Source organism: Rhodococcus gordoniae (genome assembly GCF_001646655.1).
GTDB classification, from domain to species: domain Bacteria; phylum Actinomycetota; class Actinomycetes; order Mycobacteriales; family Mycobacteriaceae; genus Rhodococcus; species Rhodococcus gordoniae.
In genome coordinates this window covers 173,015-230,685 of the sequence record NZ_LPZN01000050.1, presented here as the reverse complement: position 1 = coordinate 230,685, position 57,671 = coordinate 173,015, and the positions used below count along the sequence as shown (strand labels likewise).

At 68.7% G+C, this 57,671-nt stretch carries 54 protein-coding genes and 6 tRNA genes (1 of these 60 cut by a window edge); 41 read left to right on the top strand and 19 right to left on the bottom strand.

The window, feature by feature from the left end:
• The first annotated feature begins 73 nt into the window (after positions 1–73).
• A complete protein-coding gene (locus A8G18_RS18460; protein WP_064064977.1) occupies positions 74–571 on the top strand; it encodes a hypothetical protein in 498 nt (165 codons plus the stop codon).
• Between the two features lie 128 nt (positions 572–699).
• On the opposite strand, the gene A8G18_RS18455 is transcribed toward A8G18_RS18460, so the two are convergent.
• The 5 genes from A8G18_RS18455 to A8G18_RS18435 all read right to left on the bottom strand — a co-directional run bounded on the left by A8G18_RS18455 (position 700) and on the right by A8G18_RS18435 (position 1,162).
• Positions 700–771 (bottom strand) — tRNA-Val (locus tag A8G18_RS18455).
• Between the two features lie 20 nt (positions 772–791).
• Positions 792–867, bottom strand: a tRNA-Gly gene (locus A8G18_RS18450).
• A gap of 50 nt (positions 868–917) precedes the next feature.
• Positions 918–992 (bottom strand) — tRNA-Val (locus tag A8G18_RS18445).
• Position 993: 1 nt separating this feature from the next.
• Positions 994–1,064, bottom strand: a tRNA-Cys gene (locus tag A8G18_RS18440).
• A 25-nt stretch (positions 1,065–1,089) separates the two neighbouring features.
• Positions 1,090–1,162, bottom strand: a tRNA-Gly gene (locus A8G18_RS18435).
• A 354-nt stretch (positions 1,163–1,516) separates the two neighbouring features.
• Here A8G18_RS18435 and A8G18_RS18430 point away from each other — a divergent pair.
• The 9 genes from A8G18_RS18430 to pdxS all read left to right on the top strand — a co-directional run bounded on the left by A8G18_RS18430 (position 1,517) and on the right by pdxS (position 10,359).
• Positions 1,517–1,588: transfer RNA gene (locus A8G18_RS18430), tRNA-Val, on the top strand.
• A 241-nt stretch (positions 1,589–1,829) separates the two neighbouring features.
• The gene (locus tag A8G18_RS18425) at positions 1,830–2,444 is read left to right on the top strand and encodes a DUF742 domain-containing protein (protein ID WP_064064976.1); all 615 of its coding nucleotides are present in this window, start codon (positions 1,830–1,832) and stop codon (positions 2,442–2,444) included.
• Between the two features lie 142 nt (positions 2,445–2,586).
• A complete protein-coding gene (gene thrS, locus A8G18_RS18420) occupies positions 2,587–4,653 on the top strand; it encodes a threonine--tRNA ligase (protein WP_064064975.1) in 2,067 nt (688 codons plus the stop codon).
• Positions 4,654–4,712: 59 nt separating this feature from the next.
• Positions 4,713–5,234, top strand: coding sequence for an ATP adenylyltransferase (locus tag A8G18_RS18415; protein ID WP_051017579.1), 522 nt, complete (start codon positions 4,713–4,715; stop codon positions 5,232–5,234).
• A gap of 145 nt (positions 5,235–5,379) precedes the next feature.
• Complete coding sequence (gene pgsA / locus A8G18_RS18410) at positions 5,380–6,051, top strand: phosphatidylinositol phosphate synthase (RefSeq protein ID WP_064064974.1); 672 nt, start codon at positions 5,380–5,382, stop codon at positions 6,049–6,051.
• Complete coding sequence (locus tag A8G18_RS18405; RefSeq protein WP_064064973.1) at positions 6,048–6,950, top strand: phosphatidylinositol mannoside acyltransferase; 903 nt, start codon at positions 6,048–6,050, stop codon at positions 6,948–6,950. Before pgsA ends, A8G18_RS18405 begins: the two co-directional genes overlap by 4 nt.
• The gene (locus A8G18_RS18400; RefSeq protein ID WP_064064972.1) at positions 6,951–8,078 is read left to right on the top strand and encodes a glycosyltransferase family 4 protein; all 1,128 of its coding nucleotides are present in this window, start codon (positions 6,951–6,953) and stop codon (positions 8,076–8,078) included.
• A complete protein-coding gene (locus A8G18_RS18395) occupies positions 8,075–9,127 on the top strand; it encodes an NUDIX hydrolase (RefSeq protein ID WP_064064971.1) in 1,053 nt (350 codons plus the stop codon). Before A8G18_RS18400 ends, A8G18_RS18395 begins: the two co-directional genes overlap by 4 nt.
• Before the next feature lie 329 nt (positions 9,128–9,456).
• Complete coding sequence (pdxS, locus tag A8G18_RS18390) at positions 9,457–10,359, top strand: pyridoxal 5'-phosphate synthase lyase subunit PdxS (protein ID WP_016933018.1); 903 nt, start codon at positions 9,457–9,459, stop codon at positions 10,357–10,359.
• Positions 10,360–10,364: 5 nt separating this feature from the next.
• Here the strand turns inward: pdxS and A8G18_RS18385 are convergent, their stop codons facing one another.
• Together A8G18_RS18385 and A8G18_RS18380 are read right to left on the bottom strand one after the other, a co-directional pair.
• Complete coding sequence (locus A8G18_RS18385) at positions 10,365–11,561, bottom strand: SpoIIE family protein phosphatase (RefSeq protein ID WP_064064970.1); 1,197 nt, start codon at positions 11,559–11,561, stop codon at positions 10,365–10,367.
• Complete coding sequence (locus A8G18_RS18380) at positions 11,558–12,379, bottom strand: alpha/beta fold hydrolase (RefSeq protein WP_064064969.1); 822 nt, start codon at positions 12,377–12,379, stop codon at positions 11,558–11,560. The genes A8G18_RS18385 and A8G18_RS18380 overlap by 4 nt, the downstream gene beginning before the upstream one ends.
• Before the next feature lie 142 nt (positions 12,380–12,521).
• On the opposite strand from A8G18_RS18380, the gene tesB reads away from it, so the two are divergent.
• The 12 genes from tesB (at position 12,522) to A8G18_RS18320 (ending at position 25,743) form a co-directional block, all read left to right on the top strand.
• The gene (gene tesB, locus A8G18_RS18375; RefSeq protein ID WP_064064968.1) at positions 12,522–13,346 is read left to right on the top strand and encodes an acyl-CoA thioesterase II; all 825 of its coding nucleotides are present in this window, start codon (positions 12,522–12,524) and stop codon (positions 13,344–13,346) included.
• A gap of 94 nt (positions 13,347–13,440) precedes the next feature.
• A complete protein-coding gene (gene pdxT / locus A8G18_RS18370) occupies positions 13,441–14,112 on the top strand; it encodes a pyridoxal 5'-phosphate synthase glutaminase subunit PdxT (protein WP_064064967.1) in 672 nt (223 codons plus the stop codon).
• Between the two features lie 36 nt (positions 14,113–14,148).
• Complete coding sequence (locus A8G18_RS18365; RefSeq protein WP_016933013.1) at positions 14,149–14,901, top strand: YebC/PmpR family DNA-binding transcriptional regulator; 753 nt, start codon at positions 14,149–14,151, stop codon at positions 14,899–14,901.
• Positions 14,902–15,099: 198 nt separating this feature from the next.
• Entirely contained in the window at positions 15,100–15,678 is a 579-nt protein-coding gene (ruvC, locus tag A8G18_RS18360) for a crossover junction endodeoxyribonuclease RuvC (RefSeq protein ID WP_064064966.1), read from the top strand.
• On the top strand, positions 15,675–16,271 hold the full coding sequence (gene ruvA, locus A8G18_RS18355; protein WP_064064965.1) for a Holliday junction branch migration protein RuvA: 597 nt from the start codon (positions 15,675–15,677) through the stop codon (positions 16,269–16,271). Before ruvC ends, ruvA begins: the two co-directional genes overlap by 4 nt.
• Entirely contained in the window at positions 16,268–17,437 is a 1,170-nt protein-coding gene (gene ruvB / locus A8G18_RS18350; RefSeq protein WP_064064964.1) for a Holliday junction branch migration DNA helicase RuvB, read from the top strand. Before ruvA ends, ruvB begins: the two co-directional genes overlap by 4 nt.
• Before the next feature lie 147 nt (positions 17,438–17,584).
• Complete coding sequence (yajC, locus tag A8G18_RS18345) at positions 17,585–17,914, top strand: preprotein translocase subunit YajC (protein ID WP_064064963.1); 330 nt, start codon at positions 17,585–17,587, stop codon at positions 17,912–17,914.
• A 109-nt stretch (positions 17,915–18,023) separates the two neighbouring features.
• Positions 18,024–19,814, top strand: coding sequence for a protein translocase subunit SecD (secD, locus tag A8G18_RS18340; RefSeq protein WP_064064962.1), 1,791 nt, complete (start codon positions 18,024–18,026; stop codon positions 19,812–19,814).
• A 2-nt stretch (positions 19,815–19,816) separates the two neighbouring features.
• Positions 19,817–21,019, top strand: a complete 1,203-nt coding sequence (secF, locus tag A8G18_RS18335) for a protein translocase subunit SecF (RefSeq protein WP_245207912.1) — start codon at positions 19,817–19,819, stop codon at positions 21,017–21,019.
• Position 21,020: 1 nt separating this feature from the next.
• Complete coding sequence (locus tag A8G18_RS18330) at positions 21,021–22,772, top strand: ABC transporter substrate-binding protein (RefSeq protein WP_064064960.1); 1,752 nt, start codon at positions 21,021–21,023, stop codon at positions 22,770–22,772.
• Entirely contained in the window at positions 22,769–23,326 is a 558-nt protein-coding gene (locus tag A8G18_RS18325) for an adenine phosphoribosyltransferase (protein WP_064064959.1), read from the top strand. Before A8G18_RS18330 ends, A8G18_RS18325 begins: the two co-directional genes overlap by 4 nt.
• A gap of 104 nt (positions 23,327–23,430) precedes the next feature.
• Complete coding sequence (locus A8G18_RS18320; RefSeq protein WP_064064958.1) at positions 23,431–25,743, top strand: RelA/SpoT family protein; 2,313 nt, start codon at positions 23,431–23,433, stop codon at positions 25,741–25,743.
• A gap of 91 nt (positions 25,744–25,834) precedes the next feature.
• Here A8G18_RS18320 and A8G18_RS18315 read toward each other — a convergent pair whose 3' ends face one another.
• Positions 25,835–26,617: a peptidylprolyl isomerase gene (locus A8G18_RS18315; RefSeq protein WP_064064957.1), complete on the bottom strand. Its 783-nt coding sequence runs from the start codon at positions 26,615–26,617 to the stop codon at positions 25,835–25,837.
• A complete protein-coding gene (locus tag A8G18_RS18310; RefSeq protein WP_064064956.1) occupies positions 26,617–27,489 on the bottom strand; it encodes a peptidylprolyl isomerase in 873 nt (290 codons plus the stop codon). Before A8G18_RS18310 ends, A8G18_RS18315 begins: the two co-directional genes overlap by 1 nt.
• 149 nt (positions 27,490–27,638) lie before the next feature.
• Between A8G18_RS18310 and A8G18_RS18305 the strand changes: the two genes are divergently transcribed.
• The 3 genes from A8G18_RS18305 to A8G18_RS18295 all read left to right on the top strand — a co-directional run bounded on the left by A8G18_RS18305 (position 27,639) and on the right by A8G18_RS18295 (position 30,289).
• Positions 27,639–28,322, top strand: coding sequence for an MBL fold metallo-hydrolase (locus A8G18_RS18305; protein WP_026003171.1), 684 nt, complete (start codon positions 27,639–27,641; stop codon positions 28,320–28,322).
• 61 nt (positions 28,323–28,383) lie between these two features.
• Positions 28,384–29,658, top strand: a complete 1,275-nt coding sequence (gene hisS / locus A8G18_RS18300; protein ID WP_016933619.1) for a histidine--tRNA ligase — start codon at positions 28,384–28,386, stop codon at positions 29,656–29,658.
• Positions 29,645–30,289 (top strand): hypothetical protein, encoded by a 645-nt coding sequence (locus tag A8G18_RS18295; protein ID WP_172506039.1) that lies wholly within the window; start codon positions 29,645–29,647, stop codon positions 30,287–30,289. Before hisS ends, A8G18_RS18295 begins: the two co-directional genes overlap by 14 nt.
• Before the next feature lie 10 nt (positions 30,290–30,299).
• On the opposite strand, the gene A8G18_RS18290 is transcribed toward A8G18_RS18295, so the two are convergent.
• From A8G18_RS18290 to A8G18_RS18280, 3 genes are all read right to left on the bottom strand, one after another.
• Entirely contained in the window at positions 30,300–31,535 is a 1,236-nt protein-coding gene (locus A8G18_RS18290) for a hypothetical protein (protein WP_064065005.1), read from the bottom strand.
• Positions 31,535–31,870, bottom strand: a complete 336-nt coding sequence (locus A8G18_RS18285) for a type VII secretion target (protein ID WP_026003172.1) — start codon at positions 31,868–31,870, stop codon at positions 31,535–31,537. Before A8G18_RS18285 ends, A8G18_RS18290 begins: the two co-directional genes overlap by 1 nt.
• Positions 31,871–32,159: 289 nt before the next feature.
• Positions 32,160–32,639 carry a MarR family winged helix-turn-helix transcriptional regulator gene (locus A8G18_RS18280; RefSeq protein WP_064064954.1) on the bottom strand — a complete coding sequence of 160 codons (480 nt, stop codon included), beginning with the start codon at positions 32,637–32,639 and terminating at the stop codon, positions 32,160–32,162.
• Between the two features lie 93 nt (positions 32,640–32,732).
• Here A8G18_RS18280 and A8G18_RS18275 point away from each other — a divergent pair, with 93 nt between their 5' ends.
• Both A8G18_RS18275 and A8G18_RS18270 read left to right on the top strand, forming a co-directional pair.
• Complete coding sequence (locus A8G18_RS18275; protein ID WP_064064953.1) at positions 32,733–33,758, top strand: pirin family protein; 1,026 nt, start codon at positions 32,733–32,735, stop codon at positions 33,756–33,758.
• Positions 33,755–34,534: a pirin family protein gene (locus tag A8G18_RS18270; RefSeq protein WP_064064952.1), complete on the top strand. Its 780-nt coding sequence runs from the start codon at positions 33,755–33,757 to the stop codon at positions 34,532–34,534. The genes A8G18_RS18275 and A8G18_RS18270 overlap by 4 nt, the downstream gene beginning before the upstream one ends.
• 74 nt (positions 34,535–34,608) lie before the next feature.
• Here A8G18_RS18270 and A8G18_RS18265 read toward each other — a convergent pair whose 3' ends face one another.
• Together A8G18_RS18265 and A8G18_RS18260 are read right to left on the bottom strand one after the other, a co-directional pair.
• Complete coding sequence (locus A8G18_RS18265) at positions 34,609–35,622, bottom strand: hemolysin family protein (RefSeq protein WP_026003251.1); 1,014 nt, start codon at positions 35,620–35,622, stop codon at positions 34,609–34,611.
• Complete coding sequence (locus A8G18_RS18260) at positions 35,615–36,982, bottom strand: hemolysin family protein (RefSeq protein ID WP_064064951.1); 1,368 nt, start codon at positions 36,980–36,982, stop codon at positions 35,615–35,617. The genes A8G18_RS18265 and A8G18_RS18260 overlap by 8 nt, the downstream gene beginning before the upstream one ends.
• A gap of 425 nt (positions 36,983–37,407) precedes the next feature.
• On the opposite strand from A8G18_RS18260, the gene A8G18_RS23605 reads away from it, so the two are divergent.
• Together A8G18_RS23605 and A8G18_RS18255 are read left to right on the top strand one after the other, a co-directional pair.
• A complete protein-coding gene (locus A8G18_RS23605; RefSeq protein ID WP_255162744.1) occupies positions 37,408–37,530 on the top strand; it encodes a hypothetical protein in 123 nt (40 codons plus the stop codon).
• A 259-nt stretch (positions 37,531–37,789) separates the two neighbouring features.
• Positions 37,790–38,224 (top strand): DUF4383 domain-containing protein, encoded by a 435-nt coding sequence (locus A8G18_RS18255; RefSeq protein WP_026003250.1) that lies wholly within the window; start codon positions 37,790–37,792, stop codon positions 38,222–38,224.
• Positions 38,225–38,270: 46 nt separating this feature from the next.
• On the opposite strand, the gene A8G18_RS18250 is transcribed toward A8G18_RS18255, so the two are convergent.
• Complete coding sequence (locus A8G18_RS18250; RefSeq protein WP_064065004.1) at positions 38,271–39,992, bottom strand: RecQ family ATP-dependent DNA helicase; 1,722 nt, start codon at positions 39,990–39,992, stop codon at positions 38,271–38,273.
• A gap of 175 nt (positions 39,993–40,167) precedes the next feature.
• On the opposite strand from A8G18_RS18250, the gene A8G18_RS18245 reads away from it, so the two are divergent.
• On the top strand, positions 40,168–40,959 hold the full coding sequence (locus tag A8G18_RS18245) for an SDR family NAD(P)-dependent oxidoreductase (RefSeq protein WP_064064950.1): 792 nt from the start codon (positions 40,168–40,170) through the stop codon (positions 40,957–40,959).
• A gap of 20 nt (positions 40,960–40,979) precedes the next feature.
• On the opposite strand, the gene A8G18_RS18240 is transcribed toward A8G18_RS18245, so the two are convergent.
• Both A8G18_RS18240 and A8G18_RS18235 read right to left on the bottom strand, forming a co-directional pair.
• On the bottom strand, positions 40,980–41,588 hold the full coding sequence (locus A8G18_RS18240) for a nucleoside/nucleotide kinase family protein (protein WP_064064949.1): 609 nt from the start codon (positions 41,586–41,588) through the stop codon (positions 40,980–40,982).
• Positions 41,589–41,621: 33 nt separating this feature from the next.
• Positions 41,622–42,122 carry a hypothetical protein gene (locus tag A8G18_RS18235; RefSeq protein WP_064065003.1) on the bottom strand — a complete coding sequence of 167 codons (501 nt, stop codon included), beginning with the start codon at positions 42,120–42,122 and terminating at the stop codon, positions 41,622–41,624.
• A gap of 112 nt (positions 42,123–42,234) precedes the next feature.
• On the opposite strand from A8G18_RS18235, the gene A8G18_RS18230 reads away from it, so the two are divergent.
• Positions 42,235–42,534: a protease inhibitor I42 family protein gene (locus tag A8G18_RS18230; protein WP_064065002.1), complete on the top strand. Its 300-nt coding sequence runs from the start codon at positions 42,235–42,237 to the stop codon at positions 42,532–42,534.
• A 73-nt stretch (positions 42,535–42,607) separates the two neighbouring features.
• Here A8G18_RS18230 and ypfJ read toward each other — a convergent pair whose 3' ends face one another.
• On the bottom strand, positions 42,608–43,525 hold the full coding sequence (ypfJ, locus tag A8G18_RS18225; RefSeq protein ID WP_064064948.1) for a KPN_02809 family neutral zinc metallopeptidase: 918 nt from the start codon (positions 43,523–43,525) through the stop codon (positions 42,608–42,610).
• A 139-nt stretch (positions 43,526–43,664) separates the two neighbouring features.
• Between ypfJ and aspS the strand changes: the two genes are divergently transcribed.
• The 3 genes from aspS to A8G18_RS18210 all read left to right on the top strand — a co-directional run bounded on the left by aspS (position 43,665) and on the right by A8G18_RS18210 (position 47,271).
• Positions 43,665–45,452 (top strand): aspartate--tRNA ligase, encoded by a 1,788-nt coding sequence (gene aspS, locus A8G18_RS18220; RefSeq protein WP_064064947.1) that lies wholly within the window; start codon positions 43,665–43,667, stop codon positions 45,450–45,452.
• Positions 45,453–45,635: 183 nt separating this feature from the next.
• A complete protein-coding gene (locus tag A8G18_RS18215) occupies positions 45,636–45,905 on the top strand; it encodes a DUF4235 domain-containing protein (protein ID WP_064064946.1) in 270 nt (89 codons plus the stop codon).
• 202 nt (positions 45,906–46,107) lie between these two features.
• Positions 46,108–47,271, top strand: coding sequence for a hypothetical protein (locus A8G18_RS18210; RefSeq protein WP_064064945.1), 1,164 nt, complete (start codon positions 46,108–46,110; stop codon positions 47,269–47,271).
• A 31-nt stretch (positions 47,272–47,302) separates the two neighbouring features.
• Here the strand turns inward: A8G18_RS18210 and A8G18_RS18205 are convergent, their stop codons facing one another.
• Positions 47,303–48,940, bottom strand: coding sequence for an alkaline phosphatase D family protein (locus A8G18_RS18205; protein ID WP_064065001.1), 1,638 nt, complete (start codon positions 48,938–48,940; stop codon positions 47,303–47,305).
• Between the two features lie 94 nt (positions 48,941–49,034).
• On the opposite strand from A8G18_RS18205, the gene A8G18_RS18200 reads away from it, so the two are divergent.
• The 7 genes from A8G18_RS18200 to A8G18_RS18170 form a co-directional block, all read left to right on the top strand.
• A complete protein-coding gene (locus A8G18_RS18200; protein ID WP_064064944.1) occupies positions 49,035–50,447 on the top strand; it encodes a replication-associated recombination protein A in 1,413 nt (470 codons plus the stop codon).
• A gap of 169 nt (positions 50,448–50,616) precedes the next feature.
• Positions 50,617–53,283: an alanine--tRNA ligase gene (gene alaS, locus A8G18_RS18195; RefSeq protein WP_064064943.1), complete on the top strand. Its 2,667-nt coding sequence runs from the start codon at positions 50,617–50,619 to the stop codon at positions 53,281–53,283.
• Positions 53,284–53,285: 2 nt separating this feature from the next.
• Positions 53,286–53,804, top strand: coding sequence for a Holliday junction resolvase RuvX (gene ruvX / locus A8G18_RS18190; RefSeq protein ID WP_064064942.1), 519 nt, complete (start codon positions 53,286–53,288; stop codon positions 53,802–53,804).
• A complete protein-coding gene (locus A8G18_RS18185; protein ID WP_064064941.1) occupies positions 53,801–55,615 on the top strand; it encodes an endolytic transglycosylase MltG in 1,815 nt (604 codons plus the stop codon). The genes ruvX and A8G18_RS18185 overlap by 4 nt, the downstream gene beginning before the upstream one ends.
• Positions 55,605–56,459, top strand: coding sequence for a shikimate dehydrogenase (locus A8G18_RS18180; RefSeq protein WP_064064940.1), 855 nt, complete (start codon positions 55,605–55,607; stop codon positions 56,457–56,459). The genes A8G18_RS18185 and A8G18_RS18180 overlap by 11 nt, the downstream gene beginning before the upstream one ends.
• A gap of 200 nt (positions 56,460–56,659) precedes the next feature.
• A complete protein-coding gene (locus A8G18_RS18175; protein ID WP_064064939.1) occupies positions 56,660–57,016 on the top strand; it encodes a YciI family protein in 357 nt (118 codons plus the stop codon).
• 13 nt (positions 57,017–57,029) lie between these two features.
• Positions 57,030–57,671: the 5' portion of an RNA polymerase sigma factor gene (locus A8G18_RS18170; RefSeq protein WP_064064938.1), read on the top strand. Its footprint extends 594 nt past the window's final position; the window shows 642 of its 1,236 coding nt (coding positions 1–642); it begins with the start codon at positions 57,030–57,032; the stop codon falls past the right edge of the window.

The window sequence follows — 57,671 nt, the reverse complement described above, 5'->3', positions numbered from 1 at the left end:
CGGACCGACCCCTCGCTGCGGGTCGTTGAGCTACGCGTCGGTCCTTCCTTCTCGTGGAAGACCACTACGAACGATGAACGCCTTCACCCCTTCCTCCGGATCTGCTCCGATGTTCCCTTTCGGCGCCACGGGCGCCACCGATCCGTTCCTCGCCCGATACGGGCGTGCACTTCCTCGGGGATTGCGCGAGGAAACCACCGGCATGACCTGGGCGGAGTTCGAATCCGCTTACGGCGGCCGGCCCGGCCCCGTCAGGCTCGGTGGCTGGTCGGCAACCGCCCTGGGGGCGGGTCGCAGCGCATTCGAGGCGACCATCGCGATCGGCGATACGATCCACACCGCATCCGCCACGACCTGCGGACCGATCGCCGCGATGACTGCGATGCTGTACGACCTCGGGCTGAACATCGAGATCCTGTCGTTCCATCGGTACGACCTCGGCGAGATGTCCGCGACCTTCCTGCTGTGCCGTTCCGGCGAGCACACGACATGGGTGATGGGCACGGGTGAGACCGGCAACGAGTCGTCGCTGCGAGCGATGGTCGCGGGGATCAACAAGCTCGGCGCATGACGCGCCCCGTCCGGTGCGGGGAGTGCCTCCGCACCGGATCACCCGCGCTCCGGCCCGCCGCCGGTCCGGATCCCGGCCCGAACGGATGAAGGCCCCCTTCGAAATTCGAAGGGGGCCTTCATCTTCTGTGCGCGATACTGGGATTGAACCAGTGACCTCTTCCGTGTCAGGGAAGCGCTCTCCCGCTGAGCTAATCGCGCCGGCATCGTGATCGCCGGAGTGGAGCGGATGACGGGATTCGAACCCGCGACCCTCACCTTGGCAAGGTGATGCGCTACCAGCTGCGCTACATCCGCATGTGCACGTTCTTTCGGTGAACCGGATCGACCCACGTGCTGGTCGAACCTGGTGCGCGATACTGGGATTGAACCAGTGACCTCTTCCGTGTCAGGGAAGCGCTCTCCCGCTGAGCTAATCGCGCGAGGTGGAGACGGGAATCGAACCCGTGTGCACGGCTTTGCAGGCCGTTGCCTCACCACTCGGCCACTCCACCGTAAAAGGTCGAGTCCAACCTCTCGAGCGGATGACGGGATTCGAACCCGCGACCCTCACCTTGGCAAGGTGATGCGCTACCAGCTGCGCTACATCCGCATTCGCACCGCTCGGCGTCGTGCTCTCCGTGGTGCGGTTCAAAACAGTAGCCGAGCATCTACGAAACGCACAAATCCGCAGGTCAACGGCAGAAAACCGGCAGATTTCGCGAAGATGACCGGCCGATGACCCCTTCGGCGGGCGTCGCTGGGGCTCCGGGGGCCGGCTGTCGCGCCCTCTCGGTGTCTCGGACCGGGGACGGTCCGTCCGACCCCCTCCGGTGTCCGAGGGCCGACATCCCGCTCGCGTGCACGCGCGTGAGGCTGCGGTCGGAAATGCCGCGACCAGGCGATTCGTCTTCATGACGGGAGCGTGTTAGTGTTCCATCTCGTTCGAGCCGCTGCGAAGCGGCCCGGTCCCGTGGCTCAGTGGAAGAGCGTCCCGTTCACACCGGGGAGGTCGCTGGTTCGATCCCAGCCGGGACCACAGAGATCGACAGTGACGAAAGGCACCCTTACCAGGGTGCCTTTTTTCGTACCCGGATGACATCGTGGAGCGCGTGCGTGGCGCCCGGTCGGCCGGCTGCCCGCGCGCGCATATTCCTTCGAACCCAACGGTCCGCGTGGGCCTCGTCCACAGGTGGCGTGGGGGGGCACAGCTGTGGTGCTTGTGGCCGAAGTGTGCGTAGTGATGGCAGGATCGTGGTCGTCGAGGAGGACACGTCCGGATGAGCGTTGCGGACAGCGAATGGCCGGTCGTGGGGGCGACCGGTGCGAGATTCGGATCCGGTCGGTCCCGTCGACGTCGGCGGCCGGCGGATCACGCCGTGCCGGTACGGAATCACCACGAGCCGGACCTCGTCGTCGACGAGGTCGCGGCCACCGAGGTGAGCCGGCCCGCAACGCGATCGGTCGAGGGGGCGCAGCAGATCCACGCAGCGCGGTCGGCCGACCGGATTGCGGGCACCGGGACCAGTGTGGGAATCGAGGACATGAACCAGCCAGAGACGTCGTCGTTCGTGCGCCCGTTCGTGCGGAGCGGGGGACGCACCCGAGCCGAGGTCGAATTGCCTCTCGAAGCGCTCGTGTCGGCCGTCCCCTCCGCGATGGGCAGTGAGTCCGGTCCGGCGATGGACGAGCATCGCCTCGTCCTGACGTTGTGCGCCCAACCCCGATCGATCATGGAGATCGCGGCACTGGCCCGGATTCCGCTCGGTGTCGCCCGGGTGCTGGTCGGCGATCTCGCCGCGACCGGCGAGATCACCGTGCACCGCACGGCCGACAAGGTGGGACCGAACGTCGAACTGCTCGAACGGGTGCTGACGGGTCTCAACCACCTCTGAGTTTCTCCGCTCGGCTCCCTGTGTTCGCTGCCCGGGCGGATGTCGATAGCATGATGAAGTTGCCGTGTGCTCGCGATCGTCGACCGCAGCACGCGCCCGGCGACGACCACGTATCAGGCATCGAGCCGAGGAGTCCGTCACAGTGACCACGCCCGCATCCGCGAAACCAGCCACGATCGTCCGGGTGCCCGCGGGGACCACTGCGGGCGCGGCGGTCCGTGACGCGGGTCTGCCCACCAAGGGACCCGAGACGATCGTGGTCGTCCGCGACTCCGAAGGCACGCTGCACGATCTTTCGTGGACGCCGGAATCGGACGTCGAGGTCGAGGCCGTCGGCGCCGACACGGAGGACGGCCGCAGCGTCATCCGCCACTCCGCCGCCCACGTGCTCGCACAGGCCGTGCAGCAGGAGTTCCCGGAGGCGAAGCTCGGCATCGGCCCGCCCATCCGCGACGGCTTCTACTACGACTTCCAGGTCGAGCGTCCCTTCACGCCGGAAGACCTCGCGAAGCTCGAGAAGCGGATGAAGAAGATCGTCAAGGATGCCCAGCGCTTCTCGCGTCGCGTCGTCGACAGCCTCGAGGACGCCCGCGAGGAATTGAAGGACGAACCCTTCAAACTCGAACTCATCGACGACAAGTCGGGCATCGACGACCCCGAGGTGATGGAGGTCGGCGGCAAGGAACTGACCATCTACGACAACCTCAACCCCCGCACGGGTGAGCTCGTCTGGAAGGACCTGTGCCGCGGCCCGCACGTGCCCACCACCAAGTTCATCCCGGCGTTCAAGCTCACGCGCAGTTCCGCGGCGTACTGGCGCGGCGACCAGGACAACGCCGGCCTGCAGCGCATCTACGGCACGGCCTGGGAGTCCACCGAGGCGCTCGACGAGCACCTCGAACTCCTCGCCGAGGCCGAGCGCCGCGACCACCGCAAGCTCGGCACCGAACTCGACCTGTTCTCGTTTCCCGACGAGCTCGGCTCGGGACTGCCGGTCTTCCATCCGAAGGGCGGCATCATCCGCCAGGAGATGGAGAACTACTCGCGTCAGCGCCACGTCGAGGCCGGCTACGAGTTCGTGTACTCGCCGCACATCACCAAGGGCCACCTCTACGAGGTCTCCGGTCACCTCGACTGGTACCGCGACGGCATGTTCCCGGCGATGCACATCGACGAGGAGCTCAACGAGGACGGCACGGTTCGCAAGCCGGGTCAGGACTACTACCTCAAGCCGATGAACTGCCCGATGCACGACCTGATCTTCCGGTCGCGAGGCCGCTCGTACCGCGAGCTGCCGCTTCGCATGTTCGAGTTCGGATCCGTCTACCGCTACGAGAAGTCCGGTGTGATCCACGGACTCACCCGTGTGCGCGGCATGACGCAGGACGACGCGCACATCTTCTGCACCCCGGAGCAGATGCGCGACGAGCTCACCAGCGTCCTGAAGTTCATCCTCGACCTGCTGAAGGACTACGGGCTCGACGACTACTACCTCGAACTGTCGACGAAGAATCCCAAGAAGTTCGTCGGCAGCGACGAGTTGTGGGACGTCGCGACCGACACCCTGCGTGAGGTCGCCGAGGCCTCGGGTCTGCACCTCGTCCCGGATCCGGGCGGTGCGGCCTTCTACGGTCCGAAGATCTCGGTGCAGGTCAAGGACGCCTTGGGTCGCAGCTGGCAGATGTCGACGATCCAGCTCGACTTCAATCTGCCGGAGCGATTCGAGCTCGAGTACACCGGCACCGACGGGGCGAAACACCGGCCCGTCATGATCCACCGGGCGCTCTTCGGGTCGATCGAGAGGTTCTTCGGCGTGCTCACCGAGCACTACGCCGGTGCCTTCCCGGCGTGGCTCTCGCCCGTCCAGGTCGTGGGCATTCCTGTGGCCGCGGACTTCGAGGACCACTTGTTCGACGTCGTGGGCAAGCTGAAGGCTCAGGGGATCCGGGCCGAGGTCGACGTCTCCGACGACCGTATGCAGAAGAAGATCCGCACCCACACCACGCAGAAGGTGCCGTTCATGCTGCTCGCCGGTGAGCGCGACGTCGCGGCGGGCGCGGTCAGCTTCCGTTTCCGCGACGGCACGCAGGTCAACGGCGTGCCGGTCGACGAGGCCGTGCGGATCGTGACCGAATGGGTCCGCCGCCGCGAGAACGCCTCGCCCACCGCCGAGCTCGTCGGTTCCGGTGGGGAAGGCAGCACGTCGTGACGGGCGATCGCACTCCGGGGCCGGCCGACATCCCCGCGACCGACGACAGTCCCGCGTCGATGGTCGATCGCGGTGTGGGGGAGTCCGACCACCTGCAGCGCCTGTGGTCGCCGCACCGGATGTCGTACATCACCGAGTCCCCGCGAGGTCGCGACGAGCCGTACGAACCCTTCACCGACATCCCGAAGATGTCCGACGAGGAAGGTCTCGTCGTCGCTCGCGGCGAAACGGTGTACGCGGTGCTCAATCTGTACCCGTACAACCCGGGGCACCTGATGGTCGTGCCGTACCGCCGGGTCGCCAATCTCGAGGATCTGACGCCCGACGAGAGCGCTGAGCTCATGCAGTTCGCCCAGCGTGCGCTTCGGGTCATCAAGCGGGTGTCGCGTCCGCACGGCTTCAACGTGGGCCTGAACCTCGGTGCCGCGGCAGGAGGTTCGCTGGCCGAACATCTGCACCTGCACGTCGTGCCGCGCTGGGGTGGCGACGCCAACTTCATCACGGTCCTCGGCGGGTCGAAGGTGATGGTGCAGCTGCTGCGCGACACCCGTGCGCTGCTCGCCTCGGCATGGGACGAGTGAGGGCGCGTCCCGAGCCGGCGAGATCGCAGCGCACCCCCGGTGTCGCCTGCAGATCTGCTGCGAGCCACCCGCGCATCTTCGGCTCGACTCGTGGCAGGATCGGATTCCGGACACAACGGTCGGACGGGAAGACAGGGGTCGCGGGATGCTGAGCTTCTTCGGGCGTGCGTCGGTGTCGAAGGTCACCGCGCCGCTCGGTAAGGCCTTGATCCGCACCGGCCTGACTCCGGATGCGGTCACCCTGGTCGGCACCGTCGCCACGGTCGCCGCCGCCGTGACCCTGTTCCCCATGGGGTACCTGTTCTGGGGCGCGATGGTCATCTGGCTGTTCGTGATGTTCGACATGCTCGACGGCGCGATGGCGCGGGCCCGCGGTGGTGGAACCCGGTTCGGCGCGGTCCTCGACGCGACCTGCGACCGGATCGCCGACGGCGCGATCTTCGCCGGTCTCGCGTGGTGGGCGGTCTACCACGAGCAGAGCCGTCCGCTGTTCGTCGCCACCCTGCTCTGTCTGGTGACCTCGCAGGTCATCTCGTATGCGAAGGCACGCGCGGAGGCGAGCGGACTGTCCGCCGACGGCGGCCTGATCGAGCGTCCCGACCGGCTCGTGATCGTGCTCGTGGGAGCGGGCCTCACCGGACTCGGCCTCGACTGGGCGATCCACATCGCGATGTGGCTGCTCGTCGTCGGATCGGTGATCACGGTCTTCCAGCGGGTGCTCGCCGTCCGCAACTCCGAAGGGGCGCGCGAACTGCTCCCCCTCACGCCGGCCGGGAGCAGTGACACCGCTCCCCGGGACGACGGGGGAACGCAGTGAGCTTCGCCGAGAACGCATCCGATCTGGCGTACGCGGGCGGCTGGCGCCTGGTCCGGGCGCTGCCCGACGGCGTCGCGCGACGGTTGTTCGACGCCGGCGCCGACGTCGCGGCACGCCGCGGCGGCGGACCGCAGCAATTACGACGCAATCTCGGGCGGGTGCTCGGGGTGCAACCGCACGAGGTGCCCGACGAGCTGATCCGCAGTTCGGTGCGGTCCTACGCTCGCTACTGGCGTGAGGCGTTCCGCTTGCCGTCGATGGATCTCGACGCGACGGCGGCGTCGATCGATGCGTCCATCGAGGGCCGCGAGCACATCGAGGCGGCGCTGGGCGCCGGTCGCGGTGTGATCCTCGCCCTGCCGCACAGCGGGAACTGGGACCTCGCCGGGGTGTGGTGCGTCCGCTACTTCGGGGGATTGACGACGGTCGCGGAACGCTTGCAGCCGGAATCCCTCTACCGGCGCTTCCTCGAGTACCGCGAGGGGCTCGGGTTCGAGATCTTCCCGTCGAGCGGCGGCGAGACACCGCCCTTCGGGGAGCTGGCTGCGCGGCTGCGTGACAACCGGATCGTGTGCCTGCTCGGAGAACGCGACCTCGCCCGCAAGGGAGTCCCGGTCACCTTCTTCGGCGAACCGACCCGGATGCCCGCCGGACCGGCGAAACTTGCCATCGACACCGGTGCAGCTCTGTTACCGGTGCACTGCTGGTTCACCGAGGACGGCTGGGGGTTCCGCGTGGATCCGGAGATCGACGTGAGCGTCGGGCTCGACGCGGCCACGCAGATCCTCGCCGACCGGTTCGCCACGAACATCGCCGCACATCCCGAGGACTGGCACATGCTGCAACCGTTGTGGCTCGACGATCTGTCGGAGGCCCGCCGCGCCCGAATGGAGGCGTAGGTGAGGATCGGGATGGTCTGCCCGTACTCCTTCGACGTTCCGGGCGGAGTACAGGCACATGTCGTGGATCTCGCCGAGGTCCTCATCGGCCGCGGGCACGAGGTGAGCGTGCTGGCACCCGCGTCGGAGACGACGGCCCTGCCCGACTTCGTCGTCTCCGCGGGCCGCGCCGTCGCCATTCCCTACAACGGGTCGGTCGCGCGACTGAGCTTCGGGCCGGTCTCCTACGCGCGGGTCCGCCGCTGGATCAACGACAACGACTTCGACGTCCTCCACATCCACGAACCGAACGCGCCGAGCCTGTCGATGCTCGCGCTCAAGGTGGCCGAGGGACCGATCGTGGCCACCTTCCACACATCCACGACGAAATCGCTGGTGCTCAGCACCTTCCAGGGTGTTCTGCAGCCCTATCTCGAGAAGATCAGCGGCCGGATCGCGGTCTCCGAGCTGGCCAGGCGGTGGCAGGTCACTTCCCTCGGTGCCGACGCGGTCGAGATCCCCAACGGCGTCGACGTGCCGTTCTTCCGGCACGCCCCGCTGCTGCCCGGCTACCCGCGAGCGGGCCGCACCGTGCTGTTCCTCGGCCGGTACGACGAATCCCGCAAGGGCATGGAGGTTCTGCTCGGCGCGCTGCCCGCTCTCGTCGCGCGTCACCCCGATATCGAGATTCTCGTGGTCGGCCGGGGCGACGAGGACCGCTTGCGGAAGGAAGCCGGACGCTACTTCCGGCACCTGCGCCTCCTCGGGCAGGTCGACGACGACGACAAGGCGTCCGCGATGCGCAGCGCCGACGTGTACTGCGCGCCGAACCTCGGTGGTGAGAGTTTCGGTATCGTGCTCGTCGAGGCCATGGCCGCGGGGACGGCCGTCGTCGCCTCTCAGCTCGACGCCTTCCGCCGGGTGCTGCGCGACGGGCAGGCGGGTGTCCTCGTCCCGGTCGGCGACGCCGGCGCGCTCGCACGCGGCATCCTCGAGGTCCTCGACGACGACGACCGCCGGCAGGCACTGGTCGACTTCGGATCCACAGTGGTCGAGGCCTACGACTGGCCGGTGGTCGCGGACCAGATCCTGCGGGTCTACGAGACCGTCACCGTCGGGGCCGGTCCGGTCCGGGAGGTCCGGTCGTGACCTTCAGCGCGGTGACGATCCTGATCCTGTCGCTGGTGGCCGCTGTCGTCGTAGCGATCGGTGTATGGGCTTATTCCACCGCCAACCGCCTCGACCGCCTCCACGTGCGCTCGGACCTGTCCTGGCAGGCTCTGGACGCGGCCCTGGCCCGGCGCGCGGTGGTCGTGCGGAGCATCGCGGCGTCGATCCCGGTGCCGGAGGGACGCGCCCTCGCACTGCTCGCCGACACCGCCGAGCGGGCCGACCGTACTCGGCGCGAGGAAGCCGAGAACGCGTTGTCGGCGGCCCTGGCACGGCTCGAGACCGGCCGGTTGCGGCCCCAGCTCGTAGCCGAACTCGCGGACGCGGAGGCGCGGGTCCTCATCGCCCGTCGCTTCCACAACGACGCGGTGCGCGACACCTTGGCGCTGCGTCGCCGTCGGCCGGTCCGCTGGCTGCATCTCGGCGGTACCGCGCCGCTACCCACCTACTTCGAGATCGCCGAGCGCGCGGGTGCGGTCGCGACCGCTCCCGCCACCGCGCCCGTACCTGCCGACCGCACCACTCCGATTCCGGATCGGGCACGCACATCGGCCAGGGTCGTGCTGCTCGACGAGGACGGCCGGGTCCTGCTCCTGCGCGGACACGACCCGGCGGCGCCCGAGCGGCACTTCTGGTTCACGGTCGGCGGCGCGGTCGAGGGTGGCGAGGACCTGGCGACGGCCGCGCTCCGGGAGATCGCCGAGGAGACCGGCCTCCACGTCGATCGCGACCACCTGTGCGGGCCGATGTGGCGGCGTGTGGCGGTGTTCCCGTTCAACGGGGAGGTCCTGCATTCGGAGGAGTTGTTCTTCGCGGTGCGGGTGCCGTCGTTCGAACCCGCCGACGACGGTTTCACCGATCTCGAGCGGCGCATGCGCCTCGAGCATCGCTGGTTCGACGAGGAGGACCTGCAGGCGCTCGTGCGGTCCGGAAGCGCGGTCTACCCGCAGGATCTGCCCGAGCTGCTCGACGAGGCGCGGCAGATCGCGGCGCGGCGACGCCAACCGGAGATCCGCGCGATCCACTGACGTCGCCAGGAGCATCTCGGTCATGCCGAGGGTGTACACGTGCGGGCCAGTGTGCGGAACTGGACGGTTCCGGCGAGAACGTGCGGGTCTCAACGCCCGGGCCGCGTGCCACTCGCTACGAGAATCGGCGCTGATCCGGACGACAGTTCGGGGCGGCGTAGTCGAACCTCCCGACGCTCGGTGAAGGAATGGACCGACACAATGCAGTCCAGTTGTTTGCAACTGGCTATGGGGTCGGCTCCGATACAGCCCTAAGCTGGGGACCGCTGCCCGGTCGCTTGTGCGCCGGCAGTATTCGTCGATCCGTCCACCGAGGAGGAATTCCCATCGTGACCAGCCCCGATACCGCCCCCGTCACCGGCACCGCCCGCGTCAAGCGAGGCATGGCCGAGATGCTCAAGGGTGGGGTGATCATGGACGTGGTCACCCCCGAGCAGGCGAAGATCGCCGAGGACGCCGGCGCGGTGGCGGTCATGGCGCTCGAACGCGTGCCCGCCGACATCCGCGCGCAGGGCGGCGTGTCGCGCATGAGCGACCCCGACATGATCGACGGCATCATCGAGGCCGTCTCGATCCCCGTCATGGCCAAGGCCCGCATCGGCCACTTCGTCGAGGCCCAGATCCTGCAGGCCCTCGGTGTCGACTACATCGACGAGTCGGAGGTGCTCACCCCCGCCGACTACGAGAACCACATCGACAAGTTCGCGTTCACGGTGCCGTTCGTGTGTGGTGCCACGAATCTCGGTGAAGCACTGCGCCGTATCAACGAGGGCGCGGCGATGATCCGTTCCAAGGGCGAGGCCGGTACCGGCGACGTGTCGAACGCCACGACCCACATGCGCCGGATCCGCCAGGAGATCCGTCGTCTGACCTCGCTTCCCGAGGACGAGCTCTACGTCGCCGCCAAGGAACTCCAGGCGCCCTACGATCTCGTCGTGGAGGTCGCGCGGGCGGGCAAACTGCCCGTCACCCTCTTCACAGCCGGTGGAATCGCCACCCCCGCCGACGCGGCGATGATGATGCAGCTCGGCGCCGAGGGCGTGTTCGTCGGATCCGGAATCTTCAAGTCGGGCAACCCCGCCCAGCGTGCGGCCGCGATCGTCAAGGCCACCACCTTCCACGACGATCCGGACGTGCTCGCGAAGATCTCACGTGGTCTCGGTGAGGCGATGGTGGGCATCAACGTCGACGAGATCCCGCAACCCCACCGGCTCGCCGAACGCGGCTGGTGATCGCCTCATCGGGGTGCGTGCAGGGCGAGCAGGGCGACGTCGTCCTGCACGCCCTCCCCGAGCGTCCCGAGCACCTCGCACACAGCCCCGACGGCCTCTGCGGCGGTCGCCGGCTTCGACGCGCGAACGTGATCGAGCAGCCGTTCCTCCCCGAAACGCTCACGGGTCTCACCGGAGACGAGTGCCTCGCTCACGCCATCGGTGTACAACAGCAGCGTGTCGCCGGGGCGCAACGCGAAGGCGTGCTCGACGAGTCGCGGGGCGGGCAGCATCCCGATCAGCTGTCCGCCGACCGTCGGCAGGTAACCGATGCTGCCGTCCGCGCGCACGAGGATCGGCGGCGGATGCCCACCCGAGGCGAGGCGGATGTCGATCCTTCCCGACGCCGGGTCGGGCGCGACCGTGCCGAAGGCGAGTGTGCAGAAGGGTGCTCGCGCGCTGCTGTCGCGTTCGTCGAGCAGAGTCGTGTTGAGCGTCCTGAGCGCCGCCGAGGGGTCCGTCTCGTAGACCGCCGCGGCACGCAAGGTGTACCGGACGATCGACGTCACCGCTGCCGCGCGGGCGCCCTTTCCGCACACGTCGCCGAGGAACAGTCCCCACGTTCCGGCGCGCGCGGGGAACAGGTCGTAGAAGTCGCCGCCGACCTCGTCGGGAGACGCGATGTGGTAGTACGCGTCGACCTCGAGACCCGGTACCTCGGGCAGGCTCGGGGGGAGGAGAGTGGCCTGGAGAGTGGTGTTGACCGCGCGGAGCCGTTCGCGTTCGAGTTCGGCCTCCCGGCGCGCCCGCAGCAGTTCCGACTCGTAGGCCCGGCGTTCGCGGGCGTCGAAGAGCATGGTGCGGATCAGTGCCGGCCTGCCCTCGGCGTCGGACTCCACGACGGACGCGGCCAGGACGGGCAGCCGGGTCCGGTCGGCCCGGACGAGCTCGAGAGCGATCCCGTTGATATGCCCCTGCACGAGCAGGAGCGGAGCGTAGTGGGTCTCGTGGTAGATGCGACCGCCCACGCTGAGCAGGTCGGAGAAGTACCGCTTGCCGACCAGGTCGTCGCTCGGGTATCCGAGCCAGTCCGTCAGCGTGCGGTTGACGTCGGTGATGCGGCCGTCGGGGAGGGTCGTGAGGAATCCGCACGGCGCGTTCTCGTAGAGCATGTCGCCGTGGCGCAGGCCGGGATCGAAGATCCGATCGGGCGTCGCCGTCACCCCGATCTGCGTGCGAACGCCGCGATCGCGGCGGCGGTCTCTTCCGGTGCGCTGAGCTGTGGGCAGTGGCCGGTCGCGTCCAGGGTCACGAGTTCGCTCCCCGGGATCTGCTCGTGAACGAACACGCCGACCTCACGCGGCGCGATCGTATCGTGGGCGCACTGTGCGACGAGAGTGGGCACCGACACCGCCGCCAGGTCGGCGCGGTTGTCGGACAGGAAGGTCACCCGGGCGAAGACCCGCGCCACCGCAGGGTCGGTGCGGCAGAAGATCTCGGCGAGCTCGTCACCGAGCTCCGGCCGGCCGGGATTGCCCATGATGACCGGGGCCATCGTGTCGGTCCAGCCGAGATAGTTCGCCTCGAGGGATTCGAGCAGTTCGTCGATGTCGGCCGCGCTGAACCCGCCGCGGTAACCGGTGACCGGATCGTCGATGAAACACGGGGACGGTGCGAGGAGCACGAGTCCGGCGAAGACGTCCGGGGCTGCAGCGGCGGCGAGGACGCCGATCGAGGCGCTCACCGAGTGACCGACGAAGACCACCGGACCGAGGTCCAGGCCCCGGCACAGGTCGACGACGTCCTCCGCGTAGGTCTCCATCCGCGAATAGCGCCGGGGGTCCCAGGCCGTCGCATCGGAACGCCCGGAACCGACGTGGTCGAACCGCACCACGGTGAAGTCGGATTCGAGACGTGGGGTCACCAGGCGCCACAGATGCTGGTCGCAGCCGAAACCGTGCGCGAGGACGACGACCGGACCCGACCGGTTCCCGGTGATCGTCGCGCTGTTGCGGCGCACCACATCGGTGACGTGTTGCATTGCACCCCCTCTGTTCTCCCGAGGGTGTCACATTCGGTACTCGAAGGCGATCCCGGTTGCCGCACGACTTCCCGGGGACCCGGCGTTCGGCGCACGTCCGTGCAGCTAGCCTTCTTGCGAACGGTGCACAGAAGGAGATCGCATGGCGAAGATCGAGCAGATCCTGGCGCTCGAACAGATCGAGAACGACATCTTCCGGGGGATAGCGACGGAGACGCTGCTGCCGCGGACGTTCGGTGGTCAGGTCGCCGCGCAGGCGCTGGTGTCGGCGGTGCGCACCGTCGAACCCGACCATCTGGTGCACTCGCTGCACGGTTACTTCCTGCGCCCCGGCAATCCCACGATGCAGATCGTCTACCTCGTCGACCGGATCCGCGACGGCCGCTCCTTCTGCACCCGGCGCGTGACGGCCGTCCAGGACGGCAAGGCGATCTTCACCATGTCGGCGTCGTTCCACGTGCGCGACGAGGGGATCGAGCACCAGGACACGATGCCTCGGGTGCCGGATCCCGAGGAACTGCCCGATCCGGAGACCGTGATCGACGACGCCACCCTGCTGTGGGCCAAGAAGGAATGGGCCGAGTGGGACTTCCGGTTCGTTCCCCGCGACCGGATGGATTCGTCGAGCAGGATGGCCGCGCAGCAGCAGTTGTGGTTCAAGTCCCGCGAGATCCTTCCCGACGACCCGGTCTTCCACGTGTGCACCCTCGCGTACATGAGCGACATGACGTTGCTCGGCTCGGCGAGTGTCGGCCACGACGACGAACGGACGCAGGGCGCGTCCCTGGACCACGCGATGTGGTTCCTGCGGCCGTTCCGCGCCGACGACTGGCTGCTCTACGACCAGACGTCACCCTCCGCCGGACTGGGCCGGGCGCTGACCCAGGGGCGGATCTTCGATCGCAACGGCAACATGGTCGCGGCGGTGGTGCAGGAAGGACTCACGCGGTACCTGCGCGATTCCTGAACGGGAAGTCCCGAGCGGGCGCCTTTCGGGCCCGTCGCGGGCCCGGCGCTCCGACGCTGCACACCGGCGACCCCGAACGGACAGGCAGGCAACAGTGACCACTACTTCCCCCACGATCGGCGTCCTGGCATTGCAGGGCGACGTCCGCGAACATCGCAGCGCTCTCGAGGCGGCAGGCGCGCGGACGATCCCGGTGCGTCGCGAACGCGAACTCGACGAGGTCGACGGCATCGTCCTTCCGGGAGGCGAATCCACCACCGTCAGCCGTCTGCTGCGTGTGTTCGACCTGCTCGAACCGCTGCGGACCCGGCTGGAGGCCGGGCTGCCCGCCTACGGTTCGTGCGCCGGCATGATCCTGCTCGCGTCCCGGGTGCTCGACACCACCGACGATGCCGAGCATCTGGACGCACTCGACATCGTGGTGCGCCGCAACGCGTTCGGCCGCCAGGTGGATTCGTTCGAGACCGACCTGCCCGTGACGGGCCTCGACGACGGTCCGGTGCGCGCGGTGTTCATCCGCGCACCCTGGGTGGAAGAGGTCGGTTCCGGCGTCGAGGTCCTCGCCACGGTGCCGGACGGGCCGGCGGCGGGACGGGTGGTCGCAGTGCGGCAGGGCGCTGTGATCGCGACGTCCTTCCACCCCGAGATCACCGGTGACCATCGTGTGCACCGGCTGTTCGTGGAGACCGTGCGCTCGGCGACCCGGCGGCCGGGCGGTATCCCACAACGGGAGCGCGTAGAATCGACTCTCCGACCTGTCGGTTGACGCCGACCACACTTCGCCGGAAGGGGCTCGAAGCGAATGAGCGGCCACTCCAAATGGGCCACCACCAAGCACAAGAAGGCGGTCATCGACGCCAAGCGCGGCAAGATGTTCGCGAAGCTCATCAAGAACATCGAGGTGGCGGCCCGGACCGGCGGTGGCGACCCGGCGGGTAACCCGACCCTGTTCGACGCCATCCAGAAGGCGAAGAAGAGCTCGGTCCCGAACGACAACATCGAGCGTGCACGCAAGCGCGGCGGCGGTGAGGAAGCCGGCGGCGCCGACTGGCAGACCATCACCTACGAGGGTTACGGTCCCAACGGTGTCGCGCTGCTCATCGAGTGCCTGACCGACAACCGCAACCGCGCCGCCGGCGAGGTCCGGACGGCGATGACCCGCAACGGCGGCAACATGGCCGATCCGGGCTCGGTCGCCTACCTGTTCACCCGCAAGGGCGTGGTGGTGCTCGAGAAGAACGACCGGAGCGAGGACGAGATCCTCGAGGTCGTCCTCGAAGCCGGCGCCGAGGAGATCAACGATCTCGGCGACTCGTTCGAGATCGTCTCCGAGGCGAGCGACCTGATCGCCGTGCGTACGGCTCTCGTCGACGCCGGCATCGACTACGACTCCGCCGATCCGGATTTCCGGGCCTCGGTCGAGGTGCCCGTCGACGCCGAGGGCGCGCGCAAGGTCATGAAACTGGTCGACGCGCTCGAGGACTGCGACGACGTGCAGAACGTCTACACCAACGTCGACATCTCCGACGACGTGCTCGCAGAACTCGACGCCTGAGCGACGCTCGCGTCGTAGTCGTCCCCGAGCGACGCTCGCGTCGTCCTTGTCACAGCGGCCGGGGTCGCGTGTCGGTCTCCCGGCACCCGGCCCCGGCCGCTATGCTCTCGAACAGGCGTTCGCAATCGTGCGGAGCGGGTCGGGATCCGTCGAGAGGTGTCGGAACCGGCCGTAGTCGGGTGTCGAGAGGTGAGTCGGGTGCGCGTGATGGGTGTCGACCCCGGTCTGACCCGCTGCGGGCTCGGAATGGTCGACACCGGACGCGGACGCGACGTCATCCCCGTCGCCGTGGGTGTCATCCGCACCTCGCCCGACCTCGACCTGCAGCACCGGCTGCTCGAGGTGTTCGACTCGGTCGAGGAATGGATGGACCGCTACAAACCCGACGTCGTCGCGATCGAGCGCGTGTTCTCCCAGCACAACGTGCGTAGCGCGATGGGCACCGCGCAGGCCGGTGGCGTCGTCGCCCTGGCCGCGGCGCGGCGTGCGATCCCGGTCATGTTCCACACGCCGAGCGAGGTGAAGGCCGCGGTCACCGGCAGCGGCACGGCCGACAAGAAGCAGGTGACCGCGATGATCACCCGCATCCTCAAGCTCGATTCCGCGCCGAAACCCGCCGATGCCGCCGATGCGCTCGCGTTGGCCGTCGCACACTGTTGGCGAGCTCCGCTGCTCGCCAGGCTCGCGGCCGCCGAAGCTGCGGCCGCCCAGCAGAAGAAACGCTACGAGGAGCGGCTGCGCGAACAGTCGGCCGCACGGAAGGCAGGTAGCCGGTGATCGCCTCGGTGCACGGCGAGGTACTCGACATAGCCCTCGATCATGTGGTGATCGAGGCGGGAGGGATCGGCTATCGGATCAACACCACACCCGCGACCCTCGCCGGGCTCCGGCGCGGAGAGCAGGCCAGACTCGCCACCGCGATGATCGTCCGCGAGGACTCGATGACGCTGTACGGCTTCGTCGACTCGGAGGCGCGCGAGTTGTTCGGCCTGTTGCAGACGGTCAGCGGGGTCGGCCCCCGGCTCGCCATGGCCACCCTGGCCGTGCTCGAACCCGACGCCCTGCGTGCGGCCCTGGCCGACGGCAACACCGCGGCGCTGACGCGGGTACCGGGGATCGGCAAGCGCGGTGCCGAGCGCATGATCGTCGAACTGCGCGACAAGGTCGGGGCCTTCGGTGCGGCCGGATCGGCGTCGGTCGCGGCCGGTGCCTCGCCGCTGCGCGACCAGATCGTCGAGGCCCTGGTCGGGCTCGGTTTCACTCCGCGACAAGCGGAGCCGGCCGCCGACAAGGTGCTCACCGAGGATCCGGGCGCCGACGTCTCCACGGCACTGCGGTCGGCACTGAAGCTGCTGGGTAGGTCGCGGTGACCGACGAGTACCGCGAGTTCGACGCGGCCGCCTCCGACCGCGAGCGGTCGCCGGTGACGGCCGAGCATCTGCCCTCCGACAGCGACATCGAGACGAGTCTGCGCCCGACCAGTCTCGACGACTTCATCGGGCAGCCGAGGGTCCGCGAGCAGCTTCAACTCGTACTGCGCGGCGCCAAGCTCCGCGGCGGCACTCCGGATCACATCCTCCTGTCGGGACCACCCGGTCTCGGCAAGACGTCGATGGCGATGATCATCGCCACCGAACTCGGCACGTCGCTACGACTCACCTCCGGTCCCGCGCTCGAACGCGCCGGCGATCTCGCCGCGATGTTGTCGAATCTCGCCGAGGGCGACGTGCTGTTCATCGACGAGATCCATCGCATCGCGCGTCCCGCAGAGGAGATGCTGTATCTCGCGATGGAGGACTTCCGCGTCGATGTCGTGGTGGGGAAGGGGCCGGGCGCGACGTCCATCCCCCTCGAGGTCGCTCCCTTCACCCTCGTCGGCGCGACCACCCGTTCCGGTGCCCTCACCGGCCCCCTGCGCGATCGGTTCGGTTTCACCGCGCACATGGACTTCTACGAGCCCCCCGAGCTGCAGCGGATCCTGCACCGGTCCGCCTCGATCCTCGGGATCGATCTGCGCGACGACGCTGCCTCGGAGATCGCCGGCCGCTCGCGGGGCACTCCGCGCATCGCGAACCGATTGCTGCGGCGCGTCCGCGACTACGCCGACGTGCGGGCCGACGGTGTCGTGACCCGGGCCGTCGCTCAGGCCGCACTCGAGGTGTACGACGTCGACCCGATCGGTCTCGACCGTCTCGACCGTGCCGTGCTCGGTGCTCTCGTACGCAGTTTCGGTGGCGGCCCGGTCGGGGTGTCCACGCTCGCCGTGGCCGTGGGGGAGGAACCCGCCACGGTCGAGGAGGTGTGCGAACCGTTCCTGGTCCGTGCCGGGATGGTGGCCCGCACCCCGCGCGGACGCGTGGCCACGCAGGCCGCCTGGCTGCAACTCGGGCTCACCCCGCCGCCGGAAGCCGCCACCGGTGGCATCGAGGTGCGCGCGCGTGAACCCCGGCTCGACCTGTTCGAGGACGGCTCCGGCACCGTCCTCGAAGGTGGCGCCGATACGTCCGACCCGGACGATCCGGACGTACGGCGGTAGGACGCTCGGCCGGGGAATGGCACACTGGTCTACTGCGTCGGTCTGTGGAGGCCGATCCCGACGTCGTGGAGCCGCCCGCGCCACCACGACACGCTGGTGTCGCCTGCGTCACCACCCGCCGACAACGACCGAGGACTGACTTCAACGATGGAACTGCTCTTCCCTCTCCTGATCCTGGCACTGCTCGTCCCGACCTTCCTGGGCGTGCGGCGTCAGAAGAAGGAGATGCAGAAGGTGTCGGCGTTGCAGGATTCCCTGCGCATCGGCGACCGCGTCATGACCACCGCGGGGCTGCACGCCACGGTGGCAGCGCTCGCCGACGACACCGTCGATCTCGAGATCGCGCCGGGCGTCGTGACAACCTGGTCGCGCCTGGTCGTCCGGGAGCGCGTCGAGACTGCGACCGCGCAGGATCCGGACCTGTTCCGCAAGGACGACGATACGAATCCGCCGGAGGGACGTCCCACCGAGTACTGACGGCAGCTCCGCGCCCCACGGCGTCGGCACCGGACTCCCGGTGTCGAGGCCGAGCGCCGCGCGACTGCATCCGACCACCACTCACTCTCATCGAGGAGACCGACAGACCGTGGCACCTTCCAATGGATCGGTGCATCCCGTGCGCGCTCTCGCCCTGTTCGGGGTGATTCTCGCCGCGTTGTATGCACTGGTCTTCTTCACCGGGGACAAGTCGCCCACCCCGAAGCTGGGCATCGACCTGCAGGGGGGCACCCGCGTCACCCTTACCGCGCGAACCCCCGACGGGAGCAGCCCGAGTCCGGACAGCCTCCGCCAGGCCCAGCAGATCATCGAGACCCGCGTCAACGGCCTCGGTGTCTCGGGTTCGGAAGTGATCGTCGAGGGCGACAACCTCGTGATCACCGTTCCGGGTGAGGACAGTGCCCAGGCCAGGACTCTGGGACAGACCGCCCGTCTGTACATCAGGCCGGTGATCGGGGGACCGATCGACGCGAACATGACGGCCGAGGATCTCGCACAGCAGCCCGGTGCCGGTGCACCCGGCGGCGGCCTGCCTGCCGAACCCGCACCGGCAGAGCCGGCTCCCGCCGACCAGGCGCCGCCGGCCGAGGCGCCCGAACCGCAGGGACGCCCGTTCCCGGCGCAGGATCCCACCGCGCCGACCGATACCCCGGCACCGGGCGACGCTCCGGCCGAGCCCACCGATGCACCCGGGACGCCCGCTCCTGCACCGGAGGGCGGGACGCCCGCTCCTGCTCAGCCGAACGACGACTCGCTCACTCCGCAGGAACAGGCAGCCGCCGACATCGCCGCGGCCAAGGCCGCCCGTCAGAGCGAGGACCCCGCGGTCCAGCAGGCGGCGGCCCTCGCCCTCGACTGCTCCGCGGCCGACCCGCTCGCCGGCAACGACGACCCGGCGCTCCCGCTCGTCGCCTGCTCGACCGACGGCACCGCGATCTACCTGCTCGGCCCGAGCATCATCGACGGCCAGCAGATCGAGGACGCGACCTCCGGTTTCAATCAGCAGCAGTCGCGCTACGAGGTCAGCCTGACCTTCGACAGCGAGGGCAGCAACACGTGGGCGCAGTTCACCGCCGCGAACATCGGTCAGCAGGCCGCCTTCGTGCTCGACTCCAAGGTCGTCAGCGCCCCCGTGATCCAGGGCGCCACCCCTGCCGGCAGCGCCACCTCGATCACCGGCCAGTTCACGAATACGCAGGCCGCAGAGCTCGCGAACACCCTCAAGTACGGCTCGTTGCCGTTGTCGTTCGTGGCATCCGAAGCCGAGACCGTCTCCGCCACACTGGGTCTGGCATCGCTCGAGGCCGGTCTGATCGCCGGTGCGGTGGGTCTGGCCCTGGTGCTCCTGTTCTGCCTCGCGTACTACCGGATGCTCGGACTGCTCACCGCGCTGTCGCTCGTTCTCTCGGGTCTGGCGGTCTACGCGGTCATGGTGCTGCTCGGCAGATACATCGGGTTCACACTCGACCTCGCCGGCGTCGCCGGTCTGATCATCGGTATCGGCATGACCGCCGACTCGTTCGTCGTGTTCTTCGAACGGATCAAGGACGAGATCCGGGAGGGGCGGAGCTTCCGTTCCGCGGTGCCACGAGGCTGGGCGCGAGCCCGCCGCACGATCCTCTCCGGTAACGCGGTCAGCTTCATCGCTGCCGCCGTGCTCTACGTCCTGGCCGTCGGCCAGGTCCGCGGCTTCGCGTTCACTCTCGGTCTCACCACGATCCTCGACGTCGTCGTGGTGTTCCTCGTGACCTGGCCGCTGGTGTTCCTGGCCTCGAAGTCGAAGTTCTGGTCCAAGCCGAGCGTGAACGGTCTGGGCGCGATCCAGCAGGTGGCCGACGAGCGTCGCCTCGTTGCCGCGACCGCTGCGAAGGAGGCGTGACGATGACCGACACGACCACGACGACGGCCGCACCGCAGCACAGCCTGCTGTCCCGTCTGTACACCGGCACGGGTGCCTTCGAGATCGTCGGCCGCCGCAAGCGGTGGTACATCGTCACCGCGGTGATCGTGCTCATCGCCCTGCTCAGCATGCTGCTGCGCGGATTCAGCTGGGGAATCGACTTCGAGGGTGGCACCCGCATCCAGATGCCGGTCGTGGCGGGCGTCTCCGTCGACGACGTCGAAACCGTCTTCAGCGACACCATCGGCTTCGAACCCGAAGCGGTGCAGACCGTCGGCGCCGGCGACGGCGCGACGGTGCAGATCCGGTCGGAGACCCTCGACGTGGAGCAGGTCGCGCAACTGCAGACCGCGTTGTTCGAGGAGTTCCAGCCGGCCGGTCCGGACGGAGAGCCGTCCCGCAACTCGATCAGCGTCGCGGACGTCAGCGAGACGTGGGGAAGCCAGATCACGAACAAGGCGCTTCTCGCGCTGGTGGTCTTCCTCGTCATCGTGAGCATCTACATCACCGTCCGATACCAGCGGAACATGGCGATGGCGGCGATCGCGGCGCTGTTCTTCGACATCGTCGTCACGGCGGGGGTGTATTCGCTCGTCGGCTTCGAGGTCACCCCGGCGACCGTCATCGGTCTGCTCACGATCCTCGGCTTCTCGCTGTACGACACGGTCGTCGTCTTCGACAAGGTCGAGGAGAACACCCGAGGCATCCTGCACCTGCACCGCCGCACCTACGCGGAGCAGGCCAACCTCGCCGTCAACCAGACGCTCATGCGCTCGATCAACACCACCGTCATCTCGGTGCTTCCGGTGCTCGCGCTCATGGTGGTCGCGGTGTGGCTCCTCGGTGTGGGCACGCTCAAGGACCTCGCGCTCGTCCAGCTGGTCGGCATCGTCGTCGGCACCTTCTCCTCGATCTTCTTCGCGACCCCGTTGCTGGTTACCCTCGAGGAATGGCGTGGTCCGGTCGCGAAGCACACCCGCAAGGTGCTCGCCAAGCGGGAGGAGGTCGCCGCCCGCGCGGCGAAGGCCGGAACGACGGCCGGTGCGCAGGCCGCAGGCACGCGCGATCCCCGGATCGTTCCGCCGGCCCCTGCCTCCGATGCCCTGCCCGACCGGGCGACGATCCGTCGCGGCCCCGCCCCCGGAGCGCGACCTACCGGAAAGCGCGCCAAGAGAAGGTCGTGACATGGCGGTGACCGAGCGGAACGACCCGACGACGAGGCGGTCGCCGAGGCGCCGCGGCACGCTCCTCGCGTGTGCAGCGGTGGCCTCGACGCTCGCGTTCTCCACCGTTGCGTGCGGCACGGAGGAGGAACCGCTGCACTCGATCGGGTACGCGATCGACAACACGGTGACGACCTACAACGCGAACACCGTCGACGGTGCCGCCTCCGGCGCGCGCCAGGCGTTCGCCCGGGTGCTGCCCGGATTCGGTTACGTCGGCCCGTCCGGCCGGGTGATCGCGGACACCGACATCGGAACGGCCTCGGTCGTGCCGGGCGAAGGTCTGACCGTGCAGTACCGGTTGTCCCCGGACGCGGTCTACTCCGACGGCGTGCCCATGTCCTGCGACGACCTCGTCCTCGCCTGGGCGGCGTCGAGCGGCCGGTTCACCGCACCGGACGAAGCCGGGAAACAGGTCCCGCTCTTCGACGCCGCCCATCGCGGGGGCTACGCCGACATCGACCGGGTCGACTGTCGGCCCGGTTCGAAGGAGGCCACCGTCGTCTTCCGGCCCGGCCGCGAGGACACGAACTGGAGGTCGCTGTTCTCGGCCACCGAGCTGATGCCGGCGCACGTGGCGGCGGGCCGGTCGGGCGTGGCCGATCTGGTCGGGGCGATCACGACGAACGACACCGACGCCGTCCGGCGCATCGCGGAGTTCTGGAACACCGGCTGGTCTCTCACCCCGGGTGAGATCGACCCGGCCCTCTTCCCGTCGGCGGGTCCGTACCGTATCGAGTCGTACACGGCCGAGGACGGTCTGACGCTCGTCGCGAACGAACGGTGGTGGGGGAACGCCCCGGGCACCGATCGCATCGTCGTATGGCCGCGCGGGACCGACGTGTCCGCGGCGGCGGAGGACGGCCGCATCCACGTCGTCGATGCCGCCGAGGGATCTATCGGCCACAGCAATCTCGGCGACGGCGCCGAGGTCTCCACGGTCGTCTCGCGCAATCTCGAGCAGCTGGTGTTCGCCACGAGCGGGGTGTTCCAGGACCCGGCGGCGCGTCGCGCCGTCGCCCTGTGCGTGCCGCGGACGCAGTTGTTCGACGAGCTGGGCGCCTCCGACGAGTCGGACGGCGTCACGGGCCCGATCACGTCGAGGCTCTTGGCGCCCGATTCGCCGTTGTACCCGCAGACCGCGCCGTCGGCCGAACGTTACGCCGAGGTGGACATCGACGCCGCCCGTTCGGAACGCGAGGCCTCCGGTCAGGACCGGATGCAGGTCCGTATCGGATATCTCGGGCCGGACGACCGGCGCGCGCGCACTCTCGAGTTGATCGGCGAGTCCTGCCGCGAGGCGGGCATCGACATCGTCGACGCCGGCTCCGACACGTTCGCGCCGTCGCAGCTGACGGCCGGGGAGGTCGACGCGATCCTCGTGGGTACCGCCACCGCGGCGGGGGCCGGTGGCACCGCGGACATGGAGGACGCGCGCGATGCGCTGCACTCCGGTGCCGGCAGCAACGTGGGTGGTTACTCGATCGGGCGCGTCGACGAACTGCTCGACGGGCTGCTCGTCGCCCGCGACAACGCCGCCGTCGCCGGGCTCGCGACCGAGGCCGAACGCATCCTGTGGGGCGATGTTCCCACCCTGCCGCTGTTCGCGCAGCCCCGCACGATCGGGTTCGCCGCGGGAATACACGCCGGGGTACCGAACCCGACGACCGCGGGTGCGGGCTGGAACATGGATCGGTGGATACTCAGAGGATGAACGCTCAACGGATCGGCGAACCGCAGCTCGTCGAGGAAGCTGCCGCAGCCGTCGCCGGACACACCCGATGGGTCGACGACTTTCCGTCCACGGGTGTCCGGTTCGCCGACCTGACGCCGGTCTTCGCCGACGGCCCGTCCTTCTCGGCGATCATCGAGGCCCTGTCGTCCGTGGCACCCGACGCCGAACTGGTCGCCGGGATCGATGCGCGTGGTTTCCTCCTCGGGGGTGGCATCGCCCGGACCCTCGGTGTGGGGGTTCTCGCCGTCCGGAAGGCCGGCAAGCTCCCGCCGCCCGTGCAGACCTGCGAATACCGTCTCGAATACGGCACGGCAGCGATCGAGATCCCGGGCGACTGGCTCGCTCTGCGGGGCCGGAAGGTGCTCGTGGTGGACGATGTCCTCGCGACCGGTGGAACCCTGTCCGCGACCGTCGAACTGCTCGAGCGTGTCGGCGCGGAGGTCGTCGGTATCGCCGTCGTCACCGAGATCGAAGCTCTCGGTGGCCGGGCACGACTGCAGAAGTACCCACTGACGTCGCTCGTGCGGATCTGAGAGTTAGAGTTGCCACAGGTGCCGGTGAACCCGCCGGGCCCGTACGGTCCGGACATGCGCATCGGTGACGAACCGGGTTCGCAGCCGCGACGGGAGGTGGAGGGATGACCCAGAATCTCGATCGGTCCCAGAATTCCGGTCAGAATCCGACGCCCACCGCGGCGTCCACCTCTGCCTCGAGGCGGGTGCGCGCCCGCCTGGCCCGGCGCATCACCGGGCAGCGCGGCACCAGCCTCAAGCCCGTCCTCGAGCCGCTGGTCACCATCCATCGGGAGCTGTACCCGAAGGCCGACCTCTCGCAGCTGCAGCGGGCCTACGATGTGGCCGAGGAACGGCACGCCACCCAGAAGCGCAAGTCCGGTGATCCCTACATCACCCATCCGCTGGCGGTCGCGACGATCCTGGCCGAACTCGGTATGGACACCACGACCCTCGTCGCGGCGCTGCTCCACGACACCGTCGAGGACACCGGCTACACGCTCGAGCAGCTCACCGCCGAGTTCGGCGAGGAGGTGGCGCATCTCGTCGACGGCGTCACCAAACTCGACAAGGTCGTGCTCGGTTCGGCCGCCGAGGGTGAGACCATCCGCAAGATGATCATCGCGATGGCGCGCGACCCCCGGGTGCTCGTCATCAAGGTCGCGGACCGTCTGCACAACATGCGGACCATGCGCTTCCTGCCTCCCGAGAAGCAGGCCCGCAAGGCACGCGAAACCCTCGAGGTGATCGCCCCGCTGGCCCATCGTCTCGGGATGGCGACGGTCAAGTGGGAACTCGAGGATCTGGCGTTCGCGATCCTCCACCCGAAGAAGTACGAGGAGATCGTCCGCCTCGTCGCGACCCGCGCGCCGTCGCGCGACACCTACCTGGCCACCGTCCGCGAGGAGATCGGCCGGACGCTCTCGGCATCCCGGATCGACGCGGTCGTCGAGGGCCGGCCCAAGCACTATTGGTCGATCTATCAGAAGATGATCGTCAAGGGCCGCGACTTCGACGACATCCACGACCTGGTCGGCGTGCGGATCCTGTGCAACGAGATCCGCGACTGCTATGCGGCCGTCGGTGTCGTGCACTCGCTGTGGCAGCCCATGGCGGGGCGGTTCAAGGACTACATCGCACAGCCCCGCTACGGCGTCTACCAGTCGTTGCACACCACCGTCATCGGTCCCGAGGGCAAGCCGCTCGAGGTGCAGATCCGCACGCACGAGATGCACCGCACCGCCGAATTCGGTATCGCCGCGCACTGGCGGTACAAGGAGACGAAGGGACGCCACTCCGGCGATGTCGCCGAGCTCGACGACATGGCCTGGATGCGGCAGCTCCTCGACTGGCAGCGTGAGGCGGCGGACCCGGGCGAATTCCTCGAGTCCCTCCGCTACGACCTGGCCGTCAAGGAGATCTTCGTCTTCACTCCCAAGGGCGATGTGATCACCCTTCCGTCGGGCTCGACGCCCGTGGACTTCGCGTACGCCGTGCACACCGAGGTCGGACACCGCTGCATCGGCGCTCGGGTCAACGGCCGGCTCGTGGCACTCGAACGCAAGCTCGAGAACGGTGAGGTCGTGGAGGTGTTCACCTCCAAGGATCCCAATGCCGGCCCGAGCCGCGACTGGCAGTCGTTCGTCGTCTCCCCTCGCGCCAAGGCGAAGATCCGGCAGTGGTTCGCCAAGGAACGCCGCGAGGAAGCCCTCGAATCCGGCAAGGACGCCATCGCGAAGGAAGTGCGCCGCGTCGGTCTGCCGCTACAGCGCCTGATGAACGCCGATCTGATGGTCGCGGTCGCGAAGGAACTGCGCTACGCCGACGTCTCGGCGCTGTACACCGCGGTCGGAGAGCACCACGTCTCGGCGCACCACGTCGTGCAACGGCTGGTCGCGCTGCTCGGTGGCGTCGGTGGCGTCGAGGAGGAACTGGCCGAGCGGTCCACACCGTCGACCATCCCGACCCGCTCGCGGAACAGCGGTGATTCCGGTGTCCTCGTGCCGGGCGCACCGGGCACGGTCTCGAAGCTCGCGAAGTGCTGCACGCCCGTTCCCGGCGACGAGATCATGGGCTTCGTGACCCGGACCGGTGCGGTGAGCGTGCACCGCACCGACTGCACGAACGCCGGGTCGCTGCGGGAGCAGTCGGAGCGGATCATCGAGGTGCAGTGGGCGCCCTCGCCGTCGTCGGTGTTCCTCGTCGCGATCCAGATCGAAGCTCTCGACCGGCACCGTCTGTTGTCCGACGTGACGAAGGCACTCGCCGACGAGAAGGTCAACATCCTGTCGGCCTCCGTGACGACCACGGGCGACCGGGTCGCGGTGAGCCGGTTCACCTTCGAGATGGGCGACCCGAAACATCTCGGGCACGTGCTGAACGTCGTCCGCAATGTCGAAGGCGTCTACGACGTGTACCGGGTGACCTCGGCAGCCTGACCGAATCCGTCTCGGTCTGGCGCCGGACGACGACGTCCCGCCCCGGAATCTCCGGGACGGGACGTCCGTGCGTTCCGTGTGAACGGGGGTGTCAGGACCCGACGGTCACCGACTCGATCTGCACCGCGCGGTTGGGCGCACCGCCGCCGGCCGCCATCGAGCCGTCGTCACCCTCCGCCGCGACCTCCTCGATCACGGCGAGTCCGGCCTCGTCGACCGTCCCGAACACCGTGTAGGTGGGGGGAAGCTGCGAATCCTCGTACACCAGGAAGAACTGGCTGCCGTTGCTGCCGGGACGACCGGTGTTCGCCATCGCGACCGTGCCGCGCGGGTAGATCACCGGTTGCCGTAGCTGGGTGTCGCCGGGCGCGTACACGTTCTCCGGGTACTCGGTGTCGAACCCGTAACCCGGCCCGCCCGTTCCGGTGCCCGTCGGGTCGCCGCACTGCAGCACCTGCAGCCCGGGGGAGGTCACCAGCCGGTGGCAGGGCGTGTCGTCGAAATAGCCCTGCTCCGCGAGGGACACGAAGCTGTTGACCGTGCAGGGGGCCGCGGCCCGGTCGAGTTCGACGCCGATGACGCCGACGCTGGTGGTGATCTGCGCGGCAGCAGCGCCGGTGGCGGAGACGTCGTCCGCGGCGGGGGCGGTCACGTCGCGTGCGGCGTCACCCGAGGCGTCGTAGGTGCACGAGACGGAGTCGGTGCCGCTGGGTCGCTCCGGTAGTTCGCCCGTGTAGGCGGGGGACTGCCGGTCGGCGGCGGACGCCGGTGCCGACGAGCTCGCGGCGGTATCGGTGGACGAATCGTCGGAGCACCCCGTGAGGAGGAGTGCGAGCCCGAGGCCGGCGGCGAGGGTGGTGCGCAATCGGATCATCAGTCCATCCTGACCGACGTGAGGGTCGTCTCCAGTGCGGGGGTACCGTCGGCAGCCCCACCCGCTACACCGGCTGCGGCGATCGTGTCGAGGGTCGCAAGACCGGTCTCGTCGATCGTGCCGAACACGGTGTACTGAGGGGGCAGCACCGAGTCGCCGTACACCAGGAAGAACTGGCTGCCGTTGGTCTCGGGCTGTCCGGTGTTCGCCATCGCGAGGGTGCCGCGCGGATAGGTCATCGGTTCCTGCGCGGCGGGATCGTCGGCGGCGAACTGATCGGTGGGGAACTCGTTGGCGAACTGGTAACCCGGTCCGCCGGAACCGCTCCCGGACGGGTCGCCGCACTGCAGGACCTGCAGGGACGGCGAGGTGGTCAGACGGTGGCAGGTCGTGTCGTCGAAGTAGTTCTGCGACGCCAGCGACAGGAAACTGTTGACGGTGCACGGCGAGTCGTCGTTGTGCAGGATCAGGCCGATGTTGCCCTGATTCGTCTCCACGCTGACACTGACGTCCGTGTTGCCCTCGCCGGTTGTGCGGATGCCCTCGGTGCGCGGGGGCTGCGCGGGCTTCGACGGCTCGCGACCGTCGGCGGGGTACGAGCAGTTCACCGTCTCGGGCAACGGCTCCGACCGGCCCTCGGGCAGTGCCGCGTACTCGGAACCGGAGGTGTCGTTCGACGCTGCCTCCGTGGCCGTGTCGTCACCCCGGTTCACCGCCCACAGTGCAACACCTGCGCCGACGACCATGATCACCCCGAGCGCGGAGAGCGCGATCGTCGCGCGGCGCCGCTTGCGCTCGCGTTCGGCTCGTCGCTCGAGTTGCCGTTCGAGTTTGCGTTTCGCGGCCTGGCGCCGTTGTGCGTTGCTCGGCACTGCAGTAGTCCTCCCGTGAACGATCGATGTGGTCCAACCGACTTCGAAGCCGATTCGAGTCTGCCACCCGGGACCGGGAACCCGCGGACAGGGCGCAACGCATAGTCTGTAGGAGACCTCGAAGGCTTCCACCCGTAGGAGCGATGCTCGTGCTCGTGACCGGATTCCCTGCCGGGATGTTCCAGACCAACTGCTACATCCTCGCGCAGGACAACGCGAAGGAGTGCGTCGTCGTCGATCCCGGCCAGGACGCCGCCGAGCCGCTCGTGGAGTTCCTCACGGGATCCGATCTCACGCCCCGGGCGGTGCTGCTCACGCACGGTCACCTCGACCACATGTGGTCGGCGCAGCCGATCGCCGACCGGTACGGGATCCCCGTCTACATCCACCCCGACGACCGGGCGATGCTCACCGATCCGCTGCAGGGCATGGGGTCGAGCCTCGCCCCCTTCCTCGACGGCGTCGAGTTCGTCGAACCGCAGCAGGTCGTGGAGTTCGGCGACGGAGACGAGATCGAACACGCCGGAATCGAGTTCGTCGTCGACCACACGCCCGGACACACCCGCGGCTCGGTCGTCCTGCGCACGCGCACCACCACCCCGGACGGGGCTGCCCTGAACGTCGCGCTCACCGGCGACACCCTGTTCCAGGGGTCGATCGGCCGTACCGACCTGCCGGGCGGCGACCACGCGCAACTGCTCGACTCGATCGCCCGCAAATTGCTCGTGCTCGACGACGGCACCAACATCCTTCCCGGTCACGGCGGGTCGAGCACGATCGGGCAGGAGCGGGTCTCGAATCCCTTCCTCACCGGCCTGGCAGAATCCCGCTGACACACGAACACCGCGATCCGTCGGTGACCAACCGAGAGAATTCCGAGAGAAGGCAGTACCAGTGAGCAAGGCCTCCACGTTTTCGGCGCCGAAGGGTGTGCCCGATTACGTTCCCCCGCAGTCGGCGGAGTTCGTGGCGGTACGGGACGGTCTGACCCGTGCCGCACGCTTGGCGGGGTACGGGCACATCGAACTGCCCATCTTCGAGGACACCGGCCTGTTCGCTCGGGGCGTCGGCGAATCCACCGACGTCGTCACGAAAGAGATGTACACCTTCGCCGATCGCGGTGAGCGCTCGGTCACGCTCCGTCCCGAGGGCACCGCGGGCGTGATGCGGGCGGTGATCGAGCACGGCCTCGATCGAGGTCAGCTCCCCGTGAAGCTGTCGTATTCCGGACCGTTCTTCCGCTACGAGCGCCCCCAGGCCGGTCGCTACCGTCAGCTGCAGCAGGTCGGTGTCGAGGCGATCGGCATCGACGATCCTGCGCTCGACGCCGAGGTCATCGCGATCGCCGACGCCGGGTTCCGGTCGCTCGGCCTCGACGGCTTCCGCCTCGAGATCACCTCGCTCGGCGACGACACCTGCCGCCCGCAGTACCGGGAGAAGTTGCAGCAGTTCTTGTTCGGGCTCCCGCTCGACGAGGAGACCCGCCGCCGCGCGGAGATCAACCCGCTGCGCGTGCTCGACGACAAGCGTCCCGAGGTCCGCGAGATGACGGCCGACGCACCGCTGATGCTCGACCACCTCTCGGACACCGCGCGTGCGCACTTCGACGAGGTGCTCGCGCACCTCGACGCGATCGGCGTCCCGTACGTCGTGAACCCGCGCATGGTGCGCGGCCTCGACTACTACACGAAGACCACCTTCGAGTTCGTCCACGACGGACTCGGAGCCCAGTCCGGTATCGGTGGCGGCGGTCGCTACGACGGACTCATGGAGCAGCTGGGTGGCCAGCCGCTCTCGGGTATCGGTTTCGGGATCGGCGTCGACCGCACGGTTCTCGCGCTCGCCGCGGAGGGCAAGTCGGCCGGCAGCCCCGCACGATGCGAGGTGTACGGCGTGCCCATGGGGGATGCCGCCAAGGCTGCGCTCGTGCCCATCGCGCACAAGCTGCGCGCAGCAGGCCTCCGCGTCGACCTGGCCTACGGCGGACGTGGCCTGAAGGGCGCGATGAAGGCTGCCGACAAGTCCGGCGCCGTCGTCGCGCTCGTCCTCGGCGACCGCGAACTCGAGGCGGGCGAGATCGTCGTGAAGGATCTGCGCAACGGCGAACAGCACAGCGTTGCTCTCACGGACGTCGTCGCCCGTGTGGGTGAGGTCGTTGCCGGCGCATGACGACCGGGACGGTGGCGCCGTCCCGCTCGATCTGATCCCGGCCCGGCTGCTGCGGCCGCGGGCACGCAAGATCGCGTTGCTCGCGCTCGCCGTCGGCGTCGTCCTCGGCGTCCTCGTCTGGATCGTCGCGCCCGGCTGGGTGGCCTTGCTCGTCGGTGCGGTCCTCGCGGTGCCACCGGCTCTCGGGGCGTTCCTGGCCACGCGTCGGCACCTGCTGCTGCGCGGCACCGTCATCACCCTTTCGGGGGCATTCCGGTCGCGCAGTGTCGATCTGGCGCGGCTCGCCGGCGTCGAACTGCTCGTGCGGGTGGGCGGCGTCTCGCAGGCGGTCTTGCGCGTCAACGACGGTGAGCACAATCTCGTGTCGGTTCCGTTGGCGCTGTACGCCAACGGCGGAGGTCGCGAACTCGAGGTGCTCGCTCTGCGGAAGCTGGCGAATGCGCTGGCCACCAGCGAGATTGCACCGGCAGCGGCGGTCTCGTCGGTGCTCGTCGAACAGTTGCGGGCCGAGGCCCGCGACGCCGCGCTCGGCGAACGCCCGCTCTACCGGGCTATCGAACTCGCGCGCGGCGCCGGGCGCGTGCCGCAGACGACGCTGACCGACCACGAGGTGGCTTCCCTGGTCGACTGACGGCCTGGGCTCACCGGTCGTCGTGCGAACCGATCACGGCAGGAACGACCAACGGCAACTCGCCGACCACCTCGGTGCTCACGGAGGCGGCACTCAGGAGACGGGCAGGGGAGCGGTGCTCCTCGTCCTCGGACCCGCGGCCCGACGTCGCGGGGACCATCCCGCCGGTGGAAGGCGTGCGGCCCCCCGGCGTCGTACCGGTCGTCGCCGGCGACCCTCCGCCCGCACCCGCACCCGCGCCCGCACCCGTCGGGAGCGGAGTGGCGGCGGGCACACTCGCAGTCCCGAACGCGGTCCCCGCGCTGCCGTGACCGGCGAAGACTCCCGCCGACACCGTTCCGGCCGAGCCTGCGACGGCCGCACCGACGGTGGGGACCGCCGTGTGCGCGGTGGGCACGGTCGATGCGTAGGCGGTGGGAGCGGTCGGGGCGTGAGCGGCGGCCGCGGTGAACGGTGCGGCGGCACTCGATGCGACATCGGTTGCGGCCGTGGCGATCGTGCGCATCTCGTGCACCCCCGCCACCGCGACGGGCGCGGGCACCGGAACAGGTGCGGTCAACGGGGTCATCGCGGCGGTGTGGACCGCCAGTTCGCCTCGCGTACGCGCGACGACGGCCAGTGCCGCCTGAAGATGTTGTGCGGCCGACGCCAGCAGAGCGGCCTGACCCGGCGGTGTCACCAGAGCGGGGGCGGCCGCGACCGCTGTGGCCACGAACGACTGTGCGATGCCGGTCAATTCGACGTTGCCGCGTTCGACGCTCGCCGTGGCGGCGCGGGTGACGTCGCCGATCCGGTCGCCGCGGTCGGCCAGTTCGAGCGCGGACTGCTGAGCCCGGACGCCGTGACCGGTGGCCTCGTCGGCCGTCGCACCCTCCCACGACTCCGGAAGCGCGTGCAGCGCACTGCGCCCGAGAGTGGTCGCGGTCTCGAGCAGGCGCGAACCCTGATGCAGGATCGCCGTGGGATCGAGCGAGTCGAGGATGCCGGTGCCGAACATCGAGCCGAGTTCGGTGAGCGGCCGCACGATCACCTCGAGATCGGGCAGCACCGGCACCGGAATCGATTCGAGCAGTTCGACGATCGTGTTCGCGTCGAGGACGGGCAGACCCGGCTCGGGGAGCACGGGTTGCGGTGGTACGGGAATCGGGGCGTCGAGGACCGGTCCGATCGGTGACGCGCGAAGTGCGTCGAGAACGGTCGGTGAGGTGACGGGTGCTGCTGCGGCGTCTGCGACCGATCCCTGCATCACAGTCCTCCCGCGGCGTCGGAGAGGGCCGAAGCCGTTCCGGTGTCGGCGGTTTCGTAGCCGGCGGCGGCTTCGTGTGCCGCGATGCCGTTGGACGCGTATGCCCACGACAGTTGTGTGACGGCACGGGTGTGCTCGGACTGCGCTGCTGCGAACACCGCGAGGAACTCGCTTCCGATGAGTCCCATGGCCGGACTCAGCGCGGAGATGTTGGCCTGCAGATCGAACGCCCCTGCCTGTGCGACGTGCTCGGCCGCACGAAGATTCGTCGTCCCGAACGCTCGAACTCCGTCGGGCACCACCCGGATTCCGGCACCGGGAAACAGACCGCTCATCGAACCCCCCTCGAAGATCAGTGTGGCGAGCACTCTAACTCGAGAGAACCGGGGGAGCCACCGGGTCCTGGCCGGCCTGTGGATGAACCCACAGCATCGGCGATGAATTCGTTGCAGACCGGGTGCGCGACCTTCGATCGCACCTTGTGCCGTAGGCGAGCCGGAACTTCTCGGACGCGACGCGCGATGCTTCGGGGATCGGTCGTGACCCACCTTCGGCGGCCGTACCGACGTTCACCGAATCGGCGAGCGTGCAGGCGTCGTGGTCCCGACGGCAGGGGTGGACCCGCTAGGAGGTGGCGGCCGACCGCTTACCGTCGATCATGCGATCACGCATGCGGGTGAAGGTCTCGGTCATGGAGGCGATGTCGTCGGGGGAGAGCAGGTCGAACATGTTCTCGCGGACCGCGTCGACGTGGCCCGGGCCCGCTGCGGCGAGTCGCGCGTAGCCGGCCTCCGTGAGTTCCGCCCAGGCCCCGCGTCGATCGGATTCGCACTCCACGCGCCGCACCCATCCCGCGTTCTCCATGCGGGAGACCGCCCGGGTGATCCCGCTGCGGGTCGTGGTGCTGGCATCCGCGATGTCGCGCATGCGCATCCTGCGGTCGGGCGCCTCGGAGAGCAGGACGAGGATCTCGAAGTCGGTGAAGGAGATGTCGGAATCCCGCAGCAACTGCTTGTCGAGATTCTGGAACAGCAGGCGGGTCGCATCCAGATAGGCACGCCACAGTCGCTGTTCGTCGTCGTTCAGCCACATCGTTTCTCCCATGAAATCCAGTCTACCCCAGTTAGTTGACTACGCAATCAAATGTGACACACTGGAAAGGTCGACCGACGCGACCACCGAGAGGAGTCGAGCGGCATGAGCAATACCGACACCCGCCCCGAGGAGATCCACTGCCGGACGGAGGATCTTCCGATCCGGGACGCACACCGCCCCCGCGTGGAGATCATCACCTCGCGCGAGGTCCCGCTCGGCGGTCCGCGGGCGATGCCCGTCCGCCGTACCCTTCCGCAACGGCAGCGCTCGCTCATCGGTGCGTGGTGCTTCGTCGACCACTACGGCCCCGACGACGTCTCCCGCACCGGTGGCATGGACGTCGCACCGCACCCCCACACCGGACTGCAGACGGTGTCGTGGCTGTTCACCGGGGAGATCGAACACCGCGACAGTCACGGCGTGCACGCGATGGTCCGGCCGGGGGAGTTGAACCTCATGACCGGAGGCCACGGGATCTGCCACTCCGAGGTCTCCACATCCGCGACCGCCACGCTGCACGGCATGCAGTTGTGGCTGGCCCTGCCCGACGCGCATCGCGATGCGCCCCGCGACTTCCAGCACCATGTGCCGCCGGTCGTCCGGGTACGCGGCGCCGCAGTGAAGGTCTTCCTCGGTTCGCTCGCGGGCCGGCAGTCGCCCGTGACGACGTTCACGCCGCTGCTCGGGGCCGAGATCGTCCTCGATCCTGCGACGAGCATCACCCTCGACGTCGACCCGTCGTTCGAGCACGGCGTGCTCGTCGACACCGGTACGGTCGCGCTGTTCGGTACCGTGCTCACGCGTGCCGCGCTCGGCTACACCGGAACCGGTGTGCCGGCCCTCGAACTGACCAACACCACCGACGAACCCGCACGTATCGTCCTCCTCGGCGGAACACCCTTCGGCGAGGAGATCGTGATGTGGTGGAACTTCGTCGGGCGCAACCACGACGAGATCGTCGCCTACCGGGACGCCTGGGAACGCGGGTCCGATCGCTTCGGCAGCGTCTCCGGCTACACCGGCCGGGTCGAGCGTCTCCCGGCGCCACCCCTGCCCCAGGCGCGTATCCGCCCCCGCCGCAATCCGTCCACCGCAGATCCGAACTGCCCGACACAGGACCCCGCATGAGCACCACACCGATACTCGACGTCCGCCGCGCGGACGACCGCCTCCGCACGAAGATCGACTGGCTCGATTCGCGACATTCCTTCTCGTTCGGCCACCACTACGACCCGGAGAACACGCATTTCGGCGTACTCATGGTCAACAACGACGACATCGTCCGTGCCGGAGCCGGTTTCGACACCCATCCGCACCGCGACATGGAGATCGTCACATGGGTGCTCCGCGGATCGCTCGTGCACCAGGATTCGACGGGGCACTCCGGGGTGATCTACCCGGGTCTCGCGCAGCGTATGAGTGCGGGTTCCGGGATCCTCCACTCCGAGAAGAACGACTCGTGGCGCTGTGCCGGTGCCACCGGCTCCCACGCCGCCGAGCACGACGAGCCGGTGCGTTTCGTGCAGATGTGGGTGCTGCCGGACGAAGCGGGCATCGAGCCCGGATACGAACAGCTCGAGATCGACGACGAACTGCTCTCCGGTGGTCTGGTTCCGGTCGCATCGGGAATGGATGCCTACGCCGACCATTCCGCGATCCGCATCCGCAACAGGTACGCGGCCATGCATGTCGCGCGGATGCGTCCGGACCGGCCCGTGACGCTCCCGGACGCGCCGTTCCTGCACGTGTTCGTCGCGCGAGGGGAAGCCGCGCTCGAAGGGGCCGGACATCTCGCGGAAGGAGACGCCGTGCGGATTGCCGGCGGCGGTGGCCGGCAGCTCACCACCGCGACCGGCGCGGAGATCCTCGTCTGGGAGATGCACGCCGCACTCGGGCACTCCTGAACGGTGCGGGTCGGGACGGGAAGCGACGTCAGGCCCGCTCCGTGGATCCGGAACGGGCCTGACGTATCGGTGTGTCAGCTCGTGGCGCCGCTCATCGGCAGCAGCCGGGCCAGCACGTCCGACAGGGTGATCAATCCGACGATCCGGCCGTTCTCGGTAACGGTGACCAGATGGTTCCTGGTTTCCCGCATCGTCGTCAGCGCCTCGTAGACAGGCGTCACCGCGTCGATCGTCAGCGCCGGGCGCATCAGTTCGGCCGCGGTGGTTCCGGGAGCGGCCTGGAGGCTGTCGCGCACGTGCACCACGCCGTCCACGTGGCCGTTGGCCCGCACGAGCAGTCGAAGATGCCCTGTGCGATGGGCCGTCTCGCGGATCTCGGCGCCGGTCGAGGTGGGCTTCACGCTGCTCGGCTGTGCTTGCGGCGTGACGATGTCGCCGAGTGTCAGCGTCTCGAGTTCCAGCGCGCTGCTGAGGTGTCCGTGATAGCGCTCGTCGAGCGTGCCGACCGTGGCCGAGTGCTCGACCAGGTGCCGCAGCGCATCGGGATCCTGCCCTTCGGCGACCTGGTCCACCGGGTCCACGCCGATCTTCCGCAGACACCAGTTCGCCATGTGGTTCAACCGGACGATCAACGGCCGGGTCACCCACATGAACGCGCGCATCGGCAATGCCAGCATCGTGGCGGACTTCTCCGGATGGGCGATCGCCCACGACTTCGGCGCCATCTCACCGACGACGAGGTGGAGGAACGTCACGATGATCAGGGCGAGGACGAAACCGGCCACGTCCGCGAGCCACAGCGGTGCGCCCCAGTTCTCGAACAACGGGGTGAGCCAGTGGTGCACGGCAGGTTTCGTCGTCGCGCCGAGCGCGAGCGTGCATACCGTGATGCCGAGCTGGGATCCTGCGAGCAGCACCGACAATTCGGAGGCACTGCGCAGAGCGGCCCGTGCCGAGCGGCTCGACGCCGCCGCGTCCTCCAGGCGGTGTCGCCGCGCCGCGATGAGCGCGAACTCGACCGCGACGAAGAACGCGCTGGCGGCGATCAGGCCGATCGTCACCGCCGCGACGACCACAGGGTTACTCATCGCCGGTCACCTCGTCCGTCAGAACGGTCACGTGCACCGAGGACGGCACGTGTTTGTCGATGTCGCGTACCTCGGCCACGAGGGTCCGGTGGGTCGGACCCTCCTCGTGCACGAGTTCGGCCGGATCGGGATCGAGCGTGATCCGGACGGTGTCACCCACCTCGGGAAGGCCGCCGAACTCGGTGATGACCAGACCCGCGAGTGTCTCGTAGTCACCCTCGGGCAGATCGTGGTCGAGGGTGCGGGCCACCTCGTCGATGTGCGCGTCGCCTCGGACGAGCCAGCCGTCGCCCTCGGGACGGATGACCTCGACGGCGACCGCGGGATCGTGCTCGTCGGCGATCTCGCCGACCAATTCCTCCGCGATGTCCTCCAGGGTGACGACGCCGGCGAAACCGCCGTACTCGTCGATCACCAGGGCCATCTCGTCCTCGGCCCGGGTCAGCTCGGTGAGAACTTCCGGAAGAGCCAGCGTCGCCGGCACGATCACCGGCGGCCGGCAGACCGTCGCGGCCGTGCCCGTCGGAGTGTCGAGTCCGAGAAGATCGTGGAGGTGCACGACACCGCGCAGATCGTCGGACGAGGTACCCACCACGGGGTAGCGGGTGTGACCGTCGCTCATCTTGTCGAGGATCGTGGTAACCGGCTCGTCCAACTCGACGACGTCGACCCGCGAACGCGGGATCATTGCGTGCTCGGCTGTGCGCGTAGGGAACTCGAGGATCCGGTCGAGCAGGGTGGACAATTCCGGAGGCAGCTCGCCGGTCTCCCGGGACGCGGCCACGATGTGTTCGAGGTCGCGCGGAGTGGCGGAGTGCTCGACGTCGTGCACCGGTTCGATGCGCAGGGCTCGCAGCAGGAGGTTCGACGACGCGTCGAACAGTTTGATCAACCAACCGAAGACGGCGAGATACGCACTCGTCGACAGGGCGAGTCGGCGGGCGACCGGCTCGGGGCGGGCGATGGCCAGGTTCTTCGGCACCAACTCTCCGAAGACCATCTGGACCACCGTCGAGAAGAGCACCGCCAGCACGGTGCCGACCGCGACACCCACGGCGGTGGGGATGCCCACACCGCCGAGCAACTCACCGAGGCCGCTACCGATCAACGGTTCCGCGACATAGCCCACGAGCAGACCGGTGACGGTGATGCCGAGCTGAGCGCCCGAGAGCATGAAGGAAGTGCGGCGGGTGACCGTCAGTGCGCGGGCCGCAGCCGTGTCACCGCCTTCGGCGCGGGCCTTCAGGCGGGAGCGGTCGACGGCCATGTACGCGAATTCCTGCGCGACGAAGTAGCCGGTCAGAGCAGTGATGGCGAGAACGACAAGAATGCCGGCCGCGATTCCGAGGGCGGTCAGCACTGAAGGGACCGGGCTCGGGTGACGAAGAGATCGTCACGTCTGGGCGGGACGGGTCTTCGAGGTTTTCGCTTGGGGCGTTTCATGACTCCCTCGGGGTCGGACGGGCAGGTGTACTCACAGGATAGGACGAACGGGCACCGGCGGAAGTTCCCCCCCGCCGGGTGGAGATATGGTCACAAGGCGATCTTGTAATATGTGGATCTTCCCCCGAATAGACCGTATTGTCCGGCCTGGAAACTCCCCGAGGAATACGACATATCGGGCGGATTTTCACCGAGTTTTCGATATTTCCCCTGCTAGGGCCGGTTTGTGTTCCGGATTACAATTCTTCGCGCTGCGCAGCTGTCGAATGCAGGTAACAATTGGATCGCGTGTCGACGCGAGTCGTCACAACTTCGATGTCGTTCCATTGATGGGAGAAGCCCGTGCCTGCACTCGAGTTCCTTGTCGACCTCTTCGGTAACCTGTCCGACCTGTTCGACGCGCTGAACTTCTTCACCGGTTCCGCTGACGCCGCCGGCGATGCGTTCGGCAGCAGCCAGGCCTGAGCCTCGCCGATTCGAAGGCCCGCGGGTACGCCCGCGGGCCTTCGTCGTGGGCGGGGTGGTGACAGGGCGGGAGGGGCCGAAAGGCGGGGCGCCCGGGATTCCGGTTGTCGCCCGTGGTGCGGTGCGCGAAAACCGACGTTTGGGTTCGATCCGGCAGGGCTACCCGGGGAGAGCAATTCGGACCACTCAGCGCAAACGGACGTTCGGTGAGAGGACGCGAATCATGACATCCCCATCCCCACGGCCCACCCGGGGCTCGATGACGGCAACCCCGGTGCAGACGGCCGCGCTCGTAGTGGGCGCGGTGTTCCTCCTGGTCGGCATCCTCGGGTTCATCCCGGGGGTCACGACGGACTACGACCAACTCTCGGGTGCAGGCCACCACTCCGAGGCTCTGCTCCTGGGGATCTTCCAGGTGTCCATCCTGCACAACATCGTGCACCTGTTGTTCGGTGTCCTGGGACTCGCCGCGGCCCGCGCCGCGGCCACCGCTCGCAGTTTCCTGATCATCGGTGGCGCGATCTACCTGGTGCTCTGGATCTACGGCCTGATCATCGACAAGGACAGCAGCGCCAACTTCGTGCCCGTGAACTCGGCGGACGACTGGCTGCACTTCGTTCTGGGGGTGGGCATGATCGCTCTCGGGGTGCTCCTGACACGGACGCGGACCACTCCGGGCACGGTTCGCCCCTGACCCGTGCCCGGCCCGTCGCGGTGACGGGATCCGAAGAACCCGTGGCTCACGCCACGGGTTCTTCCGTGTGGACAGGCGCGGGTTCCGAGGGGGCGTCCTCGCCGTCGACCGTGAGCACACCCGATTCGGCGACCGCCTCGAGCGACAACGTCCGGTAACCCTCGTCGTCGAACAGGACGGTGACACGATCGTGCTCGCCCGTCATGACCACTCCCGGTCCCCACTCGGCGTGTACGACGCGCGTGTTCGGGGCGAGCACGGAGGAGTATCCGCCGGGGGACGGAAGCGCCGAGACCGTCCCGGCCTCGTCGACGGCGCCGTCCCGGCAGGTGTCGCACCGGCCGCACGGCGTGGGGAGTGACTCGCCGAAGTATCCGAGGAGGAATCGGCGTCGGCACCCGCGGGTCTCGGCGTAGCCACGCATCATGTCGACGCGGGAGCGATCCAGGCGCTCACCTGCCGCCGCCGTCTCCCGTGCGCGCTCGACCGCCGTCCGGCGCGAGACGTCGGCGACGGAGAGTCCTCGCCGGCCGGACACGAGAGCTCCGCACCGTTCGAGCAGGTTCACGGCGTTCGACAACCTGCGCCCCCGCACGTCCAGCTCGGCACGCAACTGTCCGAGCCGCATCGGGGATCCGGCGCGAACCGCCGAGAACACCCGGGCGATCAACTCCTCGTCGGGATGATGGGTGGTGAAGAAGGTCGCGAGCGAGAGATCCTCGGGCCGGTAGAACATCAGGACGGTGGCCGGTTCCCCGTCCCGCCCCGCGCGCCCGATCTGCTGGTAGTAGGAATCGACCGAGTCGGGTATCGAGGCGTGAACGACGAAACGCACGTCGGGCTTGTCGATGCCCATGCCGAAAGCGGAGGTCGCCACCACGACCTCGCAGCGACCGTCGAGAAAGCCGAGGTGGACGTCCTCGCGCTCCCCGGCGCGCATTCCGGCGTGATAGGGACACGCCTCGATCCCACGTTCACGCAGGGCATCGGCGTACCGCTCGGTGTCCTTGCGGGTCGCGGCGTAGACGATCCCCGGGCCGGGCATCGATACCACGGCCTCGACGACGGCGCGCCGCTTCTCTCCGTCGTCGGTGTACCTGCGCACCTCGATGTCGAGATTCGGCCGGTCGAAACCGCCGGCGACGACGAGCGGATCCCGCATACCCAGCGCCGCGACGATGTCGTCGCGGACCGGCGGCGACGCCGTGGCGGTGAGGGCCACGAGGGGTGGGCGACCGAGCGTCTCGACCACGTCTCCCAGGCGCAGGTATTCCGGTCTGAAGTCGTGACCCCACATCGAGACGCAGTGCGCCTCGTCGACGACGAGGAGCGAGACCTGCACGTCGCGCAGACGGTCCAGAACCTCGTCCTCGACGAGTTGTTCCGGAGCGAGGAATACGTAGTCGGCATCGTGTTCGAGCACGGCACGCCAGTTCGCCTCGTTCTCGGACTCGGGCTGGCGCGAATTGATGGCGACCGCGTCGGGCGCCTCCGAGTGGTCGAGACCGGCGATCTGATCGTTCTGCAACGCGATCAGAGGCGAGACGACCACGGTCACCCCCGGTAGCAGCAATGAGGGCACTTGATAGATCGCGGATTTCCCGGAGCCGGTGGCCATGACGGCGAGGACGTCGCGTCCGTCGAGCAGCGGCACCATGGCGTCCAGTTGCTCGGGGCGCAGAGCGCTCCAGCCGAAGACATTCTGCGCGGCGGCACAGAGTTCCTCGCGTGCCTCGTCCGACGCTCGTTCGGGCGAGGATCGATACATCTTGTGCTGCAAGTGAACTCCAGATTCCGTGTGGACTGCCCGGGTGGGGCGGGCGCAGGATGCCTGCCGCATACCCGGGGACGCGCCCGACCCGAACGGCTCGCGGATCCCGGGCCTGCCGTGTCGGTCCGGCCGGGTGTGGGTACCCGCGCTCCATACGTGCCGAGGAGGAGAGATGAACGATGCTCGACCCCGTGCTCTGGTGACCGGAGCCTCGCGAGGGATAGGCCGGGAGTTGGCCGCCCTGTTCGCGGCCGACGGCTACGACCTCGTCCTGGCAGCGAGATCGGACGCGCTGGACTCGGTCGCCGCCGACCTGGAGAAGGCCGGGGTGGACGTGGTTGCGGTCCACGCCGACCTGCGGACGCCGGACGGCGTCCGGGCGGTCCACGAGGCCGCGACAGCCGAGGGTCGCATCCCGGCCGCCGCCGCGCTCAACGCCGGTGTCGGGGCCGGTGGCGCATTCGTCGACGCAGAGCTCGAGGACGTGCTCTCGATCGTCGACGTCAACGTGCGCTCGACGGTGCATCTGGCGCACCTGCTGCTGAACGACATGCTGCGGGCGGGATCGGGCCGCATGCTGATCACATCGTCGGTCGTATCGACGATGCCCGGCCCCTACCAGGCCGTGTACAACGCGTCCAAGGCCTTCGTGCAGTCCTTCGCCGACGGTGTCCGGAAGGAGCTGGACGGCAGCGGGGTCACGCTCACGTCGATGCTGCCCGGGGCCACCGACACCCATTTCTTCGCGCGTGCCGGGATGCTCGACACCCTGCTGGGGAAGTCCCCCAAGGACGATCCTGCCCGTGTGGCCCGGGACGGCTATGCCGCGCTGATGCGCGGCGAGCGGAACGTGGTGCCCGGTTCCCTCCTCGCCAAATCCATGGCGGTCTTCGGTACGGTGGCGCCCGACGCCGTGACCTCGGCCGTCCACCGGGTCCTGGCGAAGCCGCGATCGGAGAGATGAGCCCGCGACGAGAGGACCGGTCAGGCGGATCTCGTCCGTGCGGCCGGGCGGGTGGGATGGTCGTAGCGCACCAGCACGTCCGCAGCCGTCTCGCCGTGCTCGAGCAACGCGGTGATCGTCCAGTGATCCCCGGCGCGCGTGCGTCTTTCGAGCGCCCCACGCGACATCGTCAGGGAAACGGTGACATCGAAGTCGAGCCCGCGGCCGAGGAGCATCGGACCGGCGACGACGAGAATCTGGTCGTGCGCCGCCGGCCGCGGGAGTTCGCGTGCCGAGCGGTCGGTGTCCTCGTCCCACAGACGAGGAAGCCATCGGTGCTGTTCGTGCAATGCTCGCACCACCTCCCGATCGAGTGCTGCGTAGTCGAACCAGTCGTGCCGGTAGCTGTAGGGATCGGTCCGCCCGTGCTCGAGCCGGAGGGACGCGGGCCGGACGAAGTCGTGGAGTGCCACGACGTCGGCGGCACGGCCCCGTGTTCGCAGTTCCGTCGCGATTCGGCGCGCGAGTTCCACCGGGTCTGCCGCGTCGGGCGCACTCACGGCGACGCACACGGTTCCGGTGAGCGACTCGGCACGGTCGGCGACGGAGATCGTGAGGGCCTCGGGGGTCAGGGGAGTGAACGAGGGCATAGGTCGTCGCTCATGCCCTGCTGCGGGTGAGGATCACCAGGGTGCGTCGTTCCCGTCCGGTACCGGTGTGTCGAGAAGCCGGTCGAGCCAGAGCACCGCTTCGACCAAGGCTTCCATCTGCGATGCCCAGTCCATCGCGAAGACCACCTCGTCGAGGTCGCTGCGGGCCGCGACGGAGTCGCCGGCGAGTGCATCGACGACGGCCTTCATCACGGTGCTCTCCGGCTGCGGAAGTTCCTCCGGCCGGACGTGACGGCCGCTCTCGGTTCGGATGGTCAGTTCGAAGGACTCGTCGCCGCGCACCTGCGGGCCGATCTTGTCGACCACGACGTCGGCGATCGTCGAGACCGTCCACCTCAGTACGCCGCCGTACAGCGGGGGAGTGATCCGGGACGGTGAGTCCGAACCGGCGCTCGACACCAGTGCCGCGACCTCTTCGGTCAGTTCGCTGTAACCGTTCTCGTGGGCGAGAGCGAGAAGGCGTCCTCCCATCACCGCGTCGCTGCGTGTGATTCCGGCTCGTTCCTCGTGCATGGGCACCGAATGCCCCATTTTGTGTCCCATCACACATCGGCGTCACGCGGGCTGTGCGGTCACCACGGCCGAGAGGGTGAGGTGGATCACACGCGAGCGCTATTCTGAGGTCATGAAGCACATCGCCACTGGGCCGAAGGACGTCACGGTCGGTGTCGGGGACACGATCGAACTGCACCTTCCCGAGAACACCTCCCGGGACTACTGCTGGTCGACGTCGAGGATCGGAGAAGGACTCGTCCTGCGCGACATCCGATTCCTGCCGTCGAAGAATCCGCTGCCGGGAGGGGCCGGTGAACGGGTCTTCAGTTTCACGGCACGCCGCGCCGGTACCTGGCCCATCTCCCTGCGCATGCGCAAGCACGCCGACCTGATCGCCGACAGCGCGAACATGACCGTCACGGTCGCGTGAGGGCGTATCGCAGCCACGGACGCGTGACGTAGAGGTTCGTCGGTACACGAGGTGCCGCACGCGATCCGCGGAGTCAGCGCAGCGCCGGTGGGGTGTCGAGATCGCGCGCCGAGTAGGTGTCGCACGCGTCGACACGGCCGGTGCGGTATCCCGCCAGGAACCAGGCCTGGCGCTGCTCGGACGAGCCGTGCGTCCAGCCCTCCGGGTTCACCCGACCGGTGGCGGCCCGCTGGATCCGGTCGTCGCCGACGGCGGATGCGGCGGAGAGTGCGTCGCGGATATCGGTGTCGGTCAGGGGCACGAGGAAAGGTTCGCCGGTGGTCGGCTCGGGCAGCTTGTCGGCGTGATAGGCCCATACTCCGGCGTAGCAGTCGGCCTGCAGCTCGGTACGGACGGCGCCGGATTCGGGACCGCGCGGATCGGCCTGCGCACGTCCGAGATCGCCGAGCTGGTTCTGCAGATGGTGGCCGAACTCGTGCGCGACGACGTATTCCTGCGCGAGCGGACCGCCGCTGGCGCCGAACCGGGTCTCGAGTTCGTCGAAGAAGCTGGTGTCGAAGTAGGCGGTCCGATCCGCCGGGCAGTAGAACGGCCCGATGTCGCTGGTGGCGTTACCGCAGCCCGTCGACGTGGCCGACGTGAAGATCTCGACCTCCGGCTGCACGTAGGCCACACCGGTCTGGCTCGCGAACTGCTGCTCCCACACCGAGTCCAGCGACCCGACGGTGTAGAGCACCCGGCAGTCGACGTTCTCGTTGGCGGTGGCACCACCGACCTCGCACTCCTCGAGTGCGCTCTCCGCCTGCGGATCGCCGGACGTGTCGGGCACCCCCGATCCCAGCAGCGAGGACGGATCTCCGCCGAACAGCAATGCCAGGATGATGACGATCAGGCCACCGGCCCCGCCACCGAGAGCGAGCTTCCCACCGCGCCCACCACCGCCGGTACGGACACGGCCCGCATCCATGCGTGCACCTTCTCTGAACGTCATCGCCGCCGCTTTCTCCCGTGTTCGTCGGACCCGGACAAGCTTGGCACGAACTATTCGGTACGGGTGCGCTCAGGCCGATCGTGTCTTTCGTAGGATTACAGCCGACGAACCCGTCGCTGATCGTTTCGAAAGGAATTCCGTGCTGCGCACCCATCTCGCCGGCTCGTTGCGAGCCGAGCACGCCGAGCAGACTGTCACCCTCACCGGATGGGTTGCCCGGCGACGCGATCACGGCGGGGTCATCTTCATCGACCTGCGCGACGCGTCGGGTGTCTCGCAGGTGGTCTTCCGTAGTGCCGGGGTCCTCGAGCAGGCGCACCGGCTCCGCGCGGAGTACTGCGTCCGGATCACCGGCAAGGTGGAGGTCCGCCCCGAGGGCAACCAGAACTTCGAGATCCCGACCGGCGCGATCGAGGTCGACGCCTCCGAACTCGTCGTCCTCAACGAGTCGGCCCCACTGCCGTTCCAGCTCGACGACCAGGCCGGTGAGGAAGCCCGCCTGAAGTACCGCTATCTGGATCTGCGCCGCGAGAAGCCCGGCAAGACCATCCGGTTGCGCAGCAAGGTCAACGCTGCGGCCCGCGCCGTGCTCGCCCACCACGAGTTCGTCGAGGTCGAAACCCCGACCCTCACCCGCTCGACACCGGAGGGCGCCCGCGACTTCCTGGTGCCCGCACGCCTGCAGCCCGGCAACTTCTATGCCCTGCCGCAGTCCCCGCAGCTGTTCAAGCAGTTGCTCATGGTCGGTGGCATCGAGCGCTACTACCAGATCGCGCGCTGCTACCGCGACGAAGACTTCCGCGCCGACCGTCAGCCCGAGTTCACCCAGCTCGACATCGAGATGGCGTTCGTGAGCCAGGACGACGTGATCCTCCTCGCCGAGGAGGTGCTGCACGCGCTGTGGCGTCTGGTGGGCTACGAACTCGAGACCCCGATCCCGCGCATGACCTACGCCGAAGCCATGCGCCGTTTCGGCACCGACAAGCCGGATCTGCGTTTCGGTATCGAACTCGTCGAGTGCAAGGAATTCTTCAAGGACACCACCTTCCGTGTCTTCCAGGCCGAGTACGTCGGTGCCGTCGTCATGCCCGGCGGCGCGAGCCAGCCGCGTCGTCAGCTCGACGCCTGGCAGGAATGGGCCAAGCAGCGCGGCGCCAAGGGCCTCGCATACGTGCTCGTCGGCGAGGACGGCACGCTGAGCGGCCCGGTCGCCAAGAACCTCACCGACGCCGAACGTGCCGGGCTCGCCGCGCACGTGGGCGCCGACCCCGGCGACTGCATCTTCTTCGCCGCCGGCCCCACCAAGCCGATGCGGGCGCTGCTCGGTGCCGCGCGCGGCGAGATCGCCCGCAAGCTCGATCTGATCGATCCGAACGCGTGGGCGTTCGTGTGGGTCGTCGACGCCCCGCTGTTCGAGCCCGCGGCCGACGCGACCGCCAGTGGGGACGTGGCCCTCGGTCACTCGGCGTGGACCGCGGTGCACCACGCGTTCACCTCGCCCAAGCCCGAGTACCTCGACACCTTCGACACCGATCCGGGGTCGGCGCTGGCCTACGCCTACGACATCGTCTGCAACGGCAACGAGATCGGTGGCGGCTCGATCCGTATCCACCGCCCCGACATCCAGGAGCGGGTGTTCAAGGTCATGGGCATCCCGGAGGAGGAGGCGAACGAGAAGTTCGGCTTCCTGCTCGAGGCATTCAAGTACGGTGCGCCGCCGCACGGCGGTATCGCCTTCGGCTGGGACCGCATCACCGCGCTGCTCGCCGGGGTCGACTCGATCCGTGAGGTCATCGCGTTCCCCAAGTCCGGAGGCGGTGTCGATCCGCTGACCGACGCTCCCGGGCCGATCACGCCGGAGCAGCGCAAGGAGTCGGGCATCGACTTCGTGCCGGAGCCGGAGACCGAGGACGCCGACAGGTCCTGATCACTCGCATCCTCCTCGGCGCGGTGCCGTCCGCCTCCGGGCGGCGGCACCGCGCCGTCGTGTCCGAGGCCTCCGACGGCGGTCGTGTGGTGAGGTTCGTGGGTTCGATGGGGTTTGTGAGGATCCTGTCGGGGTACTCCGTCGGTCCGGCGCCAACGGGGGCGCCGGTACGAGGAGGTATCGATGGCCGACGCACGTGTGATCTTCTACAAGCCGCTCGCTCTCGCAGCCAGTGTGGGAGGCGGTCTTCTCGCCGGCGCAGTCTTCAATCAGGTGTGGAAGAAGGTCGGCGGCAGTGACGAACGGCCCGAACCTCAGGATCTGTCGCAGCGCACCAGGGACGTGCTCGTCGCGGCCGCTCTCCAGGGTCTGATCTTCGGTGTCGTGAAGGCCGCGGTGGACCGCGGCACCGCCCGTGGATTTCAGAAGGTGACACACGTTTCACCGGAATAGTGGTGACGTGTCCCTATCGTGATGGACGGGTGGAGAGCCGCGGCGGACGGGAGCGGAACGGGACACGTCGGTGAACAGCGAGTTCTTCCTCGCAAGCAGACGAAAGCGACGTGGTGGAACGGTCGCGGGCGAAGAAGGTCCCGCTCGATCCGAGCCTTGTGGACGACCTCGTCGTGACCGAGAACCTGTAGATTGGGCCGTGATGACCGCAACATTGGCAGACCCCGTGTCCGAGGTGGTACACGCCGCCGAAGCGCTGCTCACCCGCCGTACCGGCGCCACGGTGACCCTCACCGATCCCGTGGATCTCGGGGGCAGCGGCCGCTCGGTGGTCGTTCGGGTACGAGTGGCCGCCAATCCGTTCTCGCTTCCACGCACCCTGGTCCTCAAGCAGGTGCCGCCCTCCCGCGGCACCGGCCACGTCGACTTCCGCGGTTCCGAGACCGACGAGCAGATCGCCTTCCTCCGGGAGGCGGTCTCCTACCAGTTCACGACGGCCCTGGCGAAGGATCACCGTCCGGGCGCCGAACTGCTCGCCTACGACTTCGACGCCCGTCTGCTCGTGCTCAGCGACCTCGGCGACGCGACCACTCTCGCCGAGGTGCTGCGCAACAGCTCCGAGGCCGCCGGGAACACCTTGATGGCCCTGGCGCAGGCGCTCGGGCGCATGCACGCCGCGACCGTCGGGCGCGAGGAGGACTTCGCGGCCCTGCTTCGTCGCGCCGACGTCGCGCGGGTCGCCGACGCGGTGTCCCAGCAGGCCCTCGACGCGGTACGGGGCGTCCCCGAACTCCTCGAGGCGGATTTCGGGCTGGCCGTGCCCGAGTCGGTGCGCGAGCGCGCCGAGCGTGCCTCCAAGCTGTTCACCGGCGGACGTTTCCGGGCTTTCAGCCCGTCGGACCTGTGCCCCGACAACATCGTCGTCGGTGACGACGGCGTGCAGTTCCTCGACTACGAGTGGGGCGGCTTCCGCGATGCGACCCTCGACATCGCGTACGCACTCAGCTCCTTCCCGCTGTGCCTGTGCTCGGTGCCGCTCTCCGTCGACCGCATCCGCGCGATGGCCGACGCATGGCGCGCCGAGGTCGTCGCCATGTGGCCGCAGCTGGCCTACGACGAGGTGCTCGAGGAGCGGTTGCTCGATGCCCTGCTCGCGTGCATCTGGCTGAGCACGCACCTGTTCCTGCCCGAGGACCACGCACGCATCGCATCGGTCCGCGAACACGGACTGTCGGTGCCGCGCATTCCGGCGCTCCGCGCCCGCTGGTCGCTGCTCGCCGAGTTCGCCACCGCGACAGGCCACGACGATGTCGCCGCACACGCCCGCGACGTGCTCGCCCACCTCGAGGACCGCGCCGCCGGTTAGAGAGGTCGATCCGGCAGGCGCCGCTCGCCGGCTACACGAGGGGAGCGGCGGGTTCGATCCTCGTCGCGCCGTCTGCCACCCGGTATCCCGCGACACGGCGTGCAGGGGTGTTCGGATCCGTGCGGTCGCCGATGAAGAACCACTCCATCTGTGTCGCATCGGGGGCCACGTCGAGTACCCCGTAGCCGTGCGAATCGAGTTCGACGAAGCGCACGTGCCGATTGGTCGCGGTCGCCGTCGTCTCCAGCGCAGGCGACGTGCTCCTCGGCGGCACACCGAGCAGCTCGTCGATGTTCGCCGAGGTCACCGAGGGAACCACGAACTCCGTGGCGACGGTGCCCGCCCCCGGATAGTCGGCGGCGTCGACGGGGACGTCCATCGCCCACGAGGTGTGGATGTCGCCCGTAAGGAAGACGACGTTCCGTAGACCCGCCGCCGTGATCGTGTCGAGCAGCCGCCGGCGGTCGGCCGTGTAACCGTCCCACTGATCGGTGTTGAAGGGCACGCCTCCGGCCGGCGTTCCGATGAGCGCGGTCAGCGCCCCGGTGGTCCGTGGATCGAGGGGTGGCAGCAGGATCGGCGAGAACATCACCGAATTGCCGATCAGCTGCCACCGGGTAGGGGAGGTGGTCAGACCCGCGGTGAGCCACTCCATCTGGTCTCGTCCGGTCATCGTGCGCGCCGGATCGTCGACCTGCCGTCCGATGCCGCGAACCTGTTGGGATCGATAACTCCGCAGGTCCAGTATGGACAGTTCGGCGAGCCGCCCGAAGCGCAGACGGCGGTAGAGACGTCCGGCATTCGTGCGGACCGGCATCCACTCGTCGTAGGCCTGCACGGATGCCGCTCTGCGGGCCGCCCAGTCGCCCTCGACGAGCGGATCGTGGTTCTCCGCCCCGCCTGCCCACGCGTCGTTGGCCGATTCGTGGTCGTCCCACACCGCTATCCACGGCACCTTCGCGTGCAGTGCCTGCAGGTCCGGATCGGTCTTGTACTGCGCGTGCCGTATCCGGTAGTCGGCCAGGCTCACGATCTCGTGCGCCGGCAGGTGAGCGCGGACGGCCCGGCCGCCGGCGACGGGAAATTTCCCGGCCGCGTACTCGTACAGATAGTCGCCGAGGTGCACCACGGCGTCGAGATCGTCGCGCGCGGCGAGATGGCGGTAGGAGGAGAAGAACCCGCCTTCCCAGTCCGAGCACGACACCACCCCGAATCGGAGACGTTCGACTGCGGCGTCGTGAGCCGGTGCCGTGAGCGTCCTGCCGGTCGGTGAGACGGCTCCGGCGGCACGAAAACGATAGAAGTAGGTGGAACCGGGTGCGAGTCCGCGGACGTCGACCTTGACGGTGTGGTCGGAGACCGCACTCGCCGTCACCGTGCCGCTCGAGACGACCGCATCGAAGGTACTGCTGCGGGCCAGTTCCCAGCTCACGGAGACGTCGGGCCCCGCACCCGAACCGGGTGTCGCCTCCGGTGACGGGGTCACCCGCGTCCACAGGATCACCGCGTCGGGCAGCGGATCTCCCGATGCCACACCGTGCGCGAAGACCGCCGGGGAGGCGTGCGCCGGCTGCGAGGTCGTCGCGAAGGCCGCAACACCGGCGGCGAGGATCGACGACCGGAGCACGGCGCGGCGGGACACATGATCGGCGAACGGTGTCGTGGCCACGACCACGATCCGACCACACAATCGGACATCCGTCACGCGAACGGCACAGACCGTCGTCGACCGGGCGTCGGCGCGAGCTTGTAGCGTCGGATGCGTGAGTGATCTTTTCGGGGCGAACGACCCGTCTGCCGAACCGGACGCCCTGTTCGAGGCGCCACGCGAACCGGAACCCGACATCGAACCGCAGGTCCGCCGGACCTCGATCGCACCCGGTGGCGCGAACGCACCGCTCGCCGCGCGCATGCGGCCCGCGACTCTCGACGAGGTGGTCGGGCAACAGCATCTGCTCGAACCCGGGGCGCCGCTGCGGCGACTCGTCGAGGGATCGGGCGCCGCCTCGGTGGTGCTCTACGGTCCGCCCGGCACCGGGAAGACGACCCTGGCGTCGCTGATCTCGGGGGCCACGGGACGCCGGTTCGAAGCGCTGTCCGCACTGTCGGCGGGCGTCAAGGACGTGCGCGCCGTCATCGATCTGGCGCGCCGGCGGCTCACCCACGGTGAGCAGACGGTGCTGTTCATCGACGAGGTCCACCGCTTCTCGAAGACCCAGCAGGACGCACTGCTGGCCGCCGTCGAGAACCGCATCGTGCTGCTGGTCGCGGCGACGACCGAGAACCCGTCGTTCTCGGTGGTCGCCCCGTTGCTGTCCCGGTCGCTGGTACTGCAACTGCAGCCGCTCGGGCCCGACGACATCCGGGCACTGCTCGAACGTGCGCGCACCGACGCCCGTGGACTCGCGGGTGCGGTCGAGATCGACGACGACGCCCTCGACCACCTCGTCCGGCTCGCCGGGGGCGACGCCCGCCGTGCCCTGACGGCGCTCGAAGCTTCCGCCGACACCGCGCTCGCCGTCACCGGTGGCGACGCGGCCGTCATCGACCTCGCGACGGTGGAGTCGAGCATCGACGAGGCCGCCGTCCGCTACGACCGCGACGGCGATCAGCATTTCGACGTCGCGAGTGCCTTCATCAAGTCGCTGCGCGGCTCCGACGTCGATGCGGCCCTGCACTATCTGGCACGGATGATCGTCGCGGGGGAGGACCCGCGCTTCATCGCCCGTCGTCTGATGATCCAGGCCAGCGAGGAGGTGGGCATGGCCGACCCCACCGCCCTCCAGACGGCGGTCGCCGCAGCGCAGGTCGTCCAGCAGGTCGGGATGCCCGAAGCCCAGCTCGCGCTCGCCCAGGCGACGATCCACATCGCCACCGCCCCCAAATCGGGTTCGGTCACCGCCGCCCTCGGCGCCGCCATCGCCGACGTCAAAGCGGGCAAGGCGGGGCCGGTACCCGCGCATCTGCGCGACGGTCACTACCAGGGCGCGCAGAAGCTCGGCAACGCGATCGGCTACAAGTTCCCGCACGCGCACCCGGACGGCGTGCTCGCGCAGCAGTACGCCCCGGACGAGCTGGTCGGCGTCGACTACTACGAGCCGACCGGCCGCGGCGTGGAACGGGAGCTGTCGGCCCGCCTGCCCAAGCTGCGCCGCATCGTGCGCGGTGAGCGGTGACCGTGCACCGAGGACCCCGGACGGCGCCACCGTACGGAAGCCATGCACGGCGCTGCCGTACAGAAACCACTTTCGGCGGCGCGATAAGCTGAAGAGCGGCCGATCGGCACGATCGGTAGCCCGCCCCGGGCAGTTCACACCATCGCCAGACCACAAAAGGACCATCGACGTGCAGACCCACGAGATCCGCAGGCGCTTTCTCGATCACTTCGTGAAGGCGGGACACACCGAGGTGCCGAGCGCGTCGCTGATCCTCGCCGATCCCAACCTGCTGTTCGTCAACGCCGGCATGGTCCCGTTCGTGCCCTACTTCCTCGGTCAGCAGACCCCGCCGTACACGCGCGCCACATCCGTGCAGAAGTGTGTTCGCACCCTCGACATCGAGGAGGTCGGCAAGACCACCCGCCACAACACCTTCTTCCAGATGGCCGGCAACTTCTCGTTCGGCGACTACTTCAAGGAAGAGGCCATCACCTTCGCGTGGTCGCTGCTCACCGGTTCCGTCGAGCACGGCGGTTACGGCATCGATCCCGAGAAGTTGTGGGCGACGGTCTATCTCGACGACGACGAGGCGTACTCCATCTGGCGCGACAAGGTCGGTGTGCCCGACGAGCGCATCCAGCGCCGCGGCATGAAGGACAACTACTGGTCGATGGGCATCCCCGGCCCGTGCGGTCCGTGCTCCGAGATCTTCTACGACCGCGGACCCGACTACGGCGTCGAAGGTGGTCCCGAAGCCGACGAGGACCGCTACATCGAGATCTGGAATCTCGTGTTCATGCAGAACGAGCGCGGTGAGGGCGGCGCCAAGGACGACTACCCGATCCTCGGCCCGCTGCCGAAGAAGAACATCGACACCGGTATGGGGGTCGAGCGCGTCGCTTTCCTGCTCCAGGGCGTCGAGAACGTCTACGAGACCGACCTGCTGCGTCCGGTGATCGAAAAGGCCACCGAACTCACCGGCGCCGTCTACGGTGCGACACACGACGACGACGTGCGTTTCCGCGTCATCGCCGACCACGCCCGCACCGCCGCGATGCTCATCGTCGACGGCGTCAACCCCGGCAACGACGGCCGCGGCTACGTGCTGCGCCGCCTGCTCCGCCGCATCGTGCGCTCGGCGCGCCTGCTCGGCGCCGACAAGCCCACGATGCGCGAGTTCATGGCGGTCGTGCGCGACACCATGGCCCCGTCCTATCCCGAGCTCGCCACCGATTTCTCCCGCGTCGAGACCGTCGCGGTGGGCGAGGAGACCGCCTTCCTCAAGACCCTGGGCACCGGCAGCAAGCTCTTCGAAGGCGCCGTCGAGACCGTGAAGTCACAGGGCAAGAACGTGCTCGGCGGCACCGAGGCGTTCACCCTCCACGACACCTACGGCTTCCCGATCGACCTCACCCTCGAGATGGCGTCCGAGGCCGGCCTCACCGTCGACGAGGAAGGCTTCCGCTCGCTCATGGCCGAGCAGCGGCAGCGCGCCAAGGACGATGCCCGCGCTCGCAAGCACGCCCACGCCGACCTGACGGTCTACAAGGAACTCCTCGACCGCGGCCCCACCGAGTTCACCGGCTTCAGCGAACTGGTGAGCGAGGCGCACGTGCTCGCCGTCATCACCGGCGGCGAGCGGCTGCACGCCGCAAGCGCGGGCCAGCAGGTCGAGCTGATCCTCGACCGCAGCCCCCTCTACGCGGAGTCCGGCGGTCAGATCGCCGACATCGGCAGCATCACCGGCCCGGGTCTGAGGATCAAGGTCGACGACGTCCAGAAGATCGCCAAGCAGCTGTGGACACACAAGGTCACCGTGCTCGAGGGCCAGGTCGTCGAAGGCGACGCCGTCCTCGTGCAGGTCGATCCCGAGTGGCGCAAGGGTGCCACGCAGGGCCACTCCGGCACCCACCTGGTCCACGCCGCGCTGCGCGAGGTGCTCGGCCCCAACGCCGTGCAGGCCGGCTCGCTCAACAAGCCCGGCTACCTGCGGTTCGACTTCTCGTGGCCCGGCGCGCTGTCCGAGCAGCAGAAGCAGGACATCGAAGGCGTCACCAACGAGGCCGTCGCGGCGAACTACCCGGTCAACACGTTCGTCACCGACCTCGACAAGGCCAAGAAGATGGGCGCGATGGCCCTGTTCGGCGAGAACTACGGCGACGAGGTCCGCGTCGTCGAGATCGGCGGTCCGTTCTCGATGGAGCTGTGCGGTGGCACACACGTGCAGCACTCCTCGCACGTCGGCACCGTGACCCTCCTCGGCGAGCAGTCAGTCGGCTCCGGTATCCGCCGAGTGGAGGCATACGTCGGTCTCGATTCCTACCGTCATCTGGCGAAGGAACGCGCGCTGCTCGCGGGCCTGTCCTCCACCCTCAAGGTCCCCTCCGAGGAGGTGCCCGGGCGCGTCGAGGCCCTGCTCGACCGGCTCAAGGCCGCGGAGAAGGAACTCGAGAAGACCCGTGCCGCGAACGTCGCCGCTGCAGCCGGCACGTATGCGGGCAAGGCGCAGCGCGTCGGCGACGTACTCGTCGTGGCCGAGGCCGCTCCGGACGGTGTCGCCGGCAACGATCTGCGCACGCTCGCGGCGGACGTCCGCGGCCGCCTCGGCACCGAGCCCGCCGTCGTGTTGCTGCTCGGCAATGCCGGCGGCAAGGTGCCGTTCGTCGTCGCCACCACGAAGGCAGCCCAGGAGAAGGGCATCAAGGCCGGCGAACTCGTCTCGAGCTTCGGCCCCGCGATCGGTGGTCGCGGTGGCGGCAAGCCCGACATGGCCCAGGGCGCAGGGTCGGATCCGGCGGGCATCCCCGCCGCACTCGACGCCTTCCGTGCCCGCCTGAACGAGTCGGCCGGCTGAGCGTGGCCGAACTACCGCGCCCCGATCGCCCCGGAGCGGACGATCCCGGCCGTGGTCGCCGCATCGCTGTCGACGTCGGCAGCGTTCGGATCGGGGTCGCATCGAGCGACCCCGACGGCATCCTCGCCACTCCGGTCGAGACTGTGCCGCGTACCAAGGAACGTAGCCCGGAAGCGCCCGATATCCGGCGCATCGTCCGGATCGTTAGGGAATACGAGGCAGTGGAGGTTATCGTCGGGCTGCCGCAGACACTGCGCGGTGAGCCCGGCAAGGCTGCGAAACTGGCGAGCGACTTCGCGCGTCGGCTTCGCCGTGCCCTACCCGACGTTCCCGTGCGCCTGGCCGACGAACGTTTCACGACGGTCACTGCGGCGCGCGCCCTCCGCGAGAGCGGGGTAAGTGCGCGAGGCGCGCGGCCGGTCATCGACCAGGCTGCCGCCGTGGCCATCTTGCAGGGTTGGTTGGACGAGCGGAGTTCGGTAGTGAACGAGTCGGGGCGTGACGCGGGGGGCAGCCGGTGAGCCGGCACGGACGACACGACGACCATTCGGAGAACGGGCGGGAGGATCTGTTCGCAGATCCCTACGCCGGTGGGTACACGCAACCTCCGGTCGATCGCACCGGACCCGCTGACCCGCAGCGGTCCGACCGGGGTTACCGGTACGACGACCCGTACGCACCCGACCCCTACGCGCGCGATGCGTACGGGCACGATCCCCACGCCGGTGATCCGTACGGTGAAGGTCACTCCGGCGGGGCGCCGAGCGCCGGTCGTCCTGGTCCGGACGACCACGAGACCACGGTCCTGAACTTCGGTCCGGGGGCGTTCGACGGCCCACCACCGGGCACGGTCGACGGTCCACCGTCAGGCGCCCCGGGGTACCACCCGCATGCCACGGCCGGTCGTCCCGAACAGGGATACGTCGACGACGACCATGCGGACCAGGACTACGGCGAGCAGGGTTACGGCGAGCAGGGTTACGACGACGGCGGACACCTCGACGACGAGTATCCGGGCGGCTACTCCTACGCCGCACGCGACGATTACCGGGACACCGATCGGCGCGACGACTATGCCGACTACGTCGACGACGATGCGGACGACGACACCGCCGAACAGCGCGCGGTGCCTGCCGCGGTCGGCGGTTCGGATCATCCCGCGCGCCGCGATCCGAAGGCGCGCAAGCGCAAGAGACGTGGACGGGTCGTGGGGGCGCTCGCCGCCGCGATTCTCCTGCTCGTCGTAGCAGGTGGCGGTTATCTCGCCTACGATCGGCTCCTCGGCCCCGACCTCCCGCCCGACTTCACCGGACCCGCCGGTCCCGCCGTCGTCGTCCAGGTCGCCCCGGGCGACACCGCCGGAGAGATCGGCAGCGAATTCGTCGACAAGGGCGTCGTGGCGAGTTCCGCCGCTTTCTACGAAGCGGCCGTGCAGAACTCGGGAATGAACTCCCTGCATCCCGGCTTCTATCAGGTGCCCACCAACATTCCCGCCGTCGACGCCGTCGCGGCGCTCGTCGACCCGGCCAGCCGGGTGGGGGCGCTCGTCATCTCCGAGGGACGTCAGCTGCACGACATCCGCGACGTCAACACGGGCGCCGTTCGCAAGGGCATCTACACACTCATCGCCGAGGCGAGCTGCCACGGCGACGCTGCCGCCGAGAACTGCATCACCTACGAGGAACTCGACGCGGCCGGATCCACCCCGGATCTGCAGGCCCTCGGCGTTCCCGAATGGGCGCGCGATGCGGTGGCGAACGTGCCCGACAGGCGACGACAGCTCGAGGGTCTCATCGCCGCAGGCAGCTGGGATTTCGATCCCACTGCCGAACCCGTCGAGATCCTTGCCCGCCTGGTCTCGGAGAGTGCTACGAGCTACGACTCCACCGGGATCACCGACGCGGCCGCGCGGGTGGGCCTGACCCCCTACGAGATGCTCATCTCCGCGTCGCTGGTCGAACGCGAGGCACTGCCACAGGATTTCGCGAAGGTCGCCCGCGTGATCCTCAACAGGCTCGAGATCGATCAGATGCTCCAGTTCGACTCGACGGTCAACTACGAACTCGACGAGACCGAACTCGCGACCACCGACGCCGACCGCGGCCGGGTGACCCCCTGGAACACCTACGCGAAGGTCGGTCTGCCGGCGACGCCCATCTCCTCGCCGAGTATCGGCGCGTTGCAGGCGATGGAGAACCCGGAACCGGGGGAATGGATCTACTTCGTGACGATCGACGACAAGGGCACCACGCTCTTCGCGAACTCCTACGAGGAGCACCTGCAGAACACCGAGTTGGCACTCGCGAGCGGGATCCTCGACAGTGGCCGCTGATCCGAGGTCGGGTGTCCGGAGGGCGGCGGTCCTCGGGAAACCCATCGCGCACTCGAAGTCGCCCCTGCTGCATCTCGCGGCGTACCGGGCACTCGGGCTGGCCGAGTGGACCTACGAACGCGTCGAATGCACCGGTGAGCAGCTGCCGGGACTCGTGTCCTCACTCGGTGAGGAATGGGTCGGCCTGTCCGTCACGATGCCCGGCAAGTTCGCGGCACTCGAATTCGCCACCGAACGCACCGAGCGGGCTGTGACGATCGGTTCGGCGAACACCCTCGTCCGTATCGAGAACGGGTGGCGGGCCGACTGCACCGACGTCGACGGTGTGTCGGGGGCATTGCGGTCGGCCGGGGTCGGCGATCTGTCCGATGCGGCGGCGGTCGTCGTCGGGTCGGGTGGCACCGCGCGACCGGCGCTGGTCGGGCTCACCGACCTCGGTGTGCGTTCGGTGATCGTCGTCGCGCGTTCCGAGGAGAAGGCCCGCGCGACGTTCGACTGCCTCGGGGACGACATCGAGGCCCGATGGCTCTCGTTCGATGCGCCGGAACTCGCCCGGGTCTGCGCCGAGGCGGGTGCGCTCGTGAGCACCGTGCCCGCGCCCGCGGCGGCACCGTACGCGGAGACGCTCGCGCACGCGCCCTGCATCCTCGACGCGATCTACGATCCCTGGCCCACGCCCCTGGCGAAGGCAGCCGAGGCACGTGGGGGCTGCGTCGTCAGCGGTCTGCACATGCTCCTGAACCAGGCCTTCGGGCAGGTCGAACAGTTCACCGGACTACCCGCCCCGCGCGCGGCGATGGCCCGCGCCGTCGGGCTGGACATGAATTCTCCGCATCCGGCCTGAGGACCCGCGCGGCCCCGGGGTCGTGGCGATCCGCACCGTCTTCATCCATGGATGCGGACGAGGGGTCCGATACCGACCATGTGCGAGGGCGGCGGGCCGGACCGACGGTCTTTTCCGTGCCAGGTGTCGAATCCGCGCCTTACCGTTCGTATGGAGGATGAGAGGCCGGATCCGCCGGCCGTGGAGGGAAGGACCCCGACATGGCGCAGTACCTGCTGAGCATCTACCAACCGGACGGTGAGCCGCCGTCTCCGGAGTTCCTCGAACCGATCATGAAGAAGGTCGAGGCCTGGCAGAACGAGATCCGGGAGGCGGGCGTCTGGGTGTTCTCCGGTGGGTTGCACCCACCGGACACCGCCACGGTCGTGCGTACCGACGAGGGGCGCGTGGTGACGACCGACGGTCCGTACATCGAGGGCAAGGAGCACCTCGGTGGCTTCGACATCCTCGACGTGTTCGACCTCGACGAGGCGCTGAGGTGGGCACGCGGTCTCGCGGAGGCCACCACGCTGCCCGTCGAGGTACGGCCGCTGGCCTTCGGTTCCTGCGCCGGATGACGTGCATACAACGATGACCGATCCGTCCACCGCGGACATCGAACGCGTCTTCCGCGACGAGTACGGCCGGGCGGTCGCCGTCCTGTACCGCGTCTTCGGCGACATCGATGTCGCCGAAGACGCGGTACAGGATGCCTTCTCGATTGCCGCCGAGCGGTGGCCGACGGAGGGGATCCCGCCGAGTCCGGCCGGATGGATCATCACCACCGCCCGTCGCCGGGCGATCGACAGGGCACGACGGGAGACGGCACGTTCGGTCAAGCACGCCGAGGCGGATCTGCTCCACCCGGCGTCCGGCGCGGCACTCGACCCCGAGGCGGTCGCCTCTCCCGAGATTCCCGACGACCGGCTCCGGCTGATCTTCACCTGCTGCCATCCGGCGCTCGCGCCGGAGTCACGTGTCGCCCTGACGCTGCGCCTGCTCTGCGGGTTGACCACGGCGCAGATCGCCCGCGCTTTCCTGGTTCCGGAACCGACCATGGGACAACGGATCTCGCGCGCCAAGCGAAAGATCCGCGACGCGCGTATCCCGTTCCGCATACCGTCCCCCGACGATCTACCCGAGCGTCTCGACGCCGTCCGATCCGTGCTCTATCTCGTGTACACGGAAGGCCACACCGCAAGTGGTGGGCCCGAACTCGCCGACGCCGACCTG

Coding starts and splice junctions, on each gene's coding strand:
- A8G18_RS18250 (WP_064065004.1), bottom strand. CDS start 39,992: ATGTATCGATCCTCGCCCGAACGAGCGTCGGACGAGGCACGCGAGGAA.
- A8G18_RS18275 (WP_064064953.1), top strand. CDS start 32,733: ATGAGCAATACCGACACCCGCCCCGAGGAGATCCACTGCCGGACGGAG.
- A8G18_RS18215 (WP_064064946.1), top strand. CDS start 45,636: ATGGCCGACGCACGTGTGATCTTCTACAAGCCGCTCGCTCTCGCAGCC.
- tesB (WP_064064968.1), top strand. CDS start 12,522: ATGGCGAAGATCGAGCAGATCCTGGCGCTCGAACAGATCGAGAACGAC.
- A8G18_RS18415 (WP_051017579.1), top strand. CDS start 4,713: ATGGTCGATCGCGGTGTGGGGGAGTCCGACCACCTGCAGCGCCTGTGG.
- A8G18_RS18270 (WP_064064952.1), top strand. CDS start 33,755: ATGAGCACCACACCGATACTCGACGTCCGCCGCGCGGACGACCGCCTC.
- A8G18_RS18240 (WP_064064949.1), bottom strand. CDS start 41,588: ATGCCCTCGTTCACTCCCCTGACCCCCGAGGCCCTCACGATCTCCGTC.
- A8G18_RS18330 (WP_064064960.1), top strand. CDS start 21,021: ATGGCGGTGACCGAGCGGAACGACCCGACGACGAGGCGGTCGCCGAGG.
- A8G18_RS18315 (WP_064064957.1), bottom strand. CDS start 26,617: ATGATCCGATTGCGCACCACCCTCGCCGCCGGCCTCGGGCTCGCACTC.
- ypfJ (WP_064064948.1), bottom strand. CDS start 43,525: ATGACGTTCAGAGAAGGTGCACGCATGGATGCGGGCCGTGTCCGTACC.
- secF (WP_245207912.1), top strand. CDS start 19,817: ATGACCGACACGACCACGACGACGGCCGCACCGCAGCACAGCCTGCTG.
- A8G18_RS18365 (WP_016933013.1), top strand. CDS start 14,149: ATGAGCGGCCACTCCAAATGGGCCACCACCAAGCACAAGAAGGCGGTC.
- pgsA (WP_064064974.1), top strand. CDS start 5,380: ATGCTGAGCTTCTTCGGGCGTGCGTCGGTGTCGAAGGTCACCGCGCCG.
- A8G18_RS18210 (WP_064064945.1), top strand. CDS start 46,108: ATGACCGCAACATTGGCAGACCCCGTGTCCGAGGTGGTACACGCCGCC.
- A8G18_RS18285 (WP_026003172.1), bottom strand. CDS start 31,870: ATGAGCGGTCTGTTTCCCGGTGCCGGAATCCGGGTGGTGCCCGACGGA.
- A8G18_RS18320 (WP_064064958.1), top strand. CDS start 23,431: ATGACCCAGAATCTCGATCGGTCCCAGAATTCCGGTCAGAATCCGACG.
- A8G18_RS18380 (WP_064064969.1), bottom strand. CDS start 12,379: ATGCAACACGTCACCGATGTGGTGCGCCGCAACAGCGCGACGATCACC.
- A8G18_RS18290 (WP_064065005.1), bottom strand. CDS start 31,535: ATGCAGGGATCGGTCGCAGACGCCGCAGCAGCACCCGTCACCTCACCG.
- A8G18_RS18265 (WP_026003251.1), bottom strand. CDS start 35,622: ATGAGTAACCCTGTGGTCGTCGCGGCGGTGACGATCGGCCTGATCGCC.
- A8G18_RS18230 (WP_064065002.1), top strand. CDS start 42,235: ATGAAGCACATCGCCACTGGGCCGAAGGACGTCACGGTCGGTGTCGGG.
- A8G18_RS18425 (WP_064064976.1), top strand. CDS start 1,830: ATGAGCGTTGCGGACAGCGAATGGCCGGTCGTGGGGGCGACCGGTGCG.
- yajC (WP_064064963.1), top strand. CDS start 17,585: ATGGAACTGCTCTTCCCTCTCCTGATCCTGGCACTGCTCGTCCCGACC.
- A8G18_RS18460 (WP_064064977.1), top strand. CDS start 74: ATGAACGCCTTCACCCCTTCCTCCGGATCTGCTCCGATGTTCCCTTTC.
- A8G18_RS18325 (WP_064064959.1), top strand. CDS start 22,769: ATGAACGCTCAACGGATCGGCGAACCGCAGCTCGTCGAGGAAGCTGCC.
- A8G18_RS18280 (WP_064064954.1), bottom strand. CDS start 32,639: ATGGGAGAAACGATGTGGCTGAACGACGACGAACAGCGACTGTGGCGT.
- A8G18_RS18245 (WP_064064950.1), top strand. CDS start 40,168: ATGAACGATGCTCGACCCCGTGCTCTGGTGACCGGAGCCTCGCGAGGG.
- A8G18_RS18235 (WP_064065003.1), bottom strand. CDS start 42,122: ATGCACGAGGAACGAGCCGGAATCACACGCAGCGACGCGGTGATGGGA.
- A8G18_RS18255 (WP_026003250.1), top strand. CDS start 37,790: ATGACGGCAACCCCGGTGCAGACGGCCGCGCTCGTAGTGGGCGCGGTG.
- A8G18_RS18175 (WP_064064939.1), top strand. CDS start 56,660: ATGGCGCAGTACCTGCTGAGCATCTACCAACCGGACGGTGAGCCGCCG.